Source organism: Chryseobacterium sp. CY350 (assembly GCF_027945075.1).
Lineage (GTDB): Bacteria > Bacteroidota > Bacteroidia > Flavobacteriales > Weeksellaceae > Chryseobacterium.
In genome coordinates, this window is sequence record NZ_CP116034.1 from 173,015 (window position 1) to 230,685 (window position 57,671).

At 34.9% G+C, this 57,671-nt stretch carries 63 protein-coding genes and 1 riboswitch (2 of these 64 running past the window's edge); of the genes, 29 read left to right on the forward strand and 34 right to left on the reverse strand.

The window, feature by feature from the left end; translation table 11 throughout:
- The 3 genes from PGH12_RS00700 to PGH12_RS00710 all read left to right on the forward strand — a co-directional run.
- Positions 1–487, forward strand: the final stretch of a protein-coding gene (locus PGH12_RS00700; protein ID WP_267597882.1) for a DEAD/DEAH box helicase. 2,594 nt of this gene lie to the left of the window's left edge; the window shows 487 of its 3,081 coding nt (coding positions 2,595–3,081); the start codon falls outside the window, past its left edge; the stop codon is at positions 485–487.
- Positions 488–767: 280 nt separating this feature from the next.
- The gene (locus PGH12_RS00705) at positions 768–2,258 is read left to right on the forward strand and encodes a recombinase family protein (RefSeq protein WP_267597881.1); all 1,491 of its coding nucleotides are present in this window, start codon (positions 768–770) and stop codon (positions 2,256–2,258) included.
- Positions 2,259–2,945: 687 nt separating this feature from the next.
- Positions 2,946–4,226 (forward strand): ATP-binding protein, encoded by a 1,281-nt coding sequence (locus PGH12_RS00710; protein WP_267597880.1) that lies wholly within the window; start codon positions 2,946–2,948, stop codon positions 4,224–4,226.
- A gap of 774 nt (positions 4,227–5,000) precedes the next feature.
- Here the strand turns inward: PGH12_RS00710 and PGH12_RS00715 are convergent.
- Positions 5,001–5,453: a carboxymuconolactone decarboxylase family protein gene (locus PGH12_RS00715; RefSeq protein WP_267597879.1), complete on the reverse strand. Its 453-nt coding sequence runs from the start codon at positions 5,451–5,453 to the stop codon at positions 5,001–5,003.
- Positions 5,454–5,569: 116 nt separating this feature from the next.
- On the opposite strand from PGH12_RS00715, the gene PGH12_RS00720 reads away from it, so the two are divergent.
- A complete protein-coding gene (locus PGH12_RS00720) occupies positions 5,570–6,004 on the forward strand; it encodes an Lrp/AsnC family transcriptional regulator (RefSeq protein ID WP_267597878.1) in 435 nt (144 codons plus the stop codon).
- Here PGH12_RS00720 and hxpB read toward each other — a convergent pair.
- The 9 genes from hxpB to PGH12_RS00765 all read right to left on the reverse strand — a co-directional run bounded on the left by hxpB (position 5,997) and on the right by PGH12_RS00765 (position 12,999).
- A complete protein-coding gene (gene hxpB, locus PGH12_RS00725; RefSeq protein ID WP_267597877.1) occupies positions 5,997–6,650 on the reverse strand; it encodes a hexitol phosphatase HxpB in 654 nt (217 codons plus the stop codon). The two genes, PGH12_RS00720 and hxpB, sit on opposite strands and share 8 nt — an antisense overlap.
- Positions 6,650–7,300, reverse strand: coding sequence for a thiaminase II (gene tenA, locus PGH12_RS00730; protein WP_267597876.1), 651 nt, complete (start codon positions 7,298–7,300; stop codon positions 6,650–6,652). The genes hxpB and tenA overlap by 1 nt, the downstream gene beginning before the upstream one ends.
- Positions 7,297–8,121, reverse strand: coding sequence for a bifunctional hydroxymethylpyrimidine kinase/phosphomethylpyrimidine kinase (gene thiD, locus PGH12_RS00735; protein ID WP_267597875.1), 825 nt, complete (start codon positions 8,119–8,121; stop codon positions 7,297–7,299). Before thiD ends, tenA begins: the two co-directional genes overlap by 4 nt.
- Complete coding sequence (gene thiE / locus PGH12_RS00740) at positions 8,118–8,756, reverse strand: thiamine phosphate synthase (RefSeq protein WP_267597874.1); 639 nt, start codon at positions 8,754–8,756, stop codon at positions 8,118–8,120. The genes thiD and thiE overlap by 4 nt, the downstream gene beginning before the upstream one ends.
- The gene (gene thiM, locus PGH12_RS00745; protein WP_267597873.1) at positions 8,756–9,550 is read right to left on the reverse strand and encodes a hydroxyethylthiazole kinase; all 795 of its coding nucleotides are present in this window, start codon (positions 9,548–9,550) and stop codon (positions 8,756–8,758) included. Before thiM ends, thiE begins: the two co-directional genes overlap by 1 nt.
- A gap of 63 nt (positions 9,551–9,613) precedes the next feature.
- Positions 9,614–9,706, reverse strand: a riboswitch (TPP riboswitch).
- A 302-nt stretch (positions 9,707–10,008) separates the two neighbouring features.
- Positions 10,009–10,662, reverse strand: a complete 654-nt coding sequence (locus tag PGH12_RS00750) for a CPBP family intramembrane glutamic endopeptidase (protein ID WP_267597872.1) — start codon at positions 10,660–10,662, stop codon at positions 10,009–10,011.
- 57 nt (positions 10,663–10,719) lie between these two features.
- Entirely contained in the window at positions 10,720–11,817 is a 1,098-nt protein-coding gene (locus PGH12_RS00755) for a linear amide C-N hydrolase (protein ID WP_267597871.1), read from the reverse strand.
- 47 nt (positions 11,818–11,864) lie between these two features.
- Complete coding sequence (locus tag PGH12_RS00760) at positions 11,865–12,506, reverse strand: DoxX family protein (protein ID WP_267597870.1); 642 nt, start codon at positions 12,504–12,506, stop codon at positions 11,865–11,867.
- Positions 12,507–12,564: 58 nt separating this feature from the next.
- Entirely contained in the window at positions 12,565–12,999 is a 435-nt protein-coding gene (locus tag PGH12_RS00765; protein WP_267597869.1) for a GNAT family N-acetyltransferase, read from the reverse strand.
- A 216-nt stretch (positions 13,000–13,215) separates the two neighbouring features.
- Between PGH12_RS00765 and PGH12_RS00770 the strand changes: the two genes are divergently transcribed.
- From PGH12_RS00770 to PGH12_RS00780, 3 genes are all read left to right on the forward strand, one after another.
- Positions 13,216–13,665, forward strand: coding sequence for a GNAT family N-acetyltransferase (locus PGH12_RS00770; RefSeq protein ID WP_267597868.1), 450 nt, complete (start codon positions 13,216–13,218; stop codon positions 13,663–13,665).
- Positions 13,666–13,708: 43 nt separating this feature from the next.
- Entirely contained in the window at positions 13,709–14,392 is a 684-nt protein-coding gene (locus PGH12_RS00775; RefSeq protein ID WP_267597867.1) for a GNAT family N-acetyltransferase, read from the forward strand.
- A 363-nt stretch (positions 14,393–14,755) separates the two neighbouring features.
- Positions 14,756–14,980 (forward strand): cysteine hydrolase family protein, encoded by a 225-nt coding sequence (locus tag PGH12_RS00780; protein WP_271286782.1) that lies wholly within the window; start codon positions 14,756–14,758, stop codon positions 14,978–14,980.
- 358 nt (positions 14,981–15,338) lie between these two features.
- On the opposite strand, the gene PGH12_RS00785 is transcribed toward PGH12_RS00780, so the two are convergent.
- The 12 genes from PGH12_RS00785 to PGH12_RS00840 form a co-directional block, all read right to left on the reverse strand.
- Entirely contained in the window at positions 15,339–17,234 is a 1,896-nt protein-coding gene (locus PGH12_RS00785) for a DUF4365 domain-containing protein (protein WP_267597865.1), read from the reverse strand.
- A 103-nt stretch (positions 17,235–17,337) separates the two neighbouring features.
- The gene (locus PGH12_RS00790; protein WP_267597864.1) at positions 17,338–18,435 is read right to left on the reverse strand and encodes a putative phage abortive infection protein; all 1,098 of its coding nucleotides are present in this window, start codon (positions 18,433–18,435) and stop codon (positions 17,338–17,340) included.
- An 18-nt stretch (positions 18,436–18,453) separates the two neighbouring features.
- On the reverse strand, positions 18,454–19,491 hold the full coding sequence (locus PGH12_RS00795) for a hypothetical protein (protein ID WP_267597863.1): 1,038 nt from the start codon (positions 19,489–19,491) through the stop codon (positions 18,454–18,456).
- A gap of 256 nt (positions 19,492–19,747) precedes the next feature.
- Entirely contained in the window at positions 19,748–21,511 is a 1,764-nt protein-coding gene (locus PGH12_RS00800) for a UvrD-helicase domain-containing protein (RefSeq protein ID WP_267597862.1), read from the reverse strand.
- Positions 21,496–23,586: an ATP-dependent nuclease gene (locus tag PGH12_RS00805; protein WP_267597861.1), complete on the reverse strand. Its 2,091-nt coding sequence runs from the start codon at positions 23,584–23,586 to the stop codon at positions 21,496–21,498. Before PGH12_RS00805 ends, PGH12_RS00800 begins: the two co-directional genes overlap by 16 nt.
- 334 nt (positions 23,587–23,920) lie before the next feature.
- Positions 23,921–24,667, reverse strand: coding sequence for a T9SS type A sorting domain-containing protein (locus PGH12_RS00810; protein WP_267597860.1), 747 nt, complete (start codon positions 24,665–24,667; stop codon positions 23,921–23,923).
- Between the two features lie 3 nt (positions 24,668–24,670).
- Positions 24,671–24,910, reverse strand: coding sequence for an ankyrin repeat domain-containing protein (locus tag PGH12_RS00815; RefSeq protein WP_333781527.1), 240 nt, complete (start codon positions 24,908–24,910; stop codon positions 24,671–24,673).
- 21 nt (positions 24,911–24,931) lie between these two features.
- Positions 24,932–25,198 (reverse strand): ankyrin repeat domain-containing protein, encoded by a 267-nt coding sequence (locus tag PGH12_RS00820; RefSeq protein ID WP_267597859.1) that lies wholly within the window; start codon positions 25,196–25,198, stop codon positions 24,932–24,934.
- A complete protein-coding gene (locus PGH12_RS00825; RefSeq protein ID WP_267597858.1) occupies positions 25,198–25,740 on the reverse strand; it encodes a YceI family protein in 543 nt (180 codons plus the stop codon). The genes PGH12_RS00820 and PGH12_RS00825 overlap by 1 nt, the downstream gene beginning before the upstream one ends.
- 5 nt (positions 25,741–25,745) lie before the next feature.
- Positions 25,746–26,087 carry a hypothetical protein gene (locus PGH12_RS00830; RefSeq protein WP_228378094.1) on the reverse strand — a complete coding sequence of 114 codons (342 nt, stop codon included), beginning with the start codon at positions 26,085–26,087 and terminating at the stop codon, positions 25,746–25,748.
- A gap of 1 nt (position 26,088) precedes the next feature.
- Complete coding sequence (locus tag PGH12_RS00835; protein ID WP_267597857.1) at positions 26,089–26,931, reverse strand: DUF5777 family beta-barrel protein; 843 nt, start codon at positions 26,929–26,931, stop codon at positions 26,089–26,091.
- Positions 26,932–27,045: 114 nt separating this feature from the next.
- Positions 27,046–27,681: a Crp/Fnr family transcriptional regulator gene (locus tag PGH12_RS00840; protein ID WP_267597856.1), complete on the reverse strand. Its 636-nt coding sequence runs from the start codon at positions 27,679–27,681 to the stop codon at positions 27,046–27,048.
- Positions 27,682–28,135: 454 nt separating this feature from the next.
- Between PGH12_RS00840 and PGH12_RS00845 the strand changes: the two genes are divergently transcribed.
- The 11 genes from PGH12_RS00845 to PGH12_RS00895 all read left to right on the forward strand — a co-directional run bounded on the left by PGH12_RS00845 (position 28,136) and on the right by PGH12_RS00895 (position 35,025).
- Positions 28,136–29,032 (forward strand): SDR family oxidoreductase, encoded by an 897-nt coding sequence (locus PGH12_RS00845; protein WP_267597855.1) that lies wholly within the window; start codon positions 28,136–28,138, stop codon positions 29,030–29,032.
- A gap of 10 nt (positions 29,033–29,042) precedes the next feature.
- Positions 29,043–29,432 (forward strand): nuclear transport factor 2 family protein, encoded by a 390-nt coding sequence (locus PGH12_RS00850; RefSeq protein WP_229984008.1) that lies wholly within the window; start codon positions 29,043–29,045, stop codon positions 29,430–29,432.
- Positions 29,433–29,471: 39 nt separating this feature from the next.
- The gene (locus PGH12_RS00855) at positions 29,472–29,861 is read left to right on the forward strand and encodes a nuclear transport factor 2 family protein (RefSeq protein ID WP_267597854.1); all 390 of its coding nucleotides are present in this window, start codon (positions 29,472–29,474) and stop codon (positions 29,859–29,861) included.
- 251 nt (positions 29,862–30,112) lie between these two features.
- Entirely contained in the window at positions 30,113–30,703 is a 591-nt protein-coding gene (locus PGH12_RS00860; protein WP_123885138.1) for a TetR family transcriptional regulator, read from the forward strand.
- A gap of 71 nt (positions 30,704–30,774) precedes the next feature.
- Positions 30,775–31,233 (forward strand): hypothetical protein, encoded by a 459-nt coding sequence (locus PGH12_RS00865; RefSeq protein WP_267597853.1) that lies wholly within the window; start codon positions 30,775–30,777, stop codon positions 31,231–31,233.
- Between the two features lies 1 nt (position 31,234).
- Positions 31,235–31,537, forward strand: a complete 303-nt coding sequence (locus tag PGH12_RS00870; protein WP_267597852.1) for a DUF3817 domain-containing protein — start codon at positions 31,235–31,237, stop codon at positions 31,535–31,537.
- Complete coding sequence (locus PGH12_RS00875; protein ID WP_267597851.1) at positions 31,534–31,893, forward strand: rhodanese-like domain-containing protein; 360 nt, start codon at positions 31,534–31,536, stop codon at positions 31,891–31,893. Before PGH12_RS00870 ends, PGH12_RS00875 begins: the two co-directional genes overlap by 4 nt.
- A 133-nt stretch (positions 31,894–32,026) precedes the next feature.
- Positions 32,027–32,794, forward strand: a complete 768-nt coding sequence (locus tag PGH12_RS00880; RefSeq protein WP_267597850.1) for an MBL fold metallo-hydrolase — start codon at positions 32,027–32,029, stop codon at positions 32,792–32,794.
- A 29-nt stretch (positions 32,795–32,823) separates the two neighbouring features.
- A complete protein-coding gene (locus PGH12_RS00885) occupies positions 32,824–33,207 on the forward strand; it encodes an ester cyclase (protein ID WP_262696622.1) in 384 nt (127 codons plus the stop codon).
- A gap of 57 nt (positions 33,208–33,264) precedes the next feature.
- On the forward strand, positions 33,265–33,678 hold the full coding sequence (locus PGH12_RS00890; protein ID WP_267597848.1) for an OsmC family peroxiredoxin: 414 nt from the start codon (positions 33,265–33,267) through the stop codon (positions 33,676–33,678).
- A 642-nt stretch (positions 33,679–34,320) separates the two neighbouring features.
- Entirely contained in the window at positions 34,321–35,025 is a 705-nt protein-coding gene (locus tag PGH12_RS00895) for a DJ-1/PfpI family protein (RefSeq protein ID WP_164463114.1), read from the forward strand.
- Positions 35,026–35,077: 52 nt separating this feature from the next.
- Here PGH12_RS00895 and PGH12_RS00900 read toward each other — a convergent pair whose 3' ends face one another.
- The 11 genes from PGH12_RS00900 to PGH12_RS00950 form a co-directional block, all read right to left on the reverse strand.
- Positions 35,078–35,914 (reverse strand): helix-turn-helix domain-containing protein, encoded by an 837-nt coding sequence (locus tag PGH12_RS00900; protein ID WP_267597847.1) that lies wholly within the window; start codon positions 35,912–35,914, stop codon positions 35,078–35,080.
- 53 nt (positions 35,915–35,967) lie between these two features.
- On the reverse strand, positions 35,968–38,412 hold the full coding sequence (locus PGH12_RS00905; RefSeq protein WP_267597846.1) for a zinc-dependent metalloprotease: 2,445 nt from the start codon (positions 38,410–38,412) through the stop codon (positions 35,968–35,970).
- Positions 38,413–38,417: 5 nt separating this feature from the next.
- Positions 38,418–39,842 (reverse strand): RagB/SusD family nutrient uptake outer membrane protein, encoded by a 1,425-nt coding sequence (locus PGH12_RS00910; RefSeq protein WP_267597845.1) that lies wholly within the window; start codon positions 39,840–39,842, stop codon positions 38,418–38,420.
- 5 nt (positions 39,843–39,847) lie between these two features.
- On the reverse strand, positions 39,848–43,153 hold the full coding sequence (locus PGH12_RS00915; protein ID WP_267597844.1) for a SusC/RagA family TonB-linked outer membrane protein: 3,306 nt from the start codon (positions 43,151–43,153) through the stop codon (positions 39,848–39,850).
- Between the two features lie 189 nt (positions 43,154–43,342).
- Entirely contained in the window at positions 43,343–43,972 is a 630-nt protein-coding gene (locus PGH12_RS00920) for a hypothetical protein (RefSeq protein ID WP_267597843.1), read from the reverse strand.
- Positions 43,973–44,198: 226 nt separating this feature from the next.
- On the reverse strand, positions 44,199–44,534 hold the full coding sequence (locus PGH12_RS00925) for a hypothetical protein (RefSeq protein WP_228445030.1): 336 nt from the start codon (positions 44,532–44,534) through the stop codon (positions 44,199–44,201).
- Positions 44,535–44,627: 93 nt separating this feature from the next.
- Positions 44,628–45,317, reverse strand: a complete 690-nt coding sequence (locus PGH12_RS00930; protein WP_267597842.1) for an SCO family protein — start codon at positions 45,315–45,317, stop codon at positions 44,628–44,630.
- A complete protein-coding gene (locus tag PGH12_RS00935; protein WP_123885126.1) occupies positions 45,304–45,579 on the reverse strand; it encodes a YHS domain-containing protein in 276 nt (91 codons plus the stop codon). Before PGH12_RS00935 ends, PGH12_RS00930 begins: the two co-directional genes overlap by 14 nt.
- Positions 45,580–45,648: 69 nt before the next feature.
- Positions 45,649–46,008: a hypothetical protein gene (locus tag PGH12_RS00940; RefSeq protein WP_267597841.1), complete on the reverse strand. Its 360-nt coding sequence runs from the start codon at positions 46,006–46,008 to the stop codon at positions 45,649–45,651.
- Between the two features lie 101 nt (positions 46,009–46,109).
- Positions 46,110–46,436 (reverse strand): winged helix-turn-helix transcriptional regulator, encoded by a 327-nt coding sequence (locus tag PGH12_RS00945; protein WP_123885124.1) that lies wholly within the window; start codon positions 46,434–46,436, stop codon positions 46,110–46,112.
- A 209-nt stretch (positions 46,437–46,645) separates the two neighbouring features.
- Positions 46,646–47,503 carry a helix-turn-helix domain-containing protein gene (locus tag PGH12_RS00950; protein ID WP_229984022.1) on the reverse strand — a complete coding sequence of 286 codons (858 nt, stop codon included), beginning with the start codon at positions 47,501–47,503 and terminating at the stop codon, positions 46,646–46,648.
- Positions 47,504–47,689: 186 nt separating this feature from the next.
- On the opposite strand from PGH12_RS00950, the gene PGH12_RS00955 reads away from it, so the two are divergent.
- The 3 genes from PGH12_RS00955 (at position 47,690) to PGH12_RS00965 (ending at position 50,710) form a co-directional block, all read left to right on the forward strand.
- Positions 47,690–48,247 (forward strand): cysteine hydrolase family protein, encoded by a 558-nt coding sequence (locus tag PGH12_RS00955; RefSeq protein ID WP_267597840.1) that lies wholly within the window; start codon positions 47,690–47,692, stop codon positions 48,245–48,247.
- Positions 48,248–48,506: 259 nt separating this feature from the next.
- Positions 48,507–49,619, forward strand: a complete 1,113-nt coding sequence (locus PGH12_RS00960) for an LLM class flavin-dependent oxidoreductase (protein ID WP_267597839.1) — start codon at positions 48,507–48,509, stop codon at positions 49,617–49,619.
- A 251-nt stretch (positions 49,620–49,870) separates the two neighbouring features.
- Positions 49,871–50,710, forward strand: coding sequence for an MBL fold metallo-hydrolase (locus tag PGH12_RS00965; RefSeq protein WP_267597838.1), 840 nt, complete (start codon positions 49,871–49,873; stop codon positions 50,708–50,710).
- Between the two features lie 77 nt (positions 50,711–50,787).
- On the opposite strand, the gene PGH12_RS00970 is transcribed toward PGH12_RS00965, so the two are convergent.
- On the reverse strand, positions 50,788–51,360 hold the full coding sequence (locus tag PGH12_RS00970) for a hypothetical protein (protein WP_267597837.1): 573 nt from the start codon (positions 51,358–51,360) through the stop codon (positions 50,788–50,790).
- Between the two features lie 416 nt (positions 51,361–51,776).
- Between PGH12_RS00970 and PGH12_RS00975 the strand changes: the two genes are divergently transcribed.
- From PGH12_RS00975 to PGH12_RS01010, 8 genes are all read left to right on the forward strand, one after another.
- Positions 51,777–52,457 carry an HAD family hydrolase gene (locus tag PGH12_RS00975; RefSeq protein ID WP_267597836.1) on the forward strand — a complete coding sequence of 227 codons (681 nt, stop codon included), beginning with the start codon at positions 51,777–51,779 and terminating at the stop codon, positions 52,455–52,457.
- Between the two features lie 56 nt (positions 52,458–52,513).
- A complete protein-coding gene (locus tag PGH12_RS00980) occupies positions 52,514–53,143 on the forward strand; it encodes a Crp/Fnr family transcriptional regulator (RefSeq protein WP_267597835.1) in 630 nt (209 codons plus the stop codon).
- 75 nt (positions 53,144–53,218) lie between these two features.
- Positions 53,219–54,010: a sulfite exporter TauE/SafE family protein gene (locus tag PGH12_RS00985; RefSeq protein ID WP_267597834.1), complete on the forward strand. Its 792-nt coding sequence runs from the start codon at positions 53,219–53,221 to the stop codon at positions 54,008–54,010.
- A gap of 152 nt (positions 54,011–54,162) precedes the next feature.
- The gene (locus PGH12_RS00990; RefSeq protein ID WP_267597833.1) at positions 54,163–54,726 is read left to right on the forward strand and encodes a YeeE/YedE family protein; all 564 of its coding nucleotides are present in this window, start codon (positions 54,163–54,165) and stop codon (positions 54,724–54,726) included.
- 12 nt (positions 54,727–54,738) lie between these two features.
- A complete protein-coding gene (locus PGH12_RS00995) occupies positions 54,739–55,221 on the forward strand; it encodes a DUF6691 family protein (protein WP_267597832.1) in 483 nt (160 codons plus the stop codon).
- A 101-nt stretch (positions 55,222–55,322) separates the two neighbouring features.
- Complete coding sequence (locus PGH12_RS01000) at positions 55,323–56,723, forward strand: MBL fold metallo-hydrolase (protein ID WP_267597831.1); 1,401 nt, start codon at positions 55,323–55,325, stop codon at positions 56,721–56,723.
- Between the two features lie 35 nt (positions 56,724–56,758).
- The gene (locus PGH12_RS01005; protein WP_267597830.1) at positions 56,759–57,397 is read left to right on the forward strand and encodes a class I SAM-dependent methyltransferase; all 639 of its coding nucleotides are present in this window, start codon (positions 56,759–56,761) and stop codon (positions 57,395–57,397) included.
- Between the two features lie 109 nt (positions 57,398–57,506).
- Positions 57,507–57,671, forward strand: the 5' portion of a protein-coding gene (locus tag PGH12_RS01010) for a thioredoxin domain-containing protein (RefSeq protein WP_267597829.1). It continues 540 nt past the right edge of the window; only the first 165 of its 705 coding nucleotides appear in the window; its start codon is at positions 57,507–57,509; its stop codon lies beyond the right edge, outside the window.

Consider the following 57,671-nt stretch of genomic DNA (forward strand, 5'->3'; position numbering starts at 1 on the left):
TGAGACTACATCGAAATCAAAGAAAACGATGGCTTGCCTACTTTGGGTAACAGATATGCAATTGGTGGAAATGGAGGCTCTTCTTATGCAGCACAGTCGAGATAACTCTGCTGCAGGTGCAATACGAGCAATAGTTTCAAGAGTTTGTGATGTACTTCCTATTGTTGCTGGCATAACTGAAATACTAAAACCGGAGATTAAGCTAACAGAAAGAATTCCCAAATTACTTTTAAGATTAGAACTAGGTGTTCCGTCGTCTATTATAGAACTAGCAAAAGTTTTAGGAAGAACTTTAAATCGCGGTGAATATCTTGAATTATTGAAAAGAAAAATAATGACTACTGATCAGTTTAATGCTACTGATGAGCGAATTTTATTAGAGATATTTCCTAGTGATAAGGTCGAAGAAATAAGATGTAAGATTGAACAAAATATTCAAGAACAATCAACTAAAATAGAGCTTCCCGAGATTCCACTTTATGAATAGTAAAATTATTCTCAATCAGTATAATAATGCTTGATTTTGTTTTAATTGCTTGTCTAGTCCTGAAAATAAATATAAATTAAGAATGTCATCTAGGTTTTAAGACACTGCTATGATAAAGAACAGGCTTCTTTTTAAATTGCTACAGTAATTAAAAATTGTCTTTTGTAAGAAAGGATTGTTCTAAACTCGGTTTTTACTTTGATACGGAATAGACTGATTTGTTTATCATTTCATATACTTAAAAATATTAATTTGTAAATCAAATAAATACATTAATTATATGAAGTCAGCCTATTTATACGTCCGTGTAAGTACGGACGAACAAAAAAGAAAAGGATACTCCTTACCTGAACAAGAGGATAGATTATTGAAGTATTGTAAATATAACGATATTGAAGTTAAAGGGATCTATCGAGTAGATTTTTCAGCAAAAAATTTTAATCGACCTGAGTGGAAAGAATTATTCTCCGAAGTTAAAAAGAAATCAGCAGGAGAGGACAAAAACATCTTATTCATCAAATGGGACCGATTCAGTCGTAATATCGAATATGCTTACGAAATGATTGGAAAACTTCGAAAGTACAAAACAACAGCAATGGCTATTGATCAACCAATAGATTTCTCTGTGCCAGAAAGCACAGTTATGCTGGCTGTATATTTGGCTGTCCCCGAAGCAGAGAATACTCGGAGAGCTCAAAATACTTCGAATGGTATTCGTCGAGCGAAACTGATGGGCAGATATCCTAATAAAGCACCAATAGGATATATAAATGTAACATTGATGGATGGTAAAAAAGCTATCGTACCTAAAGAACCTGAAGCCGGGATTATAAAATGGGTTTTCAATCAAATTGTCCAAAGTGACCAAAAAATATCCGAGATTAGAAAAATAGCTAATGATAAAGGATTGATTTGTTCAAGGTCACATTTTTTCAGGGTCATACGCAATCCAATTTATTGTGGACTTATTTCAATCAAACTTAATTCTAATGAAGAACAAATGATAAAAGGTTTACACGAACCTTTGATATCGGAATCATTATTTTATCAGGTTCAATCTTTAATTAGTACAAAAATAAAAACTACAGGTAGAAAAGAAGACTTAAGAGGAGTATTTTTTCTGAGAGGTTTCTTGATATGTCCTATTTGTAATCAAAAACTGACTGGATGTTTTGTACAAGGCAGATCAAAACAATATCCCTATTATTTTTGTCATCATGGCTGCGGGATAAGAATCAATGCTATTTTTCTTAATGATTGCTATCAAAATAGGCTTCAAGAATTAGTCCTATCAAATAGTTCAATTGAATTATTTAAGAATGTTTTAGAAGATCAGAATATAAAGACTCAGAAAGCAAGTTATTTATACTCTCAAAAATTAATAGAGAGAAAGATAAAAGAGGAGTGTTTGACTCTTTCTCGAGGTAGAAAATTATTTATTGCGGGAGTATTGAAGATTGACGATTATAATGAATTAAAAAAGGAAAATCAGGTCAACATTAGAAATCTTAAGAAGGAGGCGCGTGATACTATTCTTAAATTAAGTGCTATTGATAGAAAGAATAAAATAGAGGATAAAGCATTAGTTGAAGTTTTTCAGAAATTTTCCGAGTTTGATACCCAGGATAAAAAATATCTTGTGAATCTTATTCCTCCGATTGATATTGATTATAAAACAGGAAATCTTTCTTTAGATTTAAATCCAGCATTTTCAAAAATATTATCAGCAAAAACTCATCAAAAAAACAATAAGAAAAATGAATTTCATTGATAGGAATGTTTCAGTAGAGCAAGCAATTATTATTCTGGCCAAGAATGGAGTTCAGGTAAATGAGAAAGAAGCTAAAATTATATTAGAATTATTATATTTAGTATCAAAAAGTTATAATAAGCCAAACGAGAAAAAATACTAGTACCTTAATGAGATTTCAAACCATACTTAAATGCCGATGAAATCTCTGATGTAGCATTTTTAGGCTGTATATTTTAGATAGGCTAAAGTTTTCAAGTGAAAAAATTCAAACCATAAAATGTCAAGCTGTAAAAGTTTGATAAATAATTTGTTATGTCTATAAAAAAAGAGACAACTATCAAATAGTTGTCTCATTAAGTGACTTAACAGGACTTTATTCAAACCATTTATTAGCAGATATAGATAATATTTTGAAAGTGCTAAATGATATATAAATCGTAATTTGATATCTATAGAAATCAATTTGTATTTGAAATTTTTCAAATACATTGTGGAGCTAGGCTATCGATTTCGTACACTTATCTATTCTAAAAAAATGCTATTAAAAATAGATAGGTATATTAGAGTATATCGTTGGTTCATTTAAATATCTAAAAATGATTAAAAATAAGGAAGTACATTTTACAATATTATAATCAAAACAGTTACTTTTATGTTATATTAGATTTGTAAACATTATGTCCTATTAAAAACAAACCTTACTATATGACAACAGCTACTGAGCAGTTCCGTGTTTTCATTGAAACAGCTATTTCCCTTTATTTTCAGAGTGAAACTGTTTACAAATCACTTCGTGAAGTACCTTTAGAGATCAACGAATGGATAACAGCCTTAGGAAACGATCTAACTTGGGAGGAAAAAGTGGTATTTATTTTAGCCATTATGCCTCACGAAGACCCCAATGGATTGGATTCCTTTCTCGTAATGAATAACAGTTTGAACCGTCCTTATACTGAATTTGGAGGATGGAAAGGGATTTCACATCAGGGGTTTCTCCCCACTGGCGAGACGGCTGCATTTTTGCTTGGCATTGACAATCCAAAAAGCCGAAATTCTGTTGTCCAAATGTTTCGTAAAGAACATTGGTTTTATCAAAACAATATACTTTCATTAGAAGGGCAGGGAGAAGCGGAACCTTTTTTAAGCGGTAAATTGTGCATTTCCGATGAATTCCTGAATAGGTTATACGGAATCAAAAAAGATGATCTTCCTGCTAAACGCTTAATCACACCGCTCCAATGGGAAGATCTTGTTGTTCCATTTCCATTGTGGTCTGAGTTACAAATCATCTCACAGTGGATTGTCAACGAACACGATATTCGTCAGCGCTATGATTTGGACAGGTACATTCCCAAAGGTTATCGCTGCTTTTTCTATGGTCCTCCCGGGACAGGAAAAACGCTTGCGGCATCATTACTGGGAAAGCAAAATGGAGTAAACGTTTACAGGATCAATCTTTCGATGATGTTCTCCAAATACATTGGAGAAACTGAAAAAAATATTGCTAAAGTATTTGACAGCGCAAACTCTCAGAATTGGATTTTGTTTATTGATGAAGCCGACCCTTTTTTGGGAAAGCCTACACTGCCCCAATTGTACAATAACATCCACATTAATCGTGAAGTGGCCTACTTAAAACAAAGGATCGAAGAATTTCCAGGTATTGTCATAATATCTGCCAACTTTAGAGAAAACCTTGACGGGGAATTTCTCCGGAAATTTCAGTCTGTTTTATATTTTCCGATACCTGATCAGCTTTCCCGCCTGAAAATTTGGCATAAAATTTTGCCCAAAGAATGGCTTCAGTCAGAAACGGATGAACTTTTGCAAATTGCTTCACAATCAGAATTATCAGGAGGAAGTATTAGCAATGTGTTACGGTCTTGTGCCTTAGAAGTCTGGCGGTCAGAAAATCATTTGCTTACCGAAGAGATTTTGTCACTATCATTAGAAAGGGAGCATAAAAGGTTGGGAAATTTAAACTAATGATGTATTTTTATATACCAAATTTTATATGGAAATTTTATCAATTATTATAAAATTAAACTAGACCAATTATAAAAATACTAGAACCTTAATGAGATTTCAAACCATACTTAAATGCCGATGAAATCTCTGATGTGGCACTTTTAGGCTGTATATTTTAGATAGTCTAAAGATTTCAACTGAAAAAATTCAAACCATAAAATATCGAGCTATAATAGTTTGATAAATAATTTGTTATGTCTATAAAAAAAGAGACAACTAATAAATAGTTGTCTCATTAAGTGACACGACAGGACTCTATTCAAACCATTTATTAGCGGATATAGACAATGTTTTGAAAGTATTAAACGATGTGGAGTATAGAAATGAATTAGAAAATCTGTAATTTATTTGAAATTTTTCAAATAAATTAAGCAGTGACAAAATTGAGTTTGTACACGCCCTATATCTATTCAAAAAAAATTATTAAATTAGTATTATACATGAAATTATTACACACGTATTCGCTGAGACTTTAGAAACTAATCCGACATCATTATGCTTGCAACAACAATTTGCGGCAGTAGTTCCAGTTATTGTGGAAGATAAACATATCAGTGAGGTCAAAGTAGGGGAATTAGCCGGCTCAAGCACGAGCACTATTGGTTTTAATGATAAAATCAAAGATTTGGCAGCAGAATAGGCTGTACCAAGACATAATTATATTGTTCCTTTTATCAATGGAGTAAGCCATAAAAAATTTTTGTTTTACACAGTTATTTTATGAACCACTTACTAAAAGAAATCTTTTATTTTTAATACGGCATTTTGCTGATAATTTTCGGTAAGATTAAATATCTTACCCAATTTTTGAGAAGCGTTAATAAAGCTGATGAATGTGCAAAGTTCCGAAATCTCTTTTTCGGTAAAGAATTCTTTAAGCATTTTGAAATGTTCTTGAGAAATTGACTGATGATCTTTACTGAATAGCTCAGCAAAACCGATTGCTGTTGATATTTTTAATTGAGAATTGTCAAATTCAGGTTTTCCTGCTTTGACCATACAATATTCGCATCCGTTTTCAAATGCCATCGCGCGTCTTACCTGCTCCAATAAATTTTTATCCAGATTCGTGGAATTCCAAAATATTTCTTCAAGCTGATTCCATGCAGAGCGTATTTTGTCGTTGTGGCCGATAAGTTTTTCAAAAGGGGTGTCTCCGTTATCGGAAAAATTGATGTTTGTCATCTTAAATTATTATATCGTAAAATTGATCTAAATAAATCAAATCTAAAAGTGGAAATAATTGAAATAATGTATAATTTTGCCTAAATCAATTTTATAATGACAGTTTTACAATGGAAATGAGTTTAGATCACTTTGATCGGCAGATTTTAAAAATTTTAAGCGATAATTCCCGACTGGCTTATGCCGAAATCGGTCGCAAGATATCTCTTTCGCAGTCTGCCACGAAGGAGAGAATTCAAAATTTAATTGATGAAGGTATCATTAAAAAATTCAGTATAGATGTTGATTATCAAAAGCTGGGATTCGGTCTTCGCGTGATTATTAATCTGAAGTTCATCAATGATGATTTCAAAAGATTCATCAGCAATATCTCTAAATTTCCGGAAATAGTTCGTTGTCAAAGAATTACTGGAGAATATTGTATTACTGCAGATTGTGTCTTGCGGGACAGTAGCCATCTGACTGATATGATCGACCGTCTGATCAATTATGGAATACCAAGCAGTGCGATTCAATTATCAGAAATTGAAACAGGAAATTTTTTCAGTTAAAGATATTTGTGAGTTGAGATCTGTTTTCATTATTAAAGGCATTCATTATCAGATCGGCTTCATAAACAAACGTATTTTTCATGATGTACGCTGCTGTTTTCATTCCGGCTGATTTTGCCGCAAGGATTCCAGAATAAGAATCTTCGATGGCAATACATAATTTGGGATCGACCTGAAGTTTGTTCGCTGTTAGTTCATAAACCGCTGGATCCGGTTTTCCTCTGGGCACTTCCTCTGCAGATGTCACAGCATTAAAGTAATGGGCAATTCCCAATTTATTTAGAACTACCGGAATTATTATGGACGGAGAATTAGTAGCCAGACCTATCTTAAATCCTAATCCATGTAAAGATTCTATGAATGTTTTAATGCCTTTCATCTCACAATTTTCAGTTTTTATCAGTTCCATGACCCTGCGAACAACTTTTTCCTCTACAGCGTTAAGAGTGAGACCTAACCACGGAAATCTTTTATACCAAAACCTAGTTACTTCTTTAGTTGTCATTGACTTAGTCAATGCCGTAAATTCGTCTAAAACATTTACACCAAGCGAACTGAAAACTTCAGATTCTGCCTGTTTCCAGAATTTTTCAGAATCGATCAGTACACCATCCATATCAAATATAACCGCTTTTACCTGATCCATTAAGCCCATTTTTTAAGATCATATGCAGCTTCCCAGAAATGATATTCCATTCGTGAGGAGGTGATAAATACTTCTGTCATTTTTTCTCTGACAGCAGGAGTAGTTTCTGATGCAACCTCATCACAGAGATTGATCGCCTGTTCTACGGCGTCTGCAAATTCTTCACCACCGTACGTATCAATCCACCTTTGATAGGGATTTTTTTCAGATTGAAGATGATTGTAAATATGGTCTCCCACTTTTTTATAGATCCAAAAGCAGGGCAGAACCGCAGCCATTGCAATCTCTACAGAATCCAGTGCAGCTGTGCTCTTAAGAAAGTGAATATAATGATGACACGCAGGCTGTATTTCTCCTTTTTCAGTTAAGCCGAAGTCTTTAAAATAAGATTCGTGCAGTATATTTTCTACTACTATGGCCGTTTCTGCATATTTAAGATACTTTAATGTTTGACTGATGTCGTTTGCTCTCGCTGCAATCAATGCCAGCGCTCTTCCAAAATGTTCGAGATACAAAGAGTCCTGAGCCATATAGAACTGAAATTTTTCTTTAGGCAAAGTACCATTCGCTAATTCAACGACAAAAGGCATTTCTAGGATAGATTGATATCGATCTTCGATTTGTTTCCAGGTTAATTCAGACCAGGTCATTTTTTAATTAATTTATTTGGGTTAAAAAAGTGATTCAAGGGGCCATTTCCCTTGCCTGTTATTACGTCCTTTCCTTGTTTGATGGCTTCAAAAACATAGTTTTGTGCGAGTTCTACCGCCTTCAATAATTCTTCACCTCGCGCAATGTAAGCGGCAATTGCCGAGGAAAGACTACAGCCGGAACCGTGGGTATTATTAGTGATAAACTTTTCGGTTTCAAAAGAATATTGTTGACCATTTTCATCAAAAAACAATGAGGTTACGGTGGGAGATTCCTGATGTCCGCCTTTCAGCAATATATTTTTACAGCCCGACCTTAAAATCTTTTTTCCTGCAGCCTGCATATCTTCTAAAGTTTTCACATCCATTCCTGCAAGTATCGAAGCCTCATCCATATTGGGTGTGATAACATCTGCCATCGGGAATAGTTTTTTAACAATCGTATCAATGGTTTCTTCTTCGATCAATCGATGTCCGCTTGTGGCCACCATTACAGGATCAAATACGATCGGAATTTTCGGATATTTATTTAAAGTGTTTGCGATCGTTTCTACCAACAGTGAGGTATGAACCATTCCAATCTTAATCGCTTGGGGAACGATGTCATCAAGCACCGCTTCGATCTGATCGGCAACTGCTTCCATTGGAATAGGGTATATCTTTCTCACACCCATTGTATTTTGGACGGGAAGCGCAGTAAGCACGGAGGTAGCGTAACATCCTAAAGCTGAAATTGTCTTGATATCTGCCTGGATTCCGGCACCGCCGCTGCTGTCAAAACCTGCAATTGTCAGCACAGAAGGATACGTATATTTCTTCATTTCAATATTTCATTTTTAAGTTCGAAAGCCGCTTTTTCTGGATTATCAGCAGCACAAATAGCGGATACCACTGCTATTGAATCTGCGCCAGCTTTTATAATTTCGTTTGCATTGGATAAATTGATATTTCCAATGGCAACCAGTGGTTTTGTGGTGAGATATCTTATTTTTGATAAGCCTTCCAATCCCCATTCGGTTACTGTATCTTTTTTAGTATTCGTGCTGAAGATTGGACTGATGCCCAGATAATCTGATAGTTCCGTATGCTCATTTTCCAGCTGGCTAAGGTATTCAATTGAGTAACCGATCATCTTATCCTTAAAGAAATGTTGATTTCTGAGAATTGACGGCGAAATGTCATTATTACCAACGTGAATGCCTGCAGAATCAACTTTTTCGGCAACTTCAAAATGATCATTGATGATGAGTGGGATATTGTACGTATCAGTGATCTCCTTTAGTTTTAAAGCTTTAAAAAGAAAATCTTCCCTTGTCGCATCCTTTTCACGAAGTTGAATGATATCGACGCCGCCTAAGATCGATTGTTCTGCAACTTTAAGAAAATCTTTACCCAAGCAGTCCTCTTCGGAAATGACCAAATATAATTGATAAGGAAATGAAGAATGTGCGGTCATTATTCAACAAGTTTCAAATGAGTGAGAAATTCCTTTTCAGTCAAATTATACAATTTGTCGATAAGGTTGAGCTGTAAGCTTCCGGGACCTGAACTTTTTTCAGAGGCAATTTCTCCTGCAATGCCGATCAGGCTCATCGCTGAAACCACGGCTTCCGTTTTATCTTCAATGACTCCGATGAATGCACCGATCATTGCGGAAGCAGTACAGCCAAGACCTGTAACTTTTGTCATCATTGGATGTCCGTTTTTTAAATAAATAATTTTATTGCCGTTAATGATGATATCAGTTTCACCGGAAATACAGACCACTGAATTGTAATTTTGAACCAGGGTCTTTGCTGCTTCCAAGGCTTCTGTGCTTTGAGCTGTACTGTCTACTCCTTTTGTAATACTGGCATTTGCATTTGCAAGGGCGATGATCTCCGAAGCATTTCCACGAATCGCTGTTGGATGGTATTTTAAAAGCGTACTCAGAACTGTATCACGATAAGCAGTAGCGCCAGCTCCTACAGGATCTAATATCCAGGGCTTTGCTAATTGATCAGCTTTGTTGGCGGCCAGCAGCATTGATTCTTCCCAATATTCATCAAGTGTACCTATATTGACCACTAAAGAATTTGAGATCTTGACCATGTCTAGCACCTCTGGTTTTCCATGAGCCATTATGGGCGATGCGCCAACGGCCAAAAGAGCGTTGGCTGTATTGTTCATCACAACATAATTGGTGATATTATGAACTAGGGGAGAAGTATTTCTTACGTGAAGGATGTGTTGCCAGAGATTATTTTCCATTCTAATATTTGTTTGTAAATAGAAGCTTTAGGATAAAATCCGGAACAACAGTCATTATCAGAATAATGACTTATTGCTTTTCCCTACGTCGGTGTAAGCCGTATCAGGTTCAAAGGGACTGTCTCAATTCTATTTAGAATACCCCTAAAGCGTGAAGCAAAAGTATTGAAAAATTATCAAAATGCTATAATAATTTCGCCTGATATTAAAGGATTAATTTTTATCATTTTTTCTAATAAATTTATTGTTATAGGAGCCCGTAGAAAAATGATCTCACTGGCTTTTTTTTAAATTGCAATCTTACAAATGAATATTTGCAGTACATAATGGCTTCATTTTCATAAGGGTTTCCTTACTTCTTATAAAAATAGAAGCCAAATATATTGATCATCTCTACTATATTTAACTTTCAGATATAAATATGAGAGTTAAAATTAGCTATAAGGTTACCAGATGATTTACCAAATAAATTCATAAAATTCAATATATCCGAAATAACTCAAACTTAAAAATACTGTATCGATCAATCCATGGACGATTATATTGATCCAAATATTTTGATACTTAATATACAACAGTGCAAATGCAATCCCAATTACAAAAGTCATTATTAATCCAGCTATTCCTTGATACATGTGTGGTAAACAAAAGAGTAATGCTGAGAGAACGACTACGATGACCTTTTTATCTCCGAAAACATTTCTCAGCTGAGCAAAAGCAAATGCCCTGAACAACAATTCCTCTCCTATTGCAGCACTGATCCACATTCTGTACAACCATTTAAAATACTGGGACGCATCGCCTTCAATGTGCTTAAATGCAGAATAATCAGCCTGTTCATTACATAGCCAAGTGACAAATGGCTGTACAATAAAATCCAAACCCAGTTCTAAAATCACATAGGAGGCTATAATTACTTTTAGATCATGAAAATTGAGATTCTTAAAATTTAGCATTTTTAGATTTCCATTCTGAAGATATATGATAATCAAAACAAGTATAATGATAACACAGAACGTGTACGGAAATCTAGTCAGTGGATTGTAGATCACCAGAAAAACTACTGCAAGCAAAACGAGGGACATCCACTTATTCTGAAGTACTGATTTCATCGTAAAAATAATTTATTCAAATATATTAATTGGCTGTTTTTTCTAAAAACATCTAAATCATAGCAAAATGTTTTCAAAAAACGATACAATGTTTTTTTTGAGTTTTTCGAAACTAGCGGAATTTCCGAATTCTTTATTGTCGTAGCCAATTGGAAATCCTTTTTCAACATACGTATTGTTTTTAGCTGCTGTAAGAATTTGGAATTTGTCGTTAACGGTTCCCGTGTCATCAGTGTGGATATCTAAATATTTTATTGATGCGTTTTTAGAAAAATCCAACTTGCTGATGTCAATTGTCTTCACCTCTTTTTTCAAGTCAGACCTAAAATAAAGATTCATCTTTTTCGTGTCAATGACCGTCTGCCATTCACCTGGATGTATGGCGTTCAAGATACTCCAGGCATAGTCTACAGGTTTAGCATCGTACTTATAATTCTTCAGCATATAATATGCACGGTTATACCGGTCTTCCCAGTTCTTATTTTGATCAAAATCAAACTTTTCATTTCCACCCAGAAAATCAAACTTTTTAGCAGCAGCCAGATCCTTATGATATTGATTGTTGCAAAGTAAGGGCATCGGCATTTCCTTGTTGGTAAGGACTGTATACTTACCATTCAATAGAGCAATCGTGGCAGAGTTTCCTTTGGCATCGGTCAGAAAAAAATGACTTCCGGCTGCATTAGGCCACCAGTCGATGTTTGGTCCATCATTCAGATGGGCCACAACTTCATTGACCGATTTGTAATTGTCCAGTTGATACTGGATCCATTGTGCCCAGAACATATTGGGCTGCTTTGGATTGTAAACTTTGGTTGTTTCTTCCAGATATAATTCGACCAAAAAAAGACCTTTTTCATTAACCCCGTAGCAAGGAAAATCATATCCCAAAAGATTGAAGGTGACAGATCCGAATTTTGATGTCCATTGTTTATGAGGCTGAAGTTGATCAGTTGTCAAGTTCTGCCAGCTAATGTTCCTTTTAAGAACATCACGTTTGTTGATGACGATCATTCCCGGCATTGTTTTCCAGTTTTCATTGAAACCAACAACATTATGATTTTTACCTGCGAGTAAAAAAGCGGAGCAGGCTCTACTTTGGACTGAATAGACCATCGAAAAAAATACGATAAAACGCAAAAACAAAAATTTCATAAAGAATAATTTAAAGATTTATTATCAGCAGATGTAGAGAGATTCATCTATTGTAGCTTGTGTGATGAACTTACCTTGCTTGAATTTTTCCAGAAAGCAAAATTGGTGTAGAGTAGTGTAGCTACTAAAATGAAGTATACCACTATAGCAATGGTTTCTGAGATCAGATCTTTTTTCGGACCTGCATAGCATAGAATGAGAAGACTTATAATATAAATGATACCGGCATTGATCCAGAGTTTTGATACTGCAGGTGCGTATTTCTTTTTTTGTAAATGGTTATCAGAATATAATTCAGCGATTCTGTTCTTATCCCAATAAAGTAAAATAAAACCGGCGAACATCATCAAGCTTGTGATGATCCATGTTCCTTTGAAGTGAAGAGAAATGGTGATCATCCAGATATTAGTTGTGATCGCTAGAAATAATAATGTACCTATTAATGCAAATCGCTGAGTCATCAGAAGTATTGCTGTAATAATCTGGGCTAACCCCAAAAAATTATAATACATACCTGATTGATAAATGACTTCAAAAAACTGACCTACCGCTTCAGATTTTGGAAGCTGAGTGAATCTTTCACCAATTAATTTTGTAAATCCAGAAGGTACAAATGCCAATGCAATAAGATATCTGATATGGATAATGATCCACTGGATCAATTTAGATTGTTGAACTTTATAAAACATAGATTGGAGAATAGTAGTTGAATATTTTAGACATTAGATGCATTCTTAGTTCTAGAGGTTATATCTTCATAGTGTATCTATCTAGTCCTTCATTAAAACCATCCGCTAAAACATCCACAATCTTAAAACCGTTCTTTTCATAAAATGCCACTGTATGTTGTGAGGTCTCTATTTTGATAATTTTATCGGGATACAATCTTTTTAAAATATCTAGACGAAAACTTGTGAGCAGCTTACCTATTCCCTGTCCGTGGTAATTGGCATCCACCATACCCCAAGATAACCCTGCCTGATCACTCATTTCGTTGAAAAAAATTCCGCCACAGCCCACCGGACCACCGCTAATTTCAACTACGTAATAATGATCGTCAATTTGATCCAAAAACTGTTCAAATTGTTGTAATTCCTCATTTGCAAAAAAATTAGGGAGATTTGTTTTGAAGATTTGGATACAGTTTTCTCTGTAAGCTGTCCTATATTTTGTGATTTGCACGATTGCTTTATATTTATTAGCGAATTTACCATAATCGACCAGATATAGTCAATGGTTAGTTTTAACCAAAAAATGACCAAGTCTCACATTTATCAGAAGTCTGATGTTCATTATGTGATAGCAACTTTCATCGGCTTTAATAGTAATATCTTAAATTTGCAATAGACTTTTATGGAGAATACTTATTAAGAGAATTAGATTAAAAATTAAATATCAATGAAGATCATTTCAGTAAGACAGAATCCGGAATATAAAGATAGAGCAATAAAGTATTTTCAGGAAAGTTGGTCGGAGATTTCGCCGGTTATTTATGAAGATTGTATTTCTAAAAGTATAGATGCACCACAGTCCTTACCTCAGTGGTATCTATTGGAAAATAATGAAAATATAATCGGGTGTGCCGGACTGATAACCAATGATTTTATAAGTAGAATGGACCTCTATCCCTGGATCTGTGCAATTTTTATAGATGAAGAGCATAGAGGAAATGGCTACGGTTCCTTATTGATTGACAAAGCCAAAGAAGATACAAGATTACACGGATTTAAATATTTGAATTTATGTACAGATCATATAGGTTATTATGAGAAATACGGATTTGAATATATAGGCCAAGGGTATCATCCGTGGGAAGAAGAATCGAGAATTTATCAAATTGAAGTATAAAGTGATTTTATAATTTTTTTTAATGGAAAGTATTATATTAAAAATGAAAATAAATAAACTGGATAATCCGGCGTGGTATTCCTTAAATGAAAGCCATAAAGATTTCGTGATCGATTATAATAATATGAAATTTTATGATCCTGATCATTGTCCTTTCGGTGGTGCAGTGAATGATAATGAGACAGAATCAGGAATTGCAGCATATGCTTCTCTTACAGACAATTTTTTTGTAATAGGAAATAGACCTGATATCAATGACAAAGTTCAGATAGAAGGTGAATTGGTCTGCAATCAAATGTTTCTTGATCAACGCATTGACATTGACATTCACGAAAATATTATTGAACTTCATACAGATGATCAAAGAAATGATTTATTTAAGCTTGTTAATTTGGTTCAACCTGGCTATTTCAAAAACAAGACAGCTGATCTGGGAAGTTATTACGGTATCTATAAGAATGATCAACTAATTGCAGTTACGGGAGAGAGAATGAAAATGCATGGCTACACTGAAATGAATGCAATCATTACCCACCCTGAACAAACAGGAAAAGGTTACGCAAAACAGCTGATTGTCCACGCTAGCAATAGGATATTCAACGAATCTAAAATTCCTTATCTGCACGGCGCCGATACCAATTTTAATGCTATTAAACTGTATGAGAAATTAGGGTTTTTAATAAGAAAGAAAATTAGTTTCTGGAAATTACTTACTAAAAAGGGTTAGTAAATAATGACCAAATCTCACTAGGCAATTTTTTTAAATATTGGAATTAAAAACATTTAGTTAAAAAGATGGAAGCATTGATTGAAAAATTAAAAAGCATTGAAGACGGCTTCAAATATATCTTTTAAGCAGGAGATATTATTTTAAAAGATACTTCCATCGGTCATTTGGAATTTGCAACAAAACTGCTGGATGATAATGCTTATCAGATTCGAATGTTAGCCACTTATCTCCTGGTACAAATAGCAGTTGAAAATGCAAAGGCACTTGAAATATTGGAGATTAGAGTTGCGACGGATGACAACTGGAGGGTACAGGAAATGTTGGCCAAGGCATTTGACCATTACTGCGAATCTATCGGATATGAAAGGTCAATGCACGATTGGAGCATGTAAAAACGCGGGTAAAATACTTGAACATTTCAGAAATAAAAATTTACCATTGGTACACGTTCAGCATTTATCGTCCGTAGGATCGGAAGGCGTAAAAATTCATGATACCGTAAAATCTTTGGAAAGTGAAAAAATTGGTTCAAAAATACTACCCGAACAGTTTCAGAGAAACAGATCTTTTACAATATTAAAGTAGATTTACTAGGATGATAAAAAATGCTGATCTGGATTAATCTGGAAGATAAAGCAAAAAAAATGGCTCCATTTAGATTAAATTGGAGCCATTTGGATGTTTGTGAACTTGACAGGACTCTATTCAAACCATTTATTGGCAGATATAGATAATATCTTGAAGGTGTTAAATGATATTTAAATCGTGCTTTGATGTCTCAAAATTAAATGAAAAAAAATGATGTATTTGAGTACTTTCTCATAAATGAAGGATACTATAATTTAATACGTAATTTTACGTCTTCTCTAGTAATCAATATATTTTTCTTTTATCAAAATTAATTGAGTACTTGTAAAAAAGTATATTTAATAAATATAAGTGCTCAATTTAATAGAAAATAATTTTTGTCATCTTCAAAAAAACGTAGTGAAAAATCTCCTTTAGGTATATCTTTTATATATAATTCTACAAAGTTCATTATCGAGTCAATTGCGTTAGGTAATTTCGCACTTAAATATTCAAACAGTAGATCAATATAATTTTCATTGTGATATTGATAAGCTAATCTTATAACATGATATACATTTAAATATGCTTCTCCTTCCTCTAAAAGGCCTGCTACAGTTGCGAAAACCCATAACATAGGATCTTCTTTATGTAGAAGAGCAGCCATAATGTATGAAATAAATGTTTCCAGCATATTTTGGATTTTATTAGCTCTAATTCCATTTTCCACCCAAGCCTCAGAATATAATAAATCGAAGTCAAGAGAGCCATCAATGTTTTTAGTCTGCAATTCTTTACATGCTTTATCTGGTTCTCTATTCTGATATTTCGGATAGTTATTAAGGAGTAAAGAATTAAAGCAAAAAAACTTTAAGTACCATTCATCTTTTTGTACATCATTTTTATCAAATTCTTCAGTTAAAAATTCATCTAATAATTTAATTCCTTTTTCGTATTGCCCTTGATGTATATAAGAGTCAGCCAGAAGGGCTTTTGATAATCTATATTCTGTTTTCAATTCGATTGCCTTTTCATAAAATCTTGCTGCAAAATTAAATTTCTTTAATTCAAATAATAACCCTGCTATTTCAAAATAATAATAGCCTTGCTTTAAATACTCTTTATTAAACTTTCTTGCTTCAAGATAATATGCAAGCGATAATTTTGTCTTGCCAATATTTTTATGAAAACCAGCTAAATTGTAATTCGTTATTGCTATTCCTAATTTGTAGTTTTTTGCTTTGGAATATTTAAGCTGTTTCTGCAAAAATTTCTCAAAAAGATCTTGCCTTAAGGGATTTTGATGCTTTGCAAGCGCCAATATTGCTAACGAAGTATTTTGAATGGAATTGTCTTTTTCTAAATCAAACATAAAATCTAATTGATCTAGAACTTCTTCGGATTTATCTGACAAAAGAAGGTGTGGTAAAAAATTAATTAAAAATTCGTGATTATTCTGGAGAATTTCTATTAACGAATTTTCAAAGAAAATTTTTTCAGCATATTCAGATTTACCCGAATTATAAAGTAATATGCAATAACAAGACAATAAAATATTTGTAAAGTATTCTAAACCTTTGTCATTTAAGCTATTTATGTCGTAACCAACTGAAGAAAATTGACTGTCTGATAATGATAAATATGTTTTGTCATTACCAACTATAATTTGGAGATTCGAATCAACTTCGTTCCTAACTAATTTAAAATAATTATTGTTTTTCTGAATTATTCCTTTAAAAAACTGAACTGTGGAACTGGAAACAAGACTTGAATCAACTAAATTTTTTTTTATGTAAGTCGAAATAGGAAAACTGAAAATTCCTCGTTTTATATTACTAAATCTTGACAGATATTCGACAATTATATCATAACTAAGTGAATTTAAAGTTTTTTCTTCTGAAAATTTAACTTTTATTTTTTCTTCATTTCTTATTTGTGAGGTTAAATCGTTAGCCCAATTATAGTATAATAAATCTTCTTTCATAGAATATCTTATTATCATAACAGGTATTTGATAACTTTGAAACTGTATAATTTTCTCTAGAGTAAAATGAAGATTTTTGACATGATAACTATTTGAATTTTCAGTTGCCTTTAGTTGCACCCAAAATACTAATCCAGTGGAATCTCCATCGTCATTAAAAATTTCTACTTCACAATCAATTCCATAGTCTTTGTCCTTATCCCTGATTACCCATTTTTCAGGTAAAATACTTGATAATGCTTGTCTTGATTTATCTTCTAAGATATGATTTCTAGTTCTTTTGGCCATTCTGTAAAATTCGTTAATAATGTCAATATCAATGTCAAAATGGATGATAAAATTATGATTTTTTTAATTCTTTATGATAATTATACTTCAAAAAAATGGCTGTTTAATGAAAAGAGCCTTTAAGTATTTCCCAGTCGAAGAAAGTAGAATCAGCTTTCATTTCTGCTTCGAACTTTTTATCAGGTTGTATTCCAAAGTCTGCAAATGAAAGTGGTAAATTGGTCAATAAGTGATATTTTTCAATGTACCCATCTGAAATCCAAGAATTACCTAGAATACATATTGAATTGTAGTACAATATAACTTGTTCAAAGTTTGACAATTGTGCTCGTAATATTTTCACATAAGAATATTTAATTTCATTATTCTCATGTTGGAAAACATCGTGTTTTTGGGAATCAACATATTTAACAGTTTGAAACAAATGTCTGTAGTAGTGACCAATTTTTGTCCCGTGCCCGGTGAATGGTTCGTAGAGAAGAATAAAAACTGCTTTTTTGCCATTATGAACTATTTCCAAATCTTTTAATCTGGTATTTTTCACTTTTTTTTCAGATTCATATCTAGCTTTTTCTCTAAGGAAATCTGAATACATTTTTTTTTCTTTTTCCAGCTTTTCAATTGTGTTCTTAAAAAATTGCTGAGAATTTATTTGGGGTAAGATGTGCGAAAATACACTGTCACTAGCATGACCAATCCCATAAAAGAAAATTAAATAAGCCAAATTTGTTAACTGTTCTTTATTTAATCTTGTATCCGTAGGAAATTTGTCGTGCATAGATTCTAAAACGAAGTAAATATACCTTAGCTCAAAATAATATGTGGTAAATGCCTTACGACCAAAGATTTTATTTTGAATGTTTTGTTCGTTTACATTTTCCCTGTGTAATCTTACAAGTTCAAAAAACCTATTTTCAAACCTTTCTATGACGATATCATTTGCCTGCTTGTCAAATTGATCTCTTTGATCTTTGTTAGCATCGTACTGAATATAGAATGCTAAGAACGTTAGAATAGAAGCAAACCAAGCTATTACTGGACCTGCAGTTCCTCCAAAGGCATCGCCGATTGCACCTCCTCTGTCTCCTTCGTAGAAATATCTTGACTGCACATACTCAGGTCCTTCGTAGTATAGGAATAATGCACCAAGAATCCCTACAACCGCAGCAATAAAAAAAATAATTATATTTTTTGTTTTCAAAGCTATATATTTACTTCATTACTCAACATTATTGTAAAACGCTTCTTCAGCTTTTATTAATGGTAGGTGCCATTCCCAAAGTTCCTCAAGTGTATTAAAATTATCGGGTATCTTATTTCCCTCCAGAAACATTTCTCCTGGACTAAGTGGCATTGCCCAATGGCGATAGCTTTCGACCGTTCTTCTAGGATGAAGCGCTAAAGAACTTTTAAAGTAATCTGTACAATAGTGATAATGATGCGTATGTATGAATCTATTCCATGCATTTCTTACATCATCTTCGGGTCTGATATCTATTAATTCAAATTCTTCCATTGCTCGATCTTCAACATCGCCCCAAGCCTCACTTAATAAATCTATAGCTTCAACATCACTAATAGGTGCTGAATAACCAAAAACTGTTACTCTTTCTGCAATTTCCAATCGATCAGAAAGAGAATCCCACTGACCTTTTATGTAAGGATCAGTATTATAATCTTTCTTATCAACCGGATATAATAACTGAGTTGGTTCAAAAAGTTGCTCTGTTTTTTTTGAGTACATTCCAGCAGGTCCAACCGTGCCATTTGATTTGTCAAACCCTAAAGAGACGCATCCATGTAAAAACAATATACCTGGGCTTTTTGTGAATTTTCCATTCCTGACATATGCCTTATAAAGAAAGGGATCCCAATTAAAAGTTGCTATTACGTCTTTTCTAGATCTTAGAGCCAATATCATATAATCATAAATTGTTGGTTCATCGGGTAGATCAAGCTGTTCAAAGTACTTATAAACCTCAAGCTCGATAACCTCTTTTTCATCTGGAAACCTACCTTCATTAGAGATCTTACTGTATAGCTTTTCAAAATCATGCTTCAATGCTCTATAATCATCTGGTAAATGATCAACGATACCGTTTAGCCCAACAATATCTACAATATTCCACATTAAGGGAAGTTTTTTTTCGTTCTTTTCAGGGTTTTTTAGCGTTGATGCAAATGAGGCACCAGCCCCTAGTATTAGTACGTGCGTGCCACTGCCGTGTACTTTTTCGATTTCATCTTGCGTGGTCATGTGTTAATGTTTTTATTTTAGTAAAAATAACCTTAAATAAGTTTCTAAAAAAATATTAAAGTTTTAAACTTTTAGGATATGTTAGAATTAGAAAAAGATATGATAAAGAAATAGATGCTAGCATAACAATGTGGGACATTTTTAAGCACGGAAATCGGATTGTATGTTGCATTTGAGATCATACTAAAACTCCAAGTATTTAAGATTGGAGTTAAGAGCTTTCTTATGTATAAAATATATTTAGAAATTGAAGCTTTTACAAATTACTAATTTCAAATAGATGCTCTATCTTTTTGAGTTTTTCAGCACCTAAGGATGGTACGGAAATAAATAATCTTTCCTTCGCACGACTTAATGCCACATAGAATAATCTGTGAACTTCCAAGCGTAAACTCTGATTTATTAAAAAATCAAATTGCGCCTCAGTTTTCATCACAACTAAAACATTGTCGAATTCATCACCTTTGGACTTATGAATAGTTTTGCAAGATGACCTCTCATCATCTACTTTAAGGCATACAGCTATCTGCTGATAAGTGTAGCGGTCGTAGAAATCTTTTGCTTTACCTCTTGTAGCAGCAGGAAAATTATTCCTGATATCCGAACGGACATGATTGTAGAATTCAAAAAAAGACAGATTTTTATACTGATCATATTTTGACAAAAGATTGGCAAGTCCCTGAAGAGCCATAGCTTTACGGTCATTTTTATTCCCAATATGGAGGTAGTTGAACTGGATCTCCTTCATTGCATCCTTAAACCTTTTTTCTTTTGCAAATTCTACTGCTCTTACACAAGACATGATGGCATTACGTCTATCAGAATTATCTATGTTTGTTAACTCTTCAATTAAGTTCGTTTCAGGTCTGTCTGATGTCATCTGAGTCCCAAGTTCCCGAGCTGTAAGATTATCCCATGATAATATTGTGAGATTTTCACCACAAATCTCTCTAGCATATTCACTAGCAACTCTGTGATTTCCAATTAAAAGTGTACATCGCTCGCCGACTACATTTCTAAAAGGCCGCTGATTCATGTCTCTTCTAACATGATTAAGAATATCGATGATTTCATTTGTACTCCTTCGATTGTCAATAATTTTATAATCTTGCAATCCCTGCAGTTGATAATCTATGAAATGAGCGGGATCTGCTCCTTGAAAGCTGAATATTGATTGTGCCTCATCACCGATAATTCCTGTAATCGTACCCCTTGCAGCAATCATCTGTAGTATTTTCGCTTGAATAGGGGTGGTGTCTTGAAATTCATCAATAAAGAAGTAGGGATATTTTGTTTTAAGAACCTCGACAATGAAAGGATATTGTCTAAGTAAATTATAAGCAAAGAAGAGAACATCTTCATGATGCAATATACCTTTTGCCCAGAATAATTTTTTGTAAGATAATAGTTCTGGAGCCAGTATATTCAGGCAAGTTGCTGCTCCAAAATTCCTTCTTTCACCGTTATCCATAGTATAGAATGCTTTGCTATTGTCTACAGATATTAAGATCTCATCACCATCCAATTTATAGTCTATTGTTGATAGCCAGTTTGCAATACCTGGCATATAGTGTGGTAAAGTTTTTAATTGATTTAATGTGTATGGGTTTCTTAGTCTTGATGAACTATCATTTTCGTCCAGCCACTGTGTAATTTTTTTGCGACTAGCTCGATGTTCTTCATGACCATCCATTTTAATGGTATTGAATCCAAATTGTTCCGCAATGTTACCTATGAACGGTTTGACTACATTGTTGTAGAGAAAACTATGTATCGTGGATACTTCAATTCTATCCGCTCCGAACTGTAATCTTTTTGCTATCGTCTCAACAGCTACATTGGTATAAGTGATACAGGCAATTTTTTTTGTTACACCTAATCTATTGGAGTTTTGAAGCAGATGTCTCATATGATTTACGAGCCAGTGTGTTTTGCCCGCACCAGGTCCCGCAAATATTCTAAAATGCTCTTCAGTGTTTATAATGCTTTCTGATGTGATAGTTGTTACTGGCATATCCATTGAATTGCTTGTTGAATGTATATGGGGACATTGAAATCCTTTTTTGTTTGATCTTCAGGATTTGCAGCTATATTTGGAAGAACAAAATTATCTTCAAGTAGTGTTGCAAGTTCTAATGCATTGGCACCTTTACCTACAGAAGAAAGATATCTTTCCGCTACTATAACATTCTTCAGTTCCTGTTCTGTCCAAGCAGGATCATCTATTGATTCAATGGAAATTCGGAAGTCCCTGGCAGCGGGGCTGTCATGTATTCTATCTAGCAACTCTGCTTTTAAGCGACCAGCATTGTTCAAATTAAGCAGATCACTCAATTCCTCTTTGTTTGAAATTGAGTTTGTTAAAAGGATGTCGTTTCCGAGATTTGACAACATAAGCTCAAATTCAAATGTTTTCCCGTTTTTGTGATTTTGGCCAAAGAATCGAATATTAGGATGTGCCTGGTATTTTTCCAATTTATCATCAATGTGATTTTTGTATTCATAAACTGTATCGTTTTGCCCTGTTTCAAACGTATAACATTTGATAAATGTTCCTTGAACTTTTATTTTTTTTTCAGGATCTTTGTCTTTCAGGCAGACTATTCTTTTAGGTATTGTAAAAGGTTGTATTGAATCGAAAATACGTAGAAAGTGATCAAAATATCTTCCTCCTACTGGAACAATTGCGATGTGGTGATCTTCGATATCAACGCCAATATATTTCGAAAGTGTTGGAAGAAGAACCTGTTCTGCCAAACCTTCTACAAAGATAACTTTTTGTGCAAATAACATATCTGACCTTGTAGCATCTAAAAAACGTTGCACGTAGGCTTTCGATTCCTGACCTGCAGAATCGTTTGCAAAACATTTTCCTGGATATCCAGCTGTAATAATATTGTTTTCATTATGTAGGCATATTATATCATCAAGTGATACTGCAGATGTTATCTGTGTGGAATGAGTCGTTACGAAAATCTGTCTTACCTTCCGTTCCAATCTGTTTTCCTTCAGAAATTTTAAAAATTTATACTGCATCGAAGGGTGTAGATGTGCTTCGGGTTCTTCGATGGCTAATAACGGGAAAACCTTCGCATTGCTTCCAAGATACTTACCATCAGAATTTACCTGCATTTTGGCTAGTAATAATGACATATATATCAAATTATTGTAGCCAAGTCCATTGTGAGTAGCGGGAATCTTTATATCCAGTCCTGCGTAGCCAATAATGAGTTTTAATGCAGAAAACAGCTCTACTTCTGAAATTCCTCCATCGAAGTCAGGTGTAGCATTATTGAATGTGGCACCGGTCTGTCGCGCGTAATTTAAAATTTGATCCTTTCCTGCCAGCATCCTATTCTGTAATTGTGTGATCAATGCCCTTGCCTGTTCTGAAAATACCTGTTTGGCCGCTTTGATTTCAGTTAGTTTTGTTGCTTCAGGCTTTATAGCTTCATCAGCTGATTTTATATCATAATCCAAAAAGAAATCAAGTACGTCTTTGAGCATCGTATTTTTTCCTGTAAACATGTCTCTTTCGACATCTCTAATAGCATTTAAAAATTGAAAGTCAAATTTTCGAAGTGAATCTGAATCAGCTGTCTGCAAAAGGGTAGGGTCACCACCGTATATTTTATACGTGTAAAATCTGAGATAATCCTGTTTGATGACATTCCACGCTTTATCGCGTGTATCACATTCTTCCAATGATGACAAATATTGTTCGTGCTTATCAATGGGTAGGAAAAATTTATAAGTCAATCTTGCTTCATAATCAACATCTAAAATTGTTAACCAATTTGATACCGTGACAAGATCTTCACTATTGGCAGGTTCATCATTACTTTTTGTAAAGGTTAGTGAGATAGTAATGGAAGGAGGTAGTCGTTTAAGATTTTCTAAAGACGTATTTTTCGAAAAATCGTCGAGTTCAAGACGTCTTGAACTTTCGCCATTTATGACAAGGCTAATAGCTTTGATGAGGCTTGTTTTTCCTGAATTGTTATGGCCAATGATAACATTGATACCATCATTAAATAAGATCTCATTTCGAGGGAAATTCCTGAATCCCTCAATTGATATTTTTGAAATATACATGATTTAATAGCTTTTCGATAAATCTACTTAAAATAATTTAATAAGACTTCATCTCGCACCGGATTTAAAAATAGCTTTTCATCCATCATATATTTTTTAATTCCAAAAATCTTCATTAAGTATTTCCGAGTCAATTTTTTTGTCAAAAGAAAGAATATCCGAAAAAAGGTTCAGCTTTGAATCAATGTTTCTGAAAAATATTGATTCTTGAACGCTTGGTACAGATACCAGCATGTAATCAATTTTGAAACAATCAATGACTGTCTAAAGCCAAATCAGGCTTTAACTGAAAAATTAGTTAAAGCCTGATGGTATTTTAGATCGTAAGTGTAGCCTAATTTTTTATTAGCTTTTCTATAAACTGAGTTTTGTTATTTAAGTTTATTTCTATATAATAAACACCATTTTTTAATTCTGAGATATTTATTCTATTCCCTTGTAATTTAATAGATTTTAACTTTCTTCCTGTCGATTCATAAATTTCAACAGACTCTATTTTTTCAGGATTTTTGAAAGTAACTATATCTTTTGCAGGATTTGGATAAAAAATAATTTTGGCACTTTCTAAATCAATATCTTGTGTTCCTAATGTAGCTGTCATATTTAAGGATGCGTATCCTCTATTGGTACCACTATGTTGCGAGATTGTTGTAGAGCCACCTCTGGCAAAGAAAATATTTTTTACACCAGCAGTATTTGTGATCATTATATCACCTGTTCCTCCAGACAAAGACCTTGTTGCAATCACAGTTCTTATGCCGGAAGACGTGGTATTGCTTACCTCAGTCCAATCCTGTGAAGAGTCTGCAGACGGGAAGGCACCAATTCCGTTGAAAGAATAATCTCTGTTGGCAGTCGAGTTATAGATAAAACCGTCTGAGCCGGATGCCATACCAGCATTTCCGAAGCCAATTCCCAAGTAAGAATTGTCGGCACCTGTTAGTGTAAGTGTGACTAAGGAAGGTGTGGTGTCTAATTTTACGGTCATTCCCGTTGTTCCTAAATTGACGATGCCTGAACTGAATTGTGCCTGAGCAATTGTTGCTAAAGCTAAGCTTGCAGTTAGTAATATTTTTTTCATAAACTAATTTTTTAAAAGATTAATAATTTCTTTGTTATCCGTTTTTAATGCATATTCGAAAGGGGATAGTCCCATTGAATCTTTGTGTTTTTTATCTGCTTTGTATTTTAGCAGCAGTTCGACCAATTCTTTATTTCCAGATTTTACTGCCCAAAACAGAGGCGTTGTACCGGTACTATCAGAAATATTTGGGTCTGCATTTTTATTCAGCAGATGTTCTACCAGAGCTTTGTTGTAGCGGATAGAAAGTCCGGCTAAAGCAGTTCATTCCTGGCTTTTGTAATTGAGGTCTTTCACATTATCTATCAAAAAGTTCGCGACCTCTGTGTTCCCTCTGTAACAAGCTAAAATCAAAGGAGAAAATCCGTTTTCATTGATTTGGTTGATGATATCAGGATTTTGTATCATTAATTCTTTTATTTCTGAAACCGTCCCGCTTCTTGCAACATCAAATACTGATTTTCCTCTTTCCTGGGCAGATATGAAAGAAAAACTACAAGTGAACAATACAAACAAAATTAATTTTCTCATTATTTGATAAGTATATAATTGTATTCTACATTCACATTTTCAGCCACCTTTTTCATAACCATTTTAGGTATAGTGACTTTGAAATCTCCTGTTTTGGCAATAAAAGCACCCTTCATATATATCTTTCCGTCCTTAGATGAGATCGTTGCTGTTGAAGAAATATTTCTATCGACACCGTGAAAATTCAATACGCCTTGAAGGGTAAATTTTTGTGGGTTTTCACTTAGTTTTGTTTTATCAAAATTCAAGATCTTACCTTTGAAGGTTGTTTTCGGGTATTTTGTTGTTTCTGCATAGTTTTCATTGAAATGTTTTTCCATCAATTTTACTTTGAATTTAAAGTTTTTCACTAATGACAGTGAGGCTAAATCTCCTGTGTCAGCATTTAGGATCACCGTATTGTTGTTATCTTGTGCAAAAACGTCTTCGACCATAGGCAACGACGCTTCAAAACTTACTTTACCAATTTTAGAACTGTATTTTTGAGCTATGATCTGATTGCTGCATAAGAAGAAGACCATGATTAGAGTAAGATTTTTCATATAATTTATTTTTCAATTAGACCGTCATTTTTCCACTTGACGATAAGATTAATCTGATTTGATGACATTGAGCCACCCTGTGGCATTCTTAATGGATCGCCATTGGGCCTTTGAATTCTGTTGATAATAATGTCAATATTATCTTTTACTTCGTTATAATTACTTAATGGTTTAAAACTGGAAGAAGAGTGGCAGCTTATGCAGCTGTTTTCAATAATGGGCTTCACGTTAGTTTCATATCTTACCAAATCTGCAATTGGTGTATTGTCTGAGATTTCCTCGTATGTATTGCTTTCACAAGCTATAGCAAAAAGAAGGAATCCTGTTAAATAAATAGTTTTTCTCATTTTAAAATACTCTATAAAGGTTAAAACCAAAGAAAATCTGTCCTTTTTCCCACTTTCCAGTTGCGTTAGTCAGATAACCAATATCCGAATTCAGTTGAGAATTACTGAATAAAAGCTGAAAAACATGTCCACCTGTTTCTATATCCATACCCAGAGACAAAGGGTTTTTATAGAAACTGTGACTGTCAAAATTCACGAAATACTCTGCGTTGATGGATACCCTTTTTGAAATTTTGTACCGTCCGCCTAATCCTGTTAAGAATTGATTTTGGTTTTCTATTGATGGATCGTACACATTTTTATGGACATAAGACGGCGTCAGTTGTAAGGAAAAATTCTCATTGAATCTCCTGGATATAAGTGCTTGCGTTAGATAAGAAAGCCTGTTGCCAAACTCTAAATAGGGATAAGTCTCAGTATCCAGATCCGTATTTAGTGCCATAACATTGTATCCGACAAGATCTACCGGTACATTGTCATTTTGTTTTAGAAGTTTGTATTTTGCTCCAAACTCAAAAGTTTTCATGTTGGTTTCTCGGGATAAACTAAGCGAGACCGCATCGGTCAATCCGTAAATAACGCCGAGTTTTGTGGAAGCATCATCCAAACCAAAAAAGTTTTTGAATCCGGTACTCACATCTCCAAAGCGGTGTGCGATAACTACATACCATTCATTTTTTGCAGTAAGCTTGGTTGACTGGCCAGTGACAATTTGCAATGCCTTAAATGCCGGAGGATGGGAAGTTTCTGTTGTTGAGATCGTATCGATATCTTTCAGCAAATCTTCCTGAGAGTAACACAGGAGCGAAGAGATCATCGACACCAATATCAGTGTTTTTGTCATATCTTTAAAAATTATTTCTAGGTGGCAAACTTACTTCTAGTCAAAAAAAAAACGCGGTGATATTTGTCACTGCGCTCTTTTTATATCAATATTCACTATATTGATAATATCTATTTATTTTTCTTTTACAAATCCAATGCATTGATTTGATTGTGTTATGACACCTTCATTCTCAAACTTTTTCAATATTCTACTGACAACTTCTCTGGCAGTGCCAAGAATATTTGCAATTTCCTTATGTGATATCTTCACCGGATCACCACCGTTTTCCTCAATTTTTGTATCAAGTAAATCGATAATCCGTTTGTCCAACTTATGAAAAACTGCCTGAGTGACCATTCTCATAATATCAGAGTATCGTTTATCATATTCTTTGAAGAAAAATTGATTAAGAGCAGGGTAATCTGAAAGCCATTGCAGGACTTTAGCAGTTGGCAGCAATAGTACTTCTGAAGACTGTTCGGCGCAAGCGTATATACGACTCTTCGCATCTGTGAAAATAGATGAGAAGGTCATTGTGCATGTTTCAAAAGGCTTGATATAATAATATAAAAGTTCTCTGTCATCATACAGCGAGTAAACTTTAACCGAACCTTTTAATAAGATAGGGATATAGGCGATTTTTTCTCCTTCAGCGATGATTTCTTGTCGTGCTGCTATGTTGGAATGTATCGAATACTCTTCCAGTTCCTGAAAAAAATCGTTCCCAACATATTCAAGCATTTTTCTAACATGTTCTTTATTTTTCATAGATAGTATGGTAATTTATAACAAGTGTGAATTAATGGGATTTTAGTGGTCGTTGTGGAAAGTGTATTTTAATGACGTTAAATAACAACCCCATTTATTCAAAAAAAAATTTACTTTAATGGTAGTTTTGTTTGTATAATCTATAAAAGTATTTTACATTTTTGGCAAATATAAAATTACTTTGTTTGATATATCTGTGATATTAGTCACAAATCCCTTCGAAACTGAAGTCTAATAATCCTGTCGATTTTGAATAAAAAGGTTAAAAATGAAATCAAAATCAGAGTTTATAGAATTGTCAAGACAGTATTTAAAAGATTTATTAAAATTTTTCATACTGATATTCAATAATTTTAACCTTTTGGTAAGTGGTTTACTTTTAGGTGGGTACTTGTTTAAAGGTGGGTGTGTGCATAGCTTTGTAAAAGTATTAATGTTATAAAACAATCTGAATATGAATATTTTAGTATTTGGAGCTACAGGCTCACAACAGTTTAATGTAATTGAAGAAGCAAAGAAAAAAGGTGCAGAGGTAATTGCTGCAACAAGCTCTGAAAAAAGTTTTGAAAAACTAGCCAAAGCAGGTGCAACACCGGTTGTGGCAAATTTAAGCGATGTTGAAAAAATAAATGAAATTACAAAAGGTGTAGATGCCATCGCGTTTTTAATTCCTGTTTCGTTACCCAATCCTTTTGACGGTCTGCAATATGCAAAAAATGTGATTGATGCGGCAAAAACAAATGGCGTAAAAAAAATAGTTTGGAATACAAGCGGCTGGTTGGAGTCTCAGAAAGTTGGGTCGCCTGTTGATGATGTGAAATTGGATGTGCAGGAATATTTAAAAAATAGTGGAGTAGATTATGTGATCATCGAACCAACTATCTATATGGAAAATATGATGGGTCCGTTCTGCGCACCTTTTATCAGCAGTGAGAAAAAACTGGCTTATCCTACACCGGAGGCAATGCCAATCGGATGGATTGCTTCGAGAGATGTAAGTGCATTTGTAGTTGAAGCTATCTACAATGAGAGTTTAAAAGCCGATAATTTCAAAATCAGCGGTTTACAAAACTTAAAAGGTAATGAATTAGCTTCAGAGTTTTCTTACGGGGTAGGAGAAACTATTAGTTATTATCCGCAGAAGCCACAAGAGTTTGGTGAAATAATGAAACCAATGGTTGGAGAAGCAGGAGCGTCAAGTGTTGCTGCTTATTATGAAAACCTTCAGAATTCAAAAGAGTTCCCTTCAAAATTCAACCCTGAAATGAACGGTATTTTGGAAAAGCTTCCTGTTGAAATGACTTCGTTATCACAGTGGGCAAGCGATAATAAAGATTTTTTTATTAAATAAATTAAATTGTATGGAAGCAAAACAAGTTGTAGCAGCATATTTTGATGCATTGGCAATAGGTGATTTAGAAAAAGCATTTTCAAATTTCACACCTGAAACGAAATGGTATCAGCCAGGAGACAATAAATTTTCCGGTTTAAAAAATAACCTGGGCGAGATTTTTCAAATGCTTGAAAGCATTATGAATGACACATCAGGAAATATGGTTGTGAAACCAGCAGGACCAATGCTTCAAAGCGGAGATTTGATATCCGTTCCGGTTTGGTTTACGGCCAAAAAAGAAACGAAAGTGATGGATTTGGGCGGAATGGACTTATTTCAAGTCAAAGATGGAAAGATTGTTCACGTATGGACATTCTCAGATGACCAATCTCTAGATGATGATTTTTTTGGAAATTAAAATGTGTAGATTAGTAATTGTATTTTAAAACCAGATATTATGACAGCAATAGAAGTAGTTACAGCTTATTCGCTAGCACTTTCCCAAGGAGATATCCCTACCGCATTTGCACATTTCAGTCCAGACGCAAAATGGCACCAACCAGGAAACCATAAATTTGCTGGTACTAAAAAAGGGCTTGAAGAGATTGGCAAAATGCTCGGTGATATGATGGGCGAGACACAAGGCACATTGGTTATAAATCCTACTGGAGCTTTGATGGCTAACGGCGATTTAGTTTCATTTCCAGTACATTTTACTGGTACGATTGGCGACAGAAAAGTTGATATGAATGGCGTTGATTTGTTTGAAGTTGTCAATGAGAAAATTGTTCAGGTTTGGTTGTTTTCAGAAAACCAAGTTGCTGAAGACGAATTTTGGGGACAATAATTCCCAAAAAATGATGAAAAAAAAGGACGGTTAGTTTTAAAAACTATACCGTCTTTTTTTATTGCAAATTTTGTTTGACCTAAATTTTAAATTATCTTATTCATTTTTAATAGTATTGATGTTCCTCAGTGGAATCTTGAATGATCCATCGAAAATAAAAACTTAATTTGACACACCTACCAGTTACTTCTACAACTTGCACGCTCTGGTTAAATTAACTTACTTTGCTTTTCATACCAATTAGTATTTTTATGTCAAAAGCATCCACAACACGCCATCTTATTCTTGAAAAAGCATTTGAAATCATTTACACAAAAGGGTATCAGACCACAAGTATTGATGAAATTATTGCGACGACCAATGTCACGAAAGGTGCATTTTATTATCACTTTAAAACAAAAGATGAAATGGGTCTGGCAATAATCAATGAAATTTTAAAACCAACGATGCAGAATGATTTTGTGAAACCACTTCAAGATGCCGAAGAGCCAATCGCGGAAATTTATAATATGACGAAGGCGTTGCTACTTGAAAATCCATTTTTAAAACTGGAATTTGGATGTCCGGCCGGAAATCTGACCCAAGAAATGACTCCTTGGAATGTAGAATTTGGGAAAGCACTGGCTGAACTGACTTTAGAATGGCAGCAAGCACTCCAAAATAGTATCTCGAAAGCGCAAGAAAATGGAACCGTACGAGAAGACATCAATCCGATCCAAGTCGCCTATTTCATTATGTCCGGATATTGGGGTATTAGAAATTTCGGCAAAGTTTATAACAGTATTGATTGCTATCATTCTTACTTAAATGAGTTGAAAATCTATCTCAACAATTTAAGATAAAATAATATTAAGTAAAAACATACTAATTAGTATGTTTTAAATATCTTTGCATCGTTAAATAAAAAATTGCGATGTTGGAAACACTGACATTTTACCACTCCACCATGCGATGGCTTGTTTTAGCAAGCTTAGTTTACTCCATTTATCGGGCTTACAAAGGATATTTTTCCAATGCACCATTTTCCAAAACTGATAATTACGTTCGGCATTGGACTGCAACTATTGCTCACATTCAGCTTATCTTTGGGATTGTAATTTATATGCAAAGTCCGATCATCAAATATTTTTGGAACAATTTTGATGAAGCCATTACCAATTTAGACCTTGCATTTTTTGGCTTACTGCATATTATTTTAATGCTCACTGCAATTGTAATGATTACTGTTGGTTCTGCATTGTCAAAGAGAAGAACAACGGATAGAGAAAAATTCAAAACAATCTTGTTTTGGTTTTCGGTTTCACTTATCATCATTTTAATCGCCATTCCTTGGCCGTTTTCACCCTTCGCAAACAGACCTTATTTTAGATAAAATGATCAATTTATTAAAAACAAAAATCGGAAGACTACGCGTTATTGGTTTTCTTGAAGGTGTTTCACTACTGGTACTCGTATTCGTTGCGGTACCGATGAAATATTATTTTGACAATCCCAGTTTAAGCAAAGCATTAGGACCTATTCACGGCTCGATATTTTTACTGTTTCTCTTTAATACAATAAGCGTTGGTGTGGAACATAATTGGAAATTTCAAACCACTACTTGGAAAGTTATTTTGTCTTGCTTTATACCATTCGGAACGTTTTATATTGACCACAAAATTTTAAGTAAATTATGAAAACGATTTATATTATCGTAGGTGTAATTCTCTTCACTTACTTTTCTTACCGTACCTATCGATTTGAAAAACTAGACGACGGACTTGCCGAAAAAATACAAAATGGAGCCATAATATTAGATGTGAGAACCAAAAAGGAGTATGACATGGGACATATTGAAGGTTCTACAAATATCTCATTAGGAACTATTCGCGAAAGATATACTGAGCTTGACTCCAATAGAACCTATATCACCACTTGTTCTCATGGTTTAAGAAGTGTGAAAGCAGAGAATATTTTAAAGGAAAAAGGATTTATAAATGTTTTCAATGGTGGTGCTTGGTCTGATCTTGAAACAATTATTATTGACAAATGAAATGTGCCCTTTTTCTTCATAAAATATAAGGAATCTCAGGTTAGTTATCAAATTGGTACTTAATCACTCACAATTGGTAGAATATGAAATTTTGCCTTGGCGTAAATTTGTATCATAATAAAATTACAACATTATGAACATACAATTGATAAGAAACGCTACGATGGTTATCGATTATGCTGGAAAAAAAATGTTGGTTGATCCTATGTTTTCTGAGAAGGGTGAATTAGCTTCCGGACCAATGCCCGCAAAGGACTGGAATTGGAAAAGAAACCCGCTTTACGACCTCCCTATTTCTGTTGAAGAAATCATAAAAGATATTGATTTTGTTTTTCTAACACATCTTCATTTTGATCATTGGGACAAAGCTGCAGAAAATGCATTGCCAAAAAATATTAAAATTTTTGTTCAGGATGAAAACGACAAAAAAGCAATCAGTAAATTAGGATTTACCAATCTTGAGATTCTAGGTGAAGATTCAAACTTTGAAGGTGTCAAATTGAGCAGAACTAAAGCTCAACACGGCAAGGGGTTCATTCTTAAGCTTGCCGGGCAAGTGTGTGGAATGGTTTTACAACATCCAACTGAAGAAACACTTTATATTGCTGCAGATACCGTTTGGTACGAGGAAGTTGAAAAAACAATAAATGCATATAAACCGGAAGTAATTATCGTAAACGGTGGTGATAATCGATTCATTATTGGTGATCAGTTGATTATGAATAAAGAAGACATCTATCGCACCCACCAAGCTGCACCAAAATCAAAAATTGTGGTAATACATATGGAAGGTGTTTACCATAACACGCTATCAAGAAAAGAACTCAAAGAATTTGTTGATCATAAATCAATCAGCAATAGTATAATCATTCCCGAAGATGGAGAAAAAATAATTTTGTAGTGGAAAATTTTATAGAACAAAACAAGCAATTGGCACGTGACTTTTATGCTGCTGTAAATAACGAAGATTACGACGCTGCAAGTAAATATTTGCATAAGGATTTTACTTTCTACGTTCAGGTTGATCATCCAATCCAAGGAGCTGAAGGATTTGTAGGATCAGAGAAGAAAAATTTTGATGCTTTTGGGGAGTTTTCTTTCCAAATTTTAGATCTTATTGCAGAAGGCAACAAAGTAGCAGTCTACATGTTGCACGAAGGAAAGCATAATAAAAATGCAATCATGGGACTTGAGCCAAAAGGAAATGATATTCGTTTTTCGCTCATGATGTGGCTGACTATTGAAGACGGTAAAATTATTGAAAAGCGTGCTCATTTCGACCGAACTGATATTAAAGAACAAGCAATTCGCTAATAAAATAAAAAAACTATTAAAATCAATTTTTAAAATTCTTAACAATTTAGTAAAAATATGCAATCAACTATCAAAGCCGTTTGGCAAGGAAGTTTTAAACAAGGAAACGGACAATTCGCAACCGAAAACTCAAAATTGAGCAACTCAGCATTCAGACCATCTTATGTGAAAAATGATGGCACTTTTACCAACCCGGAGGAGTTGCTGGCTGCTGCTCACGCATCGTGTTTTACAATGACGTTGAGTTATATTTTGGGAGAAAACGGATTTTCTGCCGACCAACTTGAAACGAGTGTTTCACTAATCATCAGCAACAATGTGATCACGAATTCCAACTTATCATTACAAGCAAAAATCGCTGGTATTACGGAAGAAGAATTTCGCAATCTTGCATCGAAAGCCAAAGAAATGTGCCCTGTTGGAAATGTATTAAAAGCTGAGAGTAGTTTAGAGGCAACTTTAATACTATAACAAACTAAGTCTTCAGAATAGTCTTGGTCGTAGAAATTGAAATACAGTTAAAACTTTGTATTGACTATGGACTAAAATCATTTATAATTTCTTTATATATTAAATAGAAATCTAAAGTGATGTAATTTGTACATTTTGTTAGATCGAAAAAGAATTTTCGCATTCTCCCTTTGAAGCTATTTCTGGTAAGAAAATTCTCAATATGAAATACCCTTTGACTACAATGCAGGTATAGCATAATTGGAAATCCCTAAGGTACAAGCTAAGAAATAATTCCATCTCGAAACTTTCGAAATGGAATGTAGTTTAAATGGCTTGTACTCTAAATACCTCTGGTTATTTTCGAAGCTTATTCGACGAAAGAACAGGGACTATTTTTAGATCTTCAAAAATGCCAGATTTCCAACATTACCGATCTCAGATTTTTCCATGATGGCATCCACGTCTTCTTTGGTTTCGAACAAATCAGAAGATAATTATTTATATACACCACAATGAAAAAGTATAATTAAAAGAATCAAAAGTGTAATTTTTGAAAAGGATTGCAGAATTAAATTTGCACTGGCGAAAAGATAGCTTATCCGGCATAATCTATCTCGCCTAAAATTTAATTTTAACCTTTAAAAAAATCAGATGAGGCTCATGCAAATTTCACTGTTTTCACTATTTTTTCTATTATCACTCAATGTGAAAGCACAAAACAAATCAAAAGAAAATTTTAATTTCCCTAAAGACCGAAAGACCAACATCGCGGTATTGGTTTACGATGGTGTCGAGATCGTAGATACGGGCGGACCAATGGATGTCTTTATTAAAGCCAATAACTGGAATGGCAATTACAATATTTATACAGTCTCGGCCTCGGCAGATAAGAGTACGCTGATGGATGGCGGTACCTTTAATATGCTATCTAAATACAGTATAAACGACGCTCCACAAGCAGATATTTTGATTATTCCGGGAACTTCACCGGAGATTGTACACAAGGTTTCAGCAGACCAGAAAATGATGAACTGGATTGTAAAACAGAATGAAAAGACAATTATGACAATGTCTGTCTGCACCGGGGGATTGATTTTAGCAAATACCGGACTTTTGGATGGTCGCTCAGCTACCACTCATCATTGGTCACTCGATGAGTTAAGGTCGCATCCTAAAATCAAAGTTCAGGAAACAACACGTTTTGTTGTCGATGGTAAATTTTTGACAGGTGCAGGTGTCACTTCAGGAATAGACGTTGCTCTTCAAGCTATTGAAATTATTCACGGCAAAGATGTAGCAGACGATTTAGCATTGGGCATGGTCTATGATCGCTACAATACAATGGAATTTTTACCTAAAAAGTAAATATTGAAAAAATGAAACTGCTGAACAAAATAACTTGTTCAGCAGTTTTTTGTTATTCAACAGATTGTTTTCTTTGAAATCCCTTCGGAGTTTTGCCGGTATGTTTTTTGAAGAAATGGTTAAAATAGCTGTCAGTTTCAAAACCAAGTGCATAAGCAATTTCTTTTACCGAGATTTTAGACCAATACAAAAGTCTTTTAGCTTCAAGCAATAGATGCTGATCAATAAGTTGTTTAGGCGTTTTAAATGTGGATTTTTTAATAATCTGATTAAGCGTTGCTGTTGTAACATTGAGTTCGTTCGCATAAAAGTTGACCTGATGTTGCTTGTGGTAATTTCTATTAAGCAATTTTTTGAAATCACGATAAATTCCATAATCATCGTCATTTGCTGATAAATTACTATCTGAGATCGCTAAGCATTGAATGATCAAAACATTTAATAAAGCTTTGATAAGTTCCTCATTAGGAAATTCTTTCTTAATTTCTTTTGACTCCATCTCTATGATTTCATCCAATTCGGTAAGTTGTGTAGTAGAAATGGTGAGAAATGATCTGGAAAATAGGTAAGTCACTTTTTCCAAAAAATAATCCGTTTCACTCGAGATAAAATCTGTTGAAAATGCAATTGATATCATTTTGCAGGAACCGATCTGCGGATGCGTATGCACTTGATCAATATCAAGCATCAAAATTGCCGGAGCGGAGACCGATTTGTTATCGAAGTCAGAATAATGATCGATTGTCCCCTCGTACAAAAAGCTGAGTATATAAAAATTATGACTGTGCGCATCAGCATTGAAATCCATAAATTCCTCCAGTTCCTTTTTCTCAAGAAACCTAAAGCTGTTTTCAATGTTGATATTATATTTTTGTATGATATTGTCCATTAATTAACTGAGATTTTATTTTAATTATAAAAAAAGAGAGTGCCTCCGATTCATTAATCTTTAAAATTATTTTTATTCAGTTTGTATGTTATTCGGTCGATTTCAAGCAGTGAATTTTCAAAATGCTCTTTGTTGATTCCTATTGTTCCCTCCTTTAGCTTTGTGATTGCAATTCTTAATTTTACAAGATGTTGTTTTGCGTATAATGCAACATCACTTCGTTGTGCAGTGGTTAATGCTTTACCTTCTTGTACATCTTTAGGTATAAGAAGTCTGCTTAATTTTTCAATATAACTACGCTGTAAACCTCTTCTGTAAAAATCGAGTTTTTCGTTTCCACTAAAGTCTACCCAAACTGTTTTTTGTACATCATTTAAAAATTCCGTTACCGTGTAAGCTCCTTCAAACTCCATGGCTTTCAGACTTATATTATAGAGCATCCCAGAACTCAAAAGTATATTTAACATCTGATTTTGCTGATCTGAAATTTCTTCTTCCGTTTTCAATGGAATTAACTCGCCAATTTCTTGCGGATACATCCAGAGTGGGGCGGTGAACAATTGTCTGCCGATATAGTCTATCGCAGCTTTTACCTTTACTTTGGGAACAGGTTGGTAGACCGAACCTTTTTCATCTGCCGTTCTTTTGGTGATGTAGTTGCTGCCAATGTATTTCAGCACGTGATATAGATACAAACCATACTGTTTTACAACCGCTTTATGCATATCGGACAAATTATCATATGTGTCATTGGGTTCATATGTCCATTTAATTAAGTTAGGAATTACACGCTTTAAATTCTTAATTCCGTAATCGCTTGCCAATACGGCATCATCGCCCAAATCTTCTCTCTGGCTCCGCGGATCTTCGTCTTTTCCTTCGCCTCCAAACCATAGTTTAGGATTGGCGGTTAAACTATCAGTAGTCATTTTACTGAGGATATCTTCTTCCTCAAACTCATTATTCGCTTTTGGGAAATAACGATAACCCCAATTTACAGCCCATTGGTCATAGATTCCAATACGTGGATAAATTCCTTCCGGACTAATATGATCTTCTGGCTGTGCCACATAGTTAAGTCGGGCATAATCCATTATAGAAACGGTGTGGCCATTGGCCTCGACCCATTTTTTATCCCTGAGTTTTTCAACCGGAGTAGCGCTGCTGGCTCCCATATTGTGACGCAAACCAATGGTATGGCCAATTTCATGAGAAGAAACAAAACGGATCAGTTGTCCCATTACCTCATCATCCAAATGCATTTTTCTGGCCTTGGGATCTAAAGGTCCAACCTGGATCATATACCATTTTTGAACTAATTTCATCACATTATGATACCATCCTACATGACTTTCTATAATTTCGCCGCTTCTGGGATCGCTTACCCGAGGTCCGTACGAATTAGGTGTTTCTGATGCGTAATATCGGACCACAGAATATCTTGCATCTTCCAGGCTCATCGATTTATCATCTTCAGGCCATTCTTTACCTACAATGGCATTTTTAAAACCCGCAGCCTCAAAGGCTTTCTCCCAGTCGTTGATTCCCGCAATTAAATACGGTCTCCATTTTTTTGGCGTTGCCGGGTCGATGTAATAAATTATCTGTTTTTTTGGTTCAACCAACTGGCCCTTTAGATACTTCTTAAGGTCTTCATCTTTGGGTTCCAGTCGGTATCGCTGGATAATATGTTTTGTCTGTGCACGTTGCTGATCATCATCATACAAGACGTATTTATTAGCAAAAAATCCCACCCTTTCATCGGCAAACCGCTTACGCATCGGTATTTTTGGAAGCAGGACAATTGAGGTGTTCAATCGTAAAGTGGTACTTCCGCTGCTTGATGTAGAATTGGTGTACGTTTTTGTTGTTTTGATTTCAACGTTAATAGGATAGACATCCACTGTTTCAATAAAAGATTTATCATCTGCAAGAGAGGTTAGTTTTCGTTCCGTTTTCACTTTATTCTCAAGGGAGAACATCGCATTGTCTTTTTTGAAGGCATCTGTTACTTCAATGACAATGTCTCCTGTCTCAGGATTGATCGTTTTGATCGGAAAAGCTGTTACAATCGGATTTTCATTGCTGCCTGCTAATGCTTTTGCCAACATCGACTCCGGATCTCGGACATCTTGCTTGTACTGCAACGATCTTAAATAAACGGTGTTATTACCTCCTTTTTCAAAATAGATTGTCTGTTCATTGGCTTTTTCGCCACCAAAAATTCCCATTCCTTCAGGAGTTGAAAGATATCGGGTAACCACAATCATATAGCGATTAAATAAACTGTCCGGAACCTGAAAATAATATTTATTATCCACCTCATCAACTGTAAATAAACCTGATTTACTTACGGCATTTTTCTTAATGATCTTATCATAGGGCTGTAAACCTTTCTGCGGCGTGGTGGCGCTATCTGGTTTTTTTTCCGGTCGGGTTTGAGCAAAACCATGTTGAATAATAAACAACAAGATTATTAATTTCAATAATTTCTTCATTAGAATTAAAAGGGAACTGTTTCGTTGGTATTTAAGGTAAGCTTTGGATTTTTTGTCAGTGCAGACAGCGGAAAAGGGACAATGTACAATCTTGAATCAGGCTGTAACGTGTACGTTTTTTGAGGAACGGTTTGGTTCACCAATGGAAATACTCTCGTGACAGTTTTTGCATAATCGGGTTCATTATTCAATCTTTTAAGGTCAAAAAATCGATTAAACCCTAAAAGCAATTCTTTTCTGCGTTCGTTGATGACCAACTGCATCGTTGCGGTTCTGGTGGACGGAACTGTTAAATTTACAGTACCTGATAAGATTCTCTTTGCTCGTAAAGTATTTAAAATAGCTACAGCATCATTGAACCTGTTTTGTCTGGCATAGCATTCGGCAAGCATCAGATGAACCTCAGTGGTTTTCATCCCGACAGTCGGATAGAAAAATTTAGTGTATTGAGTTGCCCAATAGGCGGTATTGGAACCCTGATCCAGATTGGTAGTACTGGTAGAATTGAAAAACAGATTAAAACGGGCATCATTAATGCCAAACAGTGTTCGCAGCTCAGGACTGATGATATTACTTTGAGCAAAATTCATTTCATTATGACCTGTCATGTACATATAGCTCAATACTTCGACATTACTGGCTGCAGGAACAGCAATTACGTTTGGTCCGCCATGTGTGCTGTAAGCTACAAGGTCAAATATCTGATTGTTGTAGTTTAGCGATTTTTCAGATGCTGCCTGAGCTTCGGCAATTTCACGTTTGAACAAATGAACCTTAGCTTTGAAAGCATAAGCAAATGCCAATGAAGGATGGTAAAAATCAAGTGGTTTGATCTGAATGTAGGGCAGTGCTTCTTCTATATCCTTTTGTATAAATTCATAAACTTGTGCTACCGTTGACTTTGATGGCTGAGCTTCCAGATCGAATTTATCCATAAGGCAAATTCCTCCATCAATAGCAGCAGTTTGCGGATCATAGGCTTTTGCATAAGTGTTGACCAGCAAAAAATGATCGTACGCTCTGTAAATTTTGGCTTCTGCTTTTGCTAATTGTTTGGTGCCTTCATCTCCTTTGCTGTTGTCAACCAATGAAATAATAGTATTCCATCGGTTAATGTAAGCATAAGCCTGATTGTAAAAGCTGGAAGTTTTCATCAGTGAAACCCGATCTACACTTTCATCAAAGGTAAAATTGAGAATATCGATGTTTGGCGTCTTTCCTATCACATTGGCTTCCCTCATCCATTGATCGTCTGACAGGTATTGAAAATTGTTGATGGGATACCCTCTGTTTGGAAGTGATACCATTTCGTGAAACTGGTCTGCCGTCTCTATGACCAATGCTCCTTTTGGAGTAATATCTGTGTAATCTTCGCAAGATGCTGCAGTTAACATCATTAGCGACAGCAATATAATTTTTATATGTTTCATTTTTTTTAAAGTGTAAGATTAAAACCGAATAGGAATGTTTTTGGCAATGGCAGATTTCGGGTACCGCTGTTGACCGAATATACTTCCGGATCAATCCGATTTCCTGCCGCACTCCGGTACCAGAGATTGTTGACCTGTAAAGTAAATTTAGCCGACACCACTTTACTTTCATCAGTAAAAGATTTCGGCAGATTATAACTTAATGAAATGTTTCTAAGCTTGATGTAATCGCCGTCTACGACATTGGCAGTTGAATTTCGCCATTGACTGCTGATCGTTCCTGCATAATTTCTCACACTTTCATCAAAATCTACAAACAATCGTACATTGCCATTTTGGTTGGCATCTGTATACCGATCAGCAATACCCGAAAGATTGACTTCATCTGAACTCATATCAAGAGTTTCCTTACGCATCACATTTCCTCCTGAGAACACAAACAGGAAATTCAAATCGAATCCTTTATATGAAAATCTTTGTGACATAGAACCTGTATAGGTGGGTGTCAAACTTCCCATATTGACCAAGGCGGCAGAATTTGTAACTGTTTTTATTGCAGTTGAAACCGGGTTTCCATTGGCGTCAAAAGTAATGGATGGATTTCCATTTTCATCTAAAACATAAGGATATCCATTGATAGTTCCTCCATACTTATAAGCGTACAAACTATTGTAGGTCTCATTTTCCAAAAAGAAGTCTAGCGGAGAACTCACATACACCGACGCATTGGATTGTGCTCTTGTTATTTTTCTAACCGTTGTATTGTTAAAACCTACAACCAGGGTAGAACCTATTCGAAATTCTCCTTTATTCAACCAATCAGAACCTATGCTGAATTCAACGCCTTTGTTGAGCAATGCTCCGGCGTTAATTCTTCTGGTGAGTGCGCCAACCGTAGGATCCAGATCTGTGGTCGCTAATAGATCGGTACTGTATTTACGATAAACGTCTACGCTTCCTCTTAATTTATTTTTAAACAAGCTGTAATCCAATCCCAGATTCCTCGTTTCTGATTTTTCCCACCTTAACAAAGGATTGGGCTGAGCTATAATATCGATATACTGTACGGATTGGTACAAGTTATCATTTCTTCTTCTCGCTGTAATGTAGGGTGTTGTGGTCTGGTCTACATTTCCGTTGACGCCATAAGTAGCTCTCAGTTTAAGTCCGTTTACCCATTGGATTTCTTTCATGAAACTTTCGTTGCTCACATTCCATCCTAAACCTACAGACCACAACGGACGGTTTTTGTACCTGGGATCTACTCCAAAGAGATCGGCTCTGTCTAACCTGTAACTTCCAGTCACATTGTATTTTGATAAAAAAGTATAACCGACACTGCTAAATACCGAAAAATAAAGATGCAAAATTTCTGTCTGCACTCTTGATCCGGCTGATAAGGTTCTGTTATTTCCGTAGATGTAACTCGGAACGCCGGTCTGGCTCAATGCAAGACTATTGATTATTGAAGAAGTGAGGGTAACAGGATCATAACCGTATCGTAACTGTTCAACTGTTCTGGGGACGAAAGTTTCACGCATTTCGGTACCTAATAAAGCTGTAATAGCATGCTTGCCTCCATCAAGATTCTGACTGAAATCCAGTTGGTTTCTAAAAGAATAATTGTTTACCTCACTGCTCAATTGCCTGTATCGTCCTCCTGTTGAAAAACCTTCTACGTAGGTGTAGGCATTTGTTGTGGGATTATATCCGGTTAAAGAATTGATCGCATAACGCATCTTATAAGAATTAATATCATAATACTGCTCGTTATCGTTTCTTCTTGTTTCGTACTGAAATTGTGTACTGAAACTTAAACCTCTCCAGATCTTGGCTTTTAGGTTGGCAAAGGCTCTCAAATTGAGCGAGTTTTGTTTTGTAATACCTTGTTGAAGCTCGTCTAAAATATTAAAAGTGACAGGTTTAAAACCACTTAGTCCATTTATTTTTGCAGCCACTCCCGGATTGATAATCCCTCCGGAGGTAAAACCGTCACTGATACCCACAAATGGTGATATTACTCGATTTCCATTCTCATCAGTAATACGTTCGTACCTTTTTTGAATATCATAATTTCCGTAACTGCCATCCGTAACATCTTCATTACTGTAAGTTCCGTTTAAACCAATGGTCGCATTTAGCCAGTTACTGACCTGAAAACTGCTCTTTGCATAAAGATTTAATGCACGGCTATCGTTGTTCACAATACGCCTGTTTGCCTGATCATAATTCAATGATACATACGTATTGTACTTGTTGTTTCCAGCCGAAAATGCAATATTGTAACGTTGTCTTAATTCGTTTTGCCAAACATTGTCCCGATAATCTTTATTGTAGTCATTTTTTCTCCATTGGCTAAGCGTTTTATTGTAATCAGAATTGTTAATTTTACCCTCTTCCAGATCTCTGTTAAGCTGATAAAGAGGGCTGTAATACTTGATACTGCTGTTTCCGATATCTCCATAACTATTGAACATCGTGGCAACATTGGCAAATTTCGATCGCTCTCTATTATAAACATCCTGTTCAAAATCAATTAACTCACTTGTAGAGGCATAATTCATATCCATCAAATTGGGTCTTTCAGCAAGAAATAGATCAGAATTGAAAGTCACTTTTAAGTTCCCGCTTCCTTTTTTGGTTGTTAAAACAATAATCCCATTTGCAGCTCTTGAACCATAAATAGAGGCTGCAGCTGCATCTTTAAGTACATCTATGCTTTCAATATCATAAGGGTTGATCTCATCCAATGTCAACTCAGTGGGTAAACCATCAATGACCAACAGCGGACTGTAGCCAACCTGAAGGGAAGAAAAGGTTCCGATTCCTCTTAGAATAGGTTTGTCTCCGCCAATTCCTGCCGGATTTTTTTGAAACATCAAACCTGCAACACGTCCTTCCAGAGCACTTGCCAAATTGGTGTTGAGGTTTTCGTTTAAGGTTTTTTGAGAAATTTTTGTTATTGCAGCAGTGGAGGAGCTTCTGTTAAGCGTCTGATATCCTGTGACGACGACTTCTTCCAGTAATGACACTGCTGGAGTCATTGGAATGACCATCACGGAACCTGCATTGTTTTTCGTGTATTTTTCTTCCTTTCGGTCAAAACCGAAATGTAAGAATTCTAAAGTGACTTCACTAAAGTTTGTTTCAAAGGTAAAATGACCGTACCGATCTGTTTTTAAGCTATTGGGAGTGCCTTTCTGCACTACGGTGACGCCTGATAATCCACCGCCGTCCACATCTGTTACCATACCCTGCAGCGTATAATTGGTTTGCGCAAAAGAGGAAGTGACAGTGAAAATAGAAATCAAAAAAAGGAATTTAACAAAGTGTTGATGTGATGGTAAGCTCCTTTTTTTTATATTTAATTTATACATTACGAATTAAATTATTTGATTTGTTGGATTTTGTTGATCTTGAAATTTCGTGTACTGATACCAAAAACTTAAAATTGACTATGTGATTGTTAAGTTATATTGATTCAGTTCTCAGCAATTAAATTAAAACAGAAGAAAACCTATGAAAATGCCATAACTATTTTCATTGAATTTTTCCGGTCCGTAATAATCGATATTGGTTCCTAAACCAAATGTTACTTCTTTGTAGCTTACACCTGCACGAGCCATCAGATAGCTTCGGGTCTGCATATCGATAATGCTGCTATATTCATATAAGGCTTGAATTCGCGTGTACAAACGCCAGTTATTACTGATTTTCGGCTTGTATTCAACTAAGAACATTCCTTCTATATTGGTGTCGCTGGAGAAATCTATTCGGGAATTTGCGACGAATAACCAATCGGGGGTGGCTTTGCTGTAAATCAGTCCGGCAATCGGACGCATCCCTTTTACCGGCGTCACGTGAAAACCGGCGGCGAATTTCAGACCTTTTACAATCTCATAAGTAAGACTGGCTTGCGTCATATAATCATTCACTTTATCTTCACCCCATTCTCCTACCAAAGAAGTAACACTGAAAAAACCGAGTTTGGGGACGCTTTTTATTTTTTTATCAATAATCATTTGAAAAGCCAGACTGCGGTTGCTCCCTAAAACTTCTGTATTGATGGGAACACTTGATACAACGGCACTTGATTGATTCTGAGCTTTAAAACAATTAGATATTGTCATAAAACAGAGTAGGGGAAAGCTTTTTATAAAACTTTTTTTTAGTAGAGTATTTGAAATGGATTTCATTAAATTGTTTTGGTTGATTAAGTTTCTTTGTGATTTCAATCGGAATTATACCGTCTTGCGTAGGTTTTGCGCACGGATGATAATGGCAGACATTAATAATGTTGCTACTAGGTTTAATCTAATTGCTTAACAGTTCTCTTTTTTTAAGAATGAGAGTCAATTAAACTGAAGGTGGACGAAATATCTTTGAATGGTATTCGGAATGATAAGGATCCGTACAGAAAGTACTGATAGAGTCTTGATGAACACTATCGATGTCCGAGTGGGTAAATTTGAAATCTTCGGCAACCAAAAAAACATCAGTCGAAGGAACAGAGATTTTATGACCATTTTGAGTCGTCTGTTCCTGATTTGTTTTGGTCAATTCTTTGGATACATAGCATTTACCATTACACATCAGTTCAGGTTTTGCTTTGTTTTCACAAAGGTTTTCTACAATATAATCATAGTTTACTGCATAGTTTATCAGTGGCAATACAGGTCGCATTGTCATCATGAAAATGATTAATATGGAAACTAAATATTTCAGAAGCTTAATTCAAAAAGTGACTGTTAAAAGCTGAAAACCAGACTCAAATAGAATTTGAAATTATTTTAGAAGCTTTCTGATATCTTCAATCAGAAGTTCTCGGTCGGGATGGTATTGTCCTTTAAGATCCGTATTGAGTCCTTCGGGATCTTCATAATTCAGTCCTGAATAATAGAGGATAGGAACATTATTTTTACCGAAACGACATCTTATGTTTCCCTCCTGATCTACCAATGCAATCATACCACTGTGGTTCAGGCTTTCAGAATCGTCATCTTTATCACCGACATAAATATTGAACTGATCGGCAATTTTTCCGATATAGTCTCTGTCGCCTGTTAAAAGATGCCAGTTGGGAGATTTGATACCAATTTTACTTTTATGAGCCTTCAAAATCTCAGGGGTATCGTTTTCAGGATCGATGCTGATAGAGATCACTCCAAGTTCAGGACTGTCGATTTCCTCCATTATGTGCTTCAGATTGCTATTCATAATCGGGCATATCGTAGGGCAGGTACTGTAGAAAAACTCTACCAGATACACTTTGCCCAGCATATCTTTATTAGAAGTTTTTTTATTGTTTTGGTCGGTCAGTTCAAAATCGGGAACTTTCATGACCGAGTACAATTCTTTTTTGAAGTATCCGGTTCCAAAAGAAATAACTGCAAACAGACCTGCAAAGACCAACGTAGGAACAACAAATTTTCGAATTGCTGAGTTCCTCTTTTCTGAACGATTATTTGGCTGCATATTTCTCTGGAGTTTTTTTGAATGTTTCTTTACAGCCAGATGAACAGAATCCGTAGATTTTATTTTTGTAAACTGCAGTATCTTTTAGATATTGAGCTGTTTTCATTTTACAGATGGGATCCTCTTCATTGATCACCTTCACATTTTTTATGTCGACGCCAGCGGTCATCGATTTTTTGTGGTTAATTTTAAATTCTTCTTCTTTTTTACAAGACGTAAGGGATAATGACAGCACTGCTATCAAAATTACTGTTGATTTCATTAGGTAAGATTTGTTAAATTTTGTTGAATAGTATTTTGAAAAAAATCAAAATACAAGTAATGCAATAATTTAACTGAAGAGGGGCGGATGAAAAATGGTGAAAATGTATCTTGAATGATACAAATTAATATATTCTGTAATGTATTGTACAGAATCAATGTATTCTGTTCCACTATCGAATGAAAAAATATCATTGGGAACAAAAATATCCAAACTAATCACTTTTGCGAATGTTTGTGTGGACTGTTTTTCAGTATTTGAAAGTTCTTTTGCTAAAAAGCACTTTCCGTTACATGATAATTCGGGTTTATCTCTGTTTTCACATAAGTTCTCAACGATATAATCATAGTTGACTACATAGTTGTAGACCGGCATGATCGGCCGTACAGCAATGGTAAAAACAATAAATAAAGATAGTAGAAGTCTCATTAGATTCTGCGATGATAAAATTACTACTCTTTGGTCATATAGTAAGTATGAATATTATCAGTTGAAGTCGATTTATTTTTGATTTTGTGTTATATTATAAATTAAGCAAGATGATTAAGTCCAAATGTGGCTAACTGCTCAATAATTGGTAATGTGCTTAAGCCTTTTTCAGACAATGTATATTCCACTTTCGGCGGAATTTGAGGAAAAGATTTTTTTTGAACCAGTTCGTGCTCTATCAATCTATTCAATTCCTGAATAAGCATTTTTTCACTGATTCCCGGGATTTTCCGCTTTAATTCCCCGTACCTTACTTTCTCATCATTGATCTGGTATAAAATCAATAAAGTCCATTTTCCGCTTAAAAGCTGAAGAGATTTTCGGACAGGACAGTTTTCGTCACAAATATTAATATCGCTTAAATTCATTGATATAACGTATTTCTTACCTTTTGGTATGTACCTGATTATGTGTAATGTACAGTTGCAAAGGTAAGCTAAAATATGCTATAGTCAAATTTCAGCATGAATTGAATGGAATCTTGTAAGTCGAAGAGACAATTCATGTCCTTTATCAATGCTTCCCAATTGGTTAAATACGCAGCTTAAGAATTGTTATAAATCTGTTTGTAATAAGTTTACACCGTGCTTAGACTTTCCAGATATTCGGAGGTAGTCATTCCTGTCTGCATTTTAAAAAATCTCATCATATGCCCCGGTTCAGCGTAGTTCAAATCAAAAGATATTTCCGAAACTGTTTTATTAGAGTAAACCAATCTATCTTTTATTTCGGCCAATAAACGCTGTTTTAGAAGTTCTGTAGCAGTCACATTATATTGTTCCTTGACTGCCTTATTAAGGGTAATTCTGCTGATATTTAATAAAACGGTGTAATCTTCAATATTTTTTTTCTGACAGATGTGTTTCTCGAGAAGAGATTTATATTGTACTGCATAATTTTTATCGTCCTTCTCAATCATTAGATCATTAGCAGAGGCATACCGTCGATTTATGGTTTGTAAAAGATAGTACAGGATCGACCTGATAATGTGAACGCTGTCTTTTTTTGTGTGCACAAGTTCAGTTTTGATTTCTACCAGAAATTCATTGAACCTTTTCATTTCAGAATCACTCACATTGAGAAGTAACTCATGGTTGAGCTGATAAAAAAACAGCATTTTGTGAGTGAAAAATTTATCAGCAAAGAATTCATTGAGAAAGTCTTCCCTGAATATTAAAGTTTTGAACTCAAGTCCATCTTGCTTAATTTTCCAGGCTCTCTTTTGAAAAGCTGAGATAAATACGATTGAGTTATCGTGAATATTAATTTTGGTATCATTAATATGTACTGTACCCTCAGCTTTCGAAAAAAAAACAACCTCAAAATAGTCAGTATTATGTACATCGGTCTGCAGATAATTGATGGTGTCCTGATTCAGAATATTGATGAAAAAATCTACACCGCATTCTGTTTTGTGAAAATTGATTGTTTTCATAATAACTTTAAAGAATCAAAGATACAATGAAATAGTTATGATTAGAATGAAATGCGACTTAAACCGGATATTTCACTTTCCGATATATCATAATTTCCCTTATCAAAATGACATTTTTTCGTAATCATTTGATATAGACACACATTCAATCAGGTGGTAATTTTGCGTTATAATAAATATCTAATTATGAGCAAACAAGCATTAATTATCATCGATATCCAGAATGAATATTTTGAAAACGGAAATCTCACATTGGTCAATCCTGTTGAGGCAAGTCTGAATGCTGGTAAAGTTCTTGAGCATTTTCGTGCAAAAAAGTTGCCTATTGCACACATTCAGCATCTATCGGCTGATCCCGAAGCATTGCCGATTTTTGTAGAGGGAACGCCTGGAGCTGAAATCCACGAAAATGTAAAACCCTTAAATGGAGAGCAAATCTTTCAAAAGTATTATCCAAACAGTTTTAGAGAAACTGGGCTAGGTGAATATTTGAAAGAAAACGGCGTGACAGAAGTAATTATCACAGGGATGATGACCCATATGTGTGTTGATGCTACTACTAGAGCAGCATTTGACTTTGGTTACAAGTGTACCGTTATCGGTGATGCCTGCGCATCAAAAGATTTGGAAATCAACGGAAAGACGGTAAAGGCCGATGATGTACATCACGCTTTTTTAGCAGCATTGGAATTTTTCTACGGCGAAATAAAAACTACGGACGAGTTTTTAAATGCTGTTTCTTAATCAGTAGAAAACATTTTCTAACAATAGAAGAATATCCTTGACAATTAATTTGTTAAGGATATTTTTAATTATACACGAAGGTCAATCCAAACAGCAGAGAACAACATGAAGCATAAAGTGTGACTCAATCAAGTAATAGATTTCCGGAAAAATCATTTCTCTGTTGGTTTATCAAAATGGTATTTCTTATCTGTTTTTTGATATCTAACTAGTTTAAGAACCGGGGTAATTTTGCACTATAATTTAAAATCAAGAGGTTATGAAAAATACAACAGCTGATAAAAATAAAAAAACTGCTTTTTCTCCACTGTTAAAACAAGGAAATGCACCTGTACCCCTATCAATTCTTGACGTGTCTACTACAGGAAAAGGTCATTCTGCTATAGAAGCCATAGAAACGAGTATTAAGTTGGCAAAATATGCAGACCAGCGTGGATTTGGTCGTTATTGGGTAGCAGAGCATCATGGAATGCCAGCCGTTTCTACTTCGTCGCCCGCTGTATTGCTGTCCAGACTTATCGGAGAAACTCAGAATATACGGTTGGGATCTGGCGGGATGATGTTACCTAACTTTCCTCCATTGGTCGTTGCTGAACAATTCGGGATGCTTCAGGCGATGGCTCCCGGACGTATAGATCTTGGAATTGGACGTGCTCCCGGAACCAATGGGCTTACAGCGTCAGCACTTCGCCGTGGTCATATAGGTGCTGAAGATTTTCCTGAGCAATTAGAGGAATTACTGCATTTTCTTGAAGACGATTTTCCGGCAGGAAATAAGTACAAAGAAAAAGTTTTTGCTGTTCCGGGACCCGGACAGGATAAAGAAAACGGTATTGAAAGATCTTTTGACGCGCCATCTGTATGGCTTTTGGGATCATCGGGATACTCAGCTCAGTTGGCGGGTAAATTAGGTTTGCCTTTTGCATTTGCGGCACAGCTGGCTCCGGAGAATTTATCAATTGCTTTTGATCTATACAGGAAGAATTTCAGACCTTCAGAAATTCTGGATCATCCTTATACTATCGCATCATTTTCAGTATTTGCGGCGGACAGTGAAGAAGAAGCAAGAATCCAGACGCATTCTTTTTCGCATAGTATGCTTCGGATGATGAAAGGTGAATCGTACGTCATCCCTTCACCTGAAGAATTAAAAAATTACAACTATTCTGAATATGAAAGCTATGTGTTGGACAGCTGGAATCAAAAAATGATTCAGGGAACTGCCGATCAGGTCGTCGCCGGACTTAATGAGTTTCAAAAGATATCGGGAGCTGATGAACTGATGATCGCTAATTTGGGATATTCGCCGGAAGGTATTTTACATTCTGCTGCATTGATAGCAGATGCTTACAATATGCCTAATATTTATTAGGAGAATATTTACATATAAAAGTTAAATTGATTCAAAGAGATTAAAAAAGCATCATCTCGAATCTCATTCATTCAACATAATTAAAAGCGGTGAAATTTGGAAATATAAGCAGGTTATCAAAATGGCAGTAAATCGCATCATTTAGATACTGTAAGGATATGTTCTTAGTAAGACCTTTGCAGTGTAATCATTTCTGTAAAATCGTCGCTGAAAGAATTGAGATTATTAATAAAATATAAAAAAAGAATATTATGAAAAAAGTAATTGTAGCATTTGCACTGACACTGTCATCTGTCTTTTCATTCGGACAGACAAAATCTGATACAAAACCCACTGTCCAGTTAGTTAGAAATGCGACCCTGGTCATTGACTACGCAGGAAAAAAAATATTGGTTGATCCTATGCTGTCTCCTAAAGGAGCCATTGATTCATGGGCGGGTATTCAAAAAAATCCTACGGTTGAACTGACAATGCCTGTAGAAGAAATTGTGAAGGACATTGATCTCGTTATTGTAACCCATACTCACGAAGATCATTTTGACAAGCCTGCAAGCAGCACCCTAAATAAATCTGTAGAACTGATCATGCAACCTGCCGATAAAGAATTTTTCAAAAAAGAAGGCTTTATCAATGCTACTGTTGTAGAAGGTCAAAAAGTATGGAACGGCATCACTATAAACCGTGTGGAAGGAAAACATGGTTCCGGTAAGGTGTTAGAAATGATGGGTAAAACATCAGGATTTGTTTTACAAGCTAAAAACCAACCTACGGTTTACATTGTAGGAGATACGATCTGGAATGAAGATATTAAAAAAGATATTGAAACATTCAAACCCGATTATATTATTGTTAATTCTGGGGGAGCGCTGATGAAAGACTTTAGTGATACACCGATCATTATGAATGAAGTGCAGACGATGGCTTTGATAGCTGCCAGTGGAAAAGCAAAAGTAATAGCAGTTCACATGGATGCATTGGATCATTGCTTTACGACCAGAGCCATTCTGAAAAAGAAAGCTTCAGAATTGAAAATCGGACAAGATAAATTGATCATTCCCGAAGACGGAGAAAAACTGATTCTATCTCTTTAGTCGTACAGCATAAAATTGATGAATACAAGAGACAAAACCTACTTTAATTGAGTAGGTTTTGTCTTTTAATATTTTGGTTATTTTACGACTTTGATCAAGCTGATATATTTCAATCCACATTCAGCAAACTTTTCATAATCATTCATTGCGTTGCCATAGTTTTGAATCATAATTCCATTTTTATCCAATGATCCCTGAATCTCGTCAGGAAGAGAAAGATTCTTGTCAATGGCATTGCCCTCTGAATCTACCGCACCAATGTTTTTACTCCATTTTAAATTTTTTAGCGTAACAAAATAGCCCTCTTTTTTCTCATCCAATGTTAAAGTAGCGAAGTCTGTACGTGTCTGATTATCTGTTATTAAATCATATTTTAATTTTCCTTCCGAATAATATAATTTCAGATCCATTTTACAACTGGCATTGTCTTTAGATTGATACAGTCCTTCGACAGCAAAAAGCAGATCATTATTTTCAGTAATATTTTTTTGAGAAGAATCACGTTGTAAGCTACCATTTTGTTTTGTAAGCGAATCAGGTAAGTTTGCATTAGCCCTTGCTGTATTTTCAACTTGTTTATCGCCTTTTTTAATGCAAGATTGTATTGCGAGTGCAAAAATGAGCGTAAAGATAATCGTGGTTTTTTTCATTTATAAAAGATGTATTGTGAAGATTTGTTTTATTTAATGGACATTTACGAACTAAGGTTAATGTATTGAAAGTAATGCGGAAATTTTTATCAGATAAATAGTTACGGAGATTCAATGATGAAAGATACAGCCAAAAAGCGAGAAATAAATTTTAATATTAAAAGATTCTCAACTATTTTGATATTTAGAAAAGAAGGCCTTTTTAAAGTTCATTATAATAATAAAATAGGATCGAAAGAGTGTAGAAAAGATGATACTTATCAAAATGATATTTAAATAAGCGATTTTGGTATATCATAATCAATCCGTGAATTCTATTTTTGACTTAGATACACGTTTTACCAGAAATGGATATAAATTTTAGTAGATACTCAAAGTGATGAATTTTGAAAAATAGGTGAAGAATTGATAAAAATATGAAAAACAGTAAATTAGATCTCAAGGCGATCATTTTTGATATGGATGGGGTTTTGATCAATACAGAACCGCAATATGAAAATTTTTGGAGAACCGCTGCCAAGAAATATAATGTTTACTTCGAAGGCTTTGAAAAACAGATCCGCGGAATGACAGTAAAAAAATTATTTGAAGGACAATTCAGAGATATTGGCGAGGTCGAGAAAAAGAATCTTTTAAAAGAATTTAAAGCATTTGAAGATCAGATGTCTTTTCCTGAAATTCCGGGAATTGCTACATTGTTACCGCATTTAAAAGAATCAAAAATAAAATTAGGATTGGTTACAAGCTCGGATCTGGAAAAATTAACCAGAGTCATCACACAAAAGAACTTAGATCTGTATTTTGATGTGATGATTACAGCCAACGATTTTGTTGACGGTAAACCATCGCCTGAATGCTATTTAAAGGCTGCAGATAAGTTAGGCGTTGAGCCCGTAAATTGTATTGTATTTGAAGATTCTTTCGCGGGTATTTCCGCAGCGAGATCCGCAGGAATGGTCGTGGTGGGAGTTTCTTCTTCACATTCAAAAAGTGAATTAATGAGTGAATGTAATAATGTGGTCGGAGATTTCCAGAGAATAGGATTAAAGGAAATAATTGATTTTCATGAATCTGCAGAACTAGAATCTAAAGTCTAAAGAGTTTTCTTATAAAATTAAAAGAGAATTTGACTTAAGTTTACAATTTAATAATTATGGAAAACTCGGTATTGGCTTCGGAATTTAAATCATCAAGTGATTTGGTGGAAAAATTATATCAAAACGGCTTTATCAAAAAGTATCAGCAAGGTGATGTTATTTTAGACGAAAATGCATCAATCCGTGCAATACCCATCGTGATGAAAGGAATGATGAAGGTCATCCGGACTGAGCAAGACGGTAGGGAAATTCTACTGTACTACATCAAGGCCGGCGAAAGCTGTATTATGTCTTTCCTTGGCGGGATGCACCATGAGAAAAGCATCCTGAAAGCAGAAATTGAAGAGGAATCCGAGATCTTGTTTTTGCCTGTAGAAAAAGCATCTCTTTTTATGAAGGACTATCCGGAATGGGTAGATTATATTTTCCGGCTCTATCACAAGCGTTTTGAAGAATTACTGGACATCATCAATGCCATCGCTTTCAAAAAAGTGGATGAAAGATTACTACAACTGCTTGAGAAAAAGTCTGAAATTTCTCATTCTAAAACTGTTGTCACCACACACGAGCAACTTGCCAATGAGCTTGGTACAGCTAGAGTAGTGGTTTCAAGACTCCTTAAACAACTCGAAGATGCCGGTAAATTAAAACTGGGAAGAAATAAAATAGTTCTTTCAGATTCCTAATAACTTTCCTTATGTAACAAAAGTAGCGGTGCAGCAATTCTAATATTTCCATTTTTGCGTTATTAAAGTTAAAGTATGGAAATTTTTGGATATATCGCATCTGTTTTTATCGGGATTTCATTGGGATTGCTGGGTGGCGGAGGAAGTATTCTTACTGTTCCGGTTTTGGTTTATCTTTTTGGGATTGATGTTTTTCTTGCGACAGAATATTCCCTTTTTATTGTCGGAGTCAGTAGTTTGGTTGGCTCTTTTTCTTATTTTAAAAATGGTTTGGTCAACGTAAGAACAGCGTTGGTTTTTGGAATCCCATCAGTTATTTCTATTTTCCTTACAAGAAATTTTCTCTTGCCTCTCATTCCTGATCAGGTATTTTCTTTGGGTGGTTTTCTGCTAACCAGGAATCTGCTTTTATTATTAATTTTTGCTGCTTTAATGATTATCGCCTCCTATAAAATGATTCAAAAAAATAGGGACTCGAAAGTGAAAAATATCGCATCCAAAAACAAGACAGTTCTCGCAGCAGGACAAGGTTCAGCTGTTGGAATCATTACAGGTTTACTTGGAGCAGGCGGTGGATTTTTAATTATTCCTGCTTTGGTCAATTTGTTGAAAACGCCAATGAAAGTCGCCATTGGAACTTCATTGGTCATTGTCTCGTTCAATTCTCTGATTGGATTTTTTTCTTCGATGAACAGTGTTGATATTGATTGGAATTTTTTAGCGACTATTTCAGCAATTTCCATAATAGGAATTGTTATAGGTACTGAATTATCAAAGATAATTAACGGTAAAAAACTTAAGCCGATCTTTGGATATTTCATTCTCATAATGGGAATTTACATTATCATTAAAGAAGTTTTATTTTAAATTAATAAAACAGAAGATAAAATTCTTATGTAACAAAAGTAGCTGTAGAAAAGGATGAGAGCATCGAAATTTGTACTTCATAAAGAATCGGTTAAGAATCGTCAATACATACTTTCAAAAAAAGTTTCAAAAATAAATTAAAAAAATAAGTAATGATAGAAATTATAAAAGAACCCTGGCCTTGGTATGTTGCAGGTCCTTTGGTAGGTCTCACTGTCCCAATTTTACTGATCTTAGGTAACAAATCTTTCGGAATCAGCTCGTCTTTACGGCATATCTGTGCAGCCTGCGTTCCAGCCAATATCAATTTTTTCCAATACGACTGGAAAAAGGAATTATGGAATTTGTTTTTTGTCTTCGGAATTTTATTAGGTGGATTGCTGGCTACTCAATTTCTTATGAATCCTGAAGAAATTACCGTAAACCCAAATCTTAAAGCTGAATTGAGCGGTTATGGAATTACCGATTACGGCAATCTTATTCCTCTTCAGCTGATGAATTTTGCAAATCTATTGAATTTGAAAGGTTTTATCATTATGGTTATGGGTGGTTTTTTGGTAGGTTTCGGAACCCGTTATGCAGGCGGCTGTACAAGTGGTCACGCTATAATGGGGCTGTCCAATCTTCAATGGCCATCTCTGGTTGCGACGATTTGTTTTATGACAGGTGGCTTTTTAATGGCGAATGTTATTTTACCCCTTATTCTTTCACTTTAAAATTTAATTATTATGGAAAAAGACAATAATGCACTTCAGCAGAATAGTGTTTGTGTCAATGAAAATCCTTCGCAGATTCATTGGTATCATCATATCAGATATCTCATTGTAGGAATTTTATTCGGAATTGTTTTCGTCAAGTCTGAAGTGATCAGCTGGTTCAGAATTCAGGAAATGTTCCGCCTGCAGTCATTTCATATGTTTGGCATTATCGCAAGTGCAATAGTTACAGGAATGATCTCAATTTGGGTGATCAAGAAATTCAATATCAAAACCCTCGATGGAGAACCTATTTCTATTGCGCCAAAAAAATTCAATAAAGGTCAAATCTATGGCGGGCTCATTTTTGGTTTTGGTTGGGCAATTACCGGCGCTTGTCCTGGACCGTTGTTCGCGCAGATCGGGACAGGCTCATTGGTTGTGATTGTTACGCTGATAAGCGCTGTTTTCGGAACGTGGGTCTATGGATATTTTAGAGAAAAATTGCCGCATTAAAGGCTATCGACAGAATTTTTGGCGAGATAAAAGTTTCGGTTTAAAAAAAGATTATTCTGGAATTTGGTTTAAATAAATTAAGTTTAATAAAAATAAAAGTTATGTTTTTTCAGCATATTTATGATAAAAGCCTTGCGCAGGCAAGTTACCTGATCGGTTGTCAGGCAAAAGGAGAAGCGATTGTTATCGATGCAAAAAGAGATATTGATACCTACCTTCAGATAGCAAAAGAAAATAATCTTAAAATAACACATATCACAGAAACCCATATTCACGCAGATTTTCTGTCCGGCTCACGTGAACTGGCCGCAGTGACTGGTGCTGATCTTTATCTTTCTGATGAAGGCGGTGATGATTGGCAATATCAGTTTCCACATATCGGTTTAAGGAACGGCGATGAAATAAAAGTTGGAAACCTGACTTTAAAAGTAATTCATACACCCGGACATACACCTGAAAGTATCAGTTTTTTGCTGACCGATCATCCGGCTACAGATGAGCCTGTTATGATATTCACCGGAGATTTTGTTTTTGTAGGCGATGTCGGAAGACCGGATCTTTTGGAAAAAGCAGCCGGAATTGAAGGAACTCAGGAAAAGGGAGCGAAAGAAATGTATCAGTCGGTACAGGATTTTAGTATACTTCCTTCATATATTCAGGTTTGGCCGGGACACGGTGCCGGTTCTGCTTGCGGGAAATCTCTTGGAGCAGTACCGAGTTCTACCATTGGCTATGAAAAGATCCGTAATTGGGCATTTCAATATAAAGATGATGAAGATGGTTTCATTGATTATCTTTTGGAAGGACAGCCTGAGCCTCCAAAATATTTTTCAATGATGAAAAAACTCAATAAAATGGATAGACCTTTACTGACAGAAGTTCCTCAGCAGAGAAAACTTTCCAAAGAAGAATTTCTCAAAGCATATTCTGAAGATGTGACCGTCATTGATACAAGAGATAAAGTGGATTTTGCAAACGGTTTTATTCCTAAAAGTATCAATATTCAGGGTAATAATTCTTTTTCGACGTGGATGGGATGGATTTTAGATTACTCTCAACCATTTATTCTGATTGCAGAACAAGATAAGATGGATGTTCTTACAAGAAAACTCATGCGAATCGGAATGGATCAGATGATGGGTTTTGTGGAAGATGTAAATGATTTTGGTTTAGATTTGCTGACCTCTGATATTATTGATATTAATGAGTTCAAAACGTATCTGAAACGAGACGATATACAGATTGTAGATGTGAGGAACAAAACAGAGTATGAAGATGCGCACATAGAAAACGCAGACAATGTTTTTGTCGGTACTTTGGAGGACCATCTTTATGAAATTTCTAAAGATAAAACGGTGATCATTCATTGTCAGAGTGGTGATAGGGCAGCGATCGCATATTCACTTCTAAGAAAAAACGGTTTTGAAAGAGTGAAAAATTTTTCTGGCGGAATGAGAGAATGGTTGGCTACAAATGGTGCAACTTCTATCTGTAAGATTTGAAATCACTAAATTGAAACAAAATAAAAAACATTAATATGGAAGATCATAAAGTAAACGATCTGTGGACTTCGAGATGGGATGACAGATATAGCAAGGAAGAGTTTGCTTATGGTGAAGAACCCAATAATTATTTAAAAGAACAATTGTCAAAACTAACGGTTGGTTCCATTCTTTTCCCTGCAGAAGGGGAAGGACGAAATGCCGTTTATGCTGCCAAAAGAGGTTGGAATGTTTCTGCGTTCGACATTAGTGTTGAAGGTAAAAACAAAGCGGTTAAACTTGCTAACAAAAATGATGTGACAATCAATTACAAAGTTGGTGAATTGGAAACTTTGGATTTTGAAAATGAACAATTTGATGCAATCGCTTTGATCTACGCACATTTTCCTCCAACTATCAAATCGCTTTACCATCAAACATTTGACAGATTACTGAAAAAAAATGGAACCATCATCTTTGAAGCATTTAGTAAAAAACATATCGATTATGTTACGGCAGACGATAAAGTAGGTGGACCAAAAGATATTGAAAGTTTATTTTCAATAGAAGAGATCAGATCAGACTTCCCAAACTATGAAATTATTGAATTATCTGAACTGGAAATTGAACTAAGTGAAGGACTTTATCACAATGGAGTAGGCTCGGTAATACGGTTCGTTGGGAGAAAAAAGTAACACGATGCAGGGAATAGTTTTGTATGAGGAGGAATAAAATATTACGTGACCCAATTCAAGACTACAAATGATGGTATTTAGAAATGGTAATGAAGTAAAATAGTTGAAAATGTATAAAAAATTGATCACAGTATTTCTGGTACTTGTTGTACCAGGAGTTCTCATAGCACAGAATAAAACTGAACAAAAAAGTCTACCGGCTAAAGAGTTCTACAATAAAATAGAAACTGCTAAAGATGCTCAACTCGTCGATGTAAGAACTCTAGATGAATTC

Bases quoted from the DNA above. Each gene is read 5' to 3' on its own strand.
- PGH12_RS00785 (WP_267597865.1), bottom strand. From the start codon at position 17,234: ATGGCCAAAAGAACTAGAAATCATATCTTAGAAGATAAATCAAGACAA.
- PGH12_RS01000 (WP_267597831.1), top strand. From the start codon at position 55,323: ATGTTTTTTCAGCATATTTATGATAAAAGCCTTGCGCAGGCAAGTTAC.
- PGH12_RS00920 (WP_267597843.1), bottom strand. From the start codon at position 43,972: ATGACAATATCTAATTGTTTTAAAGCTCAGAATCAATCAAGTGCCGTT.
- PGH12_RS00720 (WP_267597878.1), top strand. From the start codon at position 5,570: ATGAGTTTAGATCACTTTGATCGGCAGATTTTAAAAATTTTAAGCGAT.
- PGH12_RS00835 (WP_267597857.1), bottom strand. From the start codon at position 26,931: ATGACAAAAACACTGATATTGGTGTCGATGATCTCTTCGCTCCTGTGT.
- PGH12_RS00820 (WP_267597859.1), bottom strand. From the start codon at position 25,198: ATGAGAAAATTAATTTTGTTTGTATTGTTCACTTGTAGTTTTTCTTTC.
- PGH12_RS00980 (WP_267597835.1), top strand. From the start codon at position 52,514: ATGGAAAACTCGGTATTGGCTTCGGAATTTAAATCATCAAGTGATTTG.
- PGH12_RS00940 (WP_267597841.1), bottom strand. From the start codon at position 46,008: ATGAGACTTCTACTATCTTTATTTATTGTTTTTACCATTGCTGTACGG.
- hxpB (WP_267597877.1), bottom strand. From the start codon at position 6,650: ATGGATCAGGTAAAAGCGGTTATATTTGATATGGATGGTGTACTGATC.
- PGH12_RS00880 (WP_267597850.1), top strand. From the start codon at position 32,027: ATGAACATACAATTGATAAGAAACGCTACGATGGTTATCGATTATGCT.
- PGH12_RS00995 (WP_267597832.1), top strand. From the start codon at position 54,739: ATGGAAAAAGACAATAATGCACTTCAGCAGAATAGTGTTTGTGTCAAT.
- PGH12_RS00975 (WP_267597836.1), top strand. From the start codon at position 51,777: ATGAAAAACAGTAAATTAGATCTCAAGGCGATCATTTTTGATATGGAT.
- PGH12_RS00900 (WP_267597847.1), bottom strand. From the start codon at position 35,914: ATGGACAATATCATACAAAAATATAATATCAACATTGAAAACAGCTTT.
- PGH12_RS00770 (WP_267597868.1), top strand. From the start codon at position 13,216: ATGAAGATCATTTCAGTAAGACAGAATCCGGAATATAAAGATAGAGCA.
- PGH12_RS00810 (WP_267597860.1), bottom strand. From the start codon at position 24,667: ATGAAAAAAATATTACTAACTGCAAGCTTAGCTTTAGCAACAATTGCT.
- thiE (WP_267597874.1), bottom strand. From the start codon at position 8,756: ATGACCGCACATTCTTCATTTCCTTATCAATTATATTTGGTCATTTCC.
- PGH12_RS00905 (WP_267597846.1), bottom strand. From the start codon at position 38,412: ATGAAGAAATTATTGAAATTAATAATCTTGTTGTTTATTATTCAACAT.
- tenA (WP_267597876.1), bottom strand. From the start codon at position 7,300: ATGACCTGGTCTGAATTAACCTGGAAACAAATCGAAGATCGATATCAA.
- PGH12_RS00875 (WP_267597851.1), top strand. From the start codon at position 31,534: ATGAAAACGATTTATATTATCGTAGGTGTAATTCTCTTCACTTACTTT.
- PGH12_RS00710 (WP_267597880.1), top strand. From the start codon at position 2,946: ATGACAACAGCTACTGAGCAGTTCCGTGTTTTCATTGAAACAGCTATT.
- PGH12_RS00910 (WP_267597845.1), bottom strand. From the start codon at position 39,842: ATGAAACATATAAAAATTATATTGCTGTCGCTAATGATGTTAACTGCA.
- PGH12_RS00715 (WP_267597879.1), bottom strand. From the start codon at position 5,453: ATGACAAACATCAATTTTTCCGATAACGGAGACACCCCTTTTGAAAAA.
- PGH12_RS00945 (WP_123885124.1), bottom strand. From the start codon at position 46,436: ATGAATTTAAGCGATATTAATATTTGTGACGAAAACTGTCCTGTCCGA.
- PGH12_RS00850 (WP_229984008.1), top strand. From the start codon at position 29,043: ATGGAAGCAAAACAAGTTGTAGCAGCATATTTTGATGCATTGGCAATA.
- PGH12_RS00840 (WP_267597856.1), bottom strand. From the start codon at position 27,681: ATGAAAAATAAAGAACATGTTAGAAAAATGCTTGAATATGTTGGGAAC.
- PGH12_RS00855 (WP_267597854.1), top strand. From the start codon at position 29,472: ATGACAGCAATAGAAGTAGTTACAGCTTATTCGCTAGCACTTTCCCAA.
- PGH12_RS00950 (WP_229984022.1), bottom strand. From the start codon at position 47,503: ATGAAAACAATCAATTTTCACAAAACAGAATGCGGTGTAGATTTTTTC.
- PGH12_RS00845 (WP_267597855.1), top strand. From the start codon at position 28,136: ATGAATATTTTAGTATTTGGAGCTACAGGCTCACAACAGTTTAATGTA.
- PGH12_RS00965 (WP_267597838.1), top strand. From the start codon at position 49,871: ATGAAAAAAGTAATTGTAGCATTTGCACTGACACTGTCATCTGTCTTT.
- PGH12_RS00985 (WP_267597834.1), top strand. From the start codon at position 53,219: ATGGAAATTTTTGGATATATCGCATCTGTTTTTATCGGGATTTCATTG.
- PGH12_RS00830 (WP_228378094.1), bottom strand. From the start codon at position 26,087: ATGAGAAAAACTATTTATTTAACAGGATTCCTTCTTTTTGCTATAGCT.
- PGH12_RS00930 (WP_267597842.1), bottom strand. From the start codon at position 45,317: ATGCAGCCAAATAATCGTTCAGAAAAGAGGAACTCAGCAATTCGAAAA.
- PGH12_RS00960 (WP_267597839.1), top strand. From the start codon at position 48,507: ATGAAAAATACAACAGCTGATAAAAATAAAAAAACTGCTTTTTCTCCA.
- PGH12_RS00865 (WP_267597853.1), top strand. From the start codon at position 30,775: ATGTTGGAAACACTGACATTTTACCACTCCACCATGCGATGGCTTGTT.
- PGH12_RS00800 (WP_267597862.1), bottom strand. From the start codon at position 21,511: ATGGATATGCCAGTAACAACTATCACATCAGAAAGCATTATAAACACT.
- thiM (WP_267597873.1), bottom strand. From the start codon at position 9,550: ATGGAAAATAATCTCTGGCAACACATCCTTCACGTAAGAAATACTTCT.
- PGH12_RS00955 (WP_267597840.1), top strand. From the start codon at position 47,690: ATGAGCAAACAAGCATTAATTATCATCGATATCCAGAATGAATATTTT.
- PGH12_RS00860 (WP_123885138.1), top strand. From the start codon at position 30,113: ATGTCAAAAGCATCCACAACACGCCATCTTATTCTTGAAAAAGCATTT.
- PGH12_RS01005 (WP_267597830.1), top strand. From the start codon at position 56,759: ATGGAAGATCATAAAGTAAACGATCTGTGGACTTCGAGATGGGATGAC.
- PGH12_RS00750 (WP_267597872.1), bottom strand. From the start codon at position 10,662: ATGAAATCAGTACTTCAGAATAAGTGGATGTCCCTCGTTTTGCTTGCA.
- PGH12_RS00795 (WP_267597863.1), bottom strand. From the start codon at position 19,491: ATGACCACGCAAGATGAAATCGAAAAAGTACACGGCAGTGGCACGCAC.
- PGH12_RS00970 (WP_267597837.1), bottom strand. From the start codon at position 51,360: ATGAAAAAAACCACGATTATCTTTACGCTCATTTTTGCACTCGCAATA.
- PGH12_RS00870 (WP_267597852.1), top strand. From the start codon at position 31,235: ATGATCAATTTATTAAAAACAAAAATCGGAAGACTACGCGTTATTGGT.
- PGH12_RS00755 (WP_267597871.1), bottom strand. From the start codon at position 11,817: ATGAAATTTTTGTTTTTGCGTTTTATCGTATTTTTTTCGATGGTCTAT.
- PGH12_RS00780 (WP_271286782.1), top strand. From the start codon at position 14,756: ATGAAAGGTCAATGCACGATTGGAGCATGTAAAAACGCGGGTAAAATA.
- thiD (WP_267597875.1), bottom strand. From the start codon at position 8,121: ATGAAGAAATATACGTATCCTTCTGTGCTGACAATTGCAGGTTTTGAC.
- PGH12_RS00775 (WP_267597867.1), top strand. From the start codon at position 13,709: ATGAAAATAAATAAACTGGATAATCCGGCGTGGTATTCCTTAAATGAA.
- PGH12_RS00760 (WP_267597870.1), bottom strand. From the start codon at position 12,506: ATGTTTTATAAAGTTCAACAATCTAAATTGATCCAGTGGATCATTATC.
- PGH12_RS00825 (WP_267597858.1), bottom strand. From the start codon at position 25,740: ATGAAAAATCTTACTCTAATCATGGTCTTCTTCTTATGCAGCAATCAG.
- PGH12_RS00990 (WP_267597833.1), top strand. From the start codon at position 54,163: ATGATAGAAATTATAAAAGAACCCTGGCCTTGGTATGTTGCAGGTCCT.
- PGH12_RS00805 (WP_267597861.1), bottom strand. From the start codon at position 23,586: ATGTATATTTCAAAAATATCAATTGAGGGATTCAGGAATTTCCCTCGA.
- PGH12_RS00925 (WP_228445030.1), bottom strand. From the start codon at position 44,534: ATGATGACAATGCGACCTGTATTGCCACTGATAAACTATGCAGTAAAC.
- PGH12_RS00895 (WP_164463114.1), top strand. From the start codon at position 34,321: ATGCAAATTTCACTGTTTTCACTATTTTTTCTATTATCACTCAATGTG.
- PGH12_RS00705 (WP_267597881.1), top strand. From the start codon at position 768: ATGAAGTCAGCCTATTTATACGTCCGTGTAAGTACGGACGAACAAAAA.
- PGH12_RS00935 (WP_123885126.1), bottom strand. From the start codon at position 45,579: ATGAAATCAACAGTAATTTTGATAGCAGTGCTGTCATTATCCCTTACG.
- PGH12_RS00890 (WP_267597848.1), top strand. From the start codon at position 33,265: ATGCAATCAACTATCAAAGCCGTTTGGCAAGGAAGTTTTAAACAAGGA.